37 protein-coding genes and 1 pseudogene are annotated in these 41,462 nt (G+C 68.5%); 1 reads left to right on the top strand and 37 read right to left on the bottom strand.

Going from position 1 to position 41,462, the window contains the following annotated elements:
* Window positions 1–1,778: cache domain-containing protein (locus O0J73_RS06895; protein ID WP_308308312.1), on the bottom strand; the 1,778-nt coding region annotated here is incomplete at its 3' end.
* Between the two features lie 127 nt (window positions 1,779–1,905).
* The gene (locus O0J73_RS06900) at window positions 1,906–3,240 is read right to left on the bottom strand and encodes a PLP-dependent aminotransferase family protein (protein WP_006471884.1); all 1,335 of its coding nucleotides are present in this window, start codon (window positions 3,238–3,240) and stop codon (window positions 1,906–1,908) included.
* Between the two features lie 88 nt (window positions 3,241–3,328).
* Here O0J73_RS06900 and O0J73_RS06905 point away from each other — a divergent pair, with 88 nt between their 5' ends.
* Entirely contained in the window at window positions 3,329–4,360 is a 1,032-nt protein-coding gene (locus O0J73_RS06905) for a hypothetical protein (protein ID WP_308308313.1), read from the top strand.
* 53 nt (window positions 4,361–4,413) lie between these two features.
* On the opposite strand, the gene O0J73_RS06910 is transcribed toward O0J73_RS06905, so the two are convergent.
* The 35 genes and pseudogenes from O0J73_RS06910 to fliE form a co-directional block, all read right to left on the bottom strand.
* A complete protein-coding gene (locus tag O0J73_RS06910) occupies window positions 4,414–6,789 on the bottom strand; it encodes a methyl-accepting chemotaxis protein (protein WP_197563900.1) in 2,376 nt (791 codons plus the stop codon).
* Window positions 6,790–6,890: 101 nt separating this feature from the next.
* A complete protein-coding gene (locus O0J73_RS06915; RefSeq protein WP_006442858.1) occupies window positions 6,891–7,274 on the bottom strand; it encodes a hypothetical protein in 384 nt (127 codons plus the stop codon).
* Window positions 7,275–7,410: 136 nt separating this feature from the next.
* Complete coding sequence (locus tag O0J73_RS06920; RefSeq protein ID WP_006442860.1) at window positions 7,411–7,902, bottom strand: chemotaxis protein CheW; 492 nt, start codon at window positions 7,900–7,902, stop codon at window positions 7,411–7,413.
* A gap of 182 nt (window positions 7,903–8,084) precedes the next feature.
* Window positions 8,085–8,858, bottom strand: a complete 774-nt coding sequence (locus tag O0J73_RS06925; RefSeq protein ID WP_006442864.1) for a flagellar brake protein — start codon at window positions 8,856–8,858, stop codon at window positions 8,085–8,087.
* 203 nt (window positions 8,859–9,061) lie between these two features.
* Complete coding sequence (locus O0J73_RS06930) at window positions 9,062–11,311, bottom strand: methyl-accepting chemotaxis protein (protein ID WP_308308314.1); 2,250 nt, start codon at window positions 11,309–11,311, stop codon at window positions 9,062–9,064.
* 382 nt (window positions 11,312–11,693) lie between these two features.
* Window positions 11,694–13,691 carry a chemotaxis protein CheA gene (locus O0J73_RS06935; protein ID WP_308308315.1) on the bottom strand — a complete coding sequence of 666 codons (1,998 nt, stop codon included), beginning with the start codon at window positions 13,689–13,691 and terminating at the stop codon, window positions 11,694–11,696.
* A gap of 45 nt (window positions 13,692–13,736) precedes the next feature.
* Complete coding sequence (locus O0J73_RS06940; RefSeq protein WP_005409521.1) at window positions 13,737–14,102, bottom strand: response regulator; 366 nt, start codon at window positions 14,100–14,102, stop codon at window positions 13,737–13,739.
* The gene (locus tag O0J73_RS06945; protein ID WP_040007804.1) at window positions 14,099–14,407 is read right to left on the bottom strand and encodes an STAS domain-containing protein; all 309 of its coding nucleotides are present in this window, start codon (window positions 14,405–14,407) and stop codon (window positions 14,099–14,101) included. Before O0J73_RS06945 ends, O0J73_RS06940 begins: the two co-directional genes overlap by 4 nt.
* Window positions 14,408–14,488: 81 nt before the next feature.
* Window positions 14,489–15,586, bottom strand: a complete 1,098-nt coding sequence (locus O0J73_RS06950) for a chemotaxis protein CheW (RefSeq protein ID WP_197563896.1) — start codon at window positions 15,584–15,586, stop codon at window positions 14,489–14,491.
* The gene (locus O0J73_RS06955; protein WP_197563895.1) at window positions 15,583–16,365 is read right to left on the bottom strand and encodes a ParA family protein; all 783 of its coding nucleotides are present in this window, start codon (window positions 16,363–16,365) and stop codon (window positions 15,583–15,585) included. Before O0J73_RS06955 ends, O0J73_RS06950 begins: the two co-directional genes overlap by 4 nt.
* Before the next feature lie 175 nt (window positions 16,366–16,540).
* Window positions 16,541–17,386 (bottom strand): annotated as a pseudogene (gene motD / locus O0J73_RS06960) (flagellar motor protein MotD); the annotation flags it as partial.
* 1 nt (window position 17,387) lies between these two features.
* Complete coding sequence (locus tag O0J73_RS06965; RefSeq protein ID WP_006442919.1) at window positions 17,388–18,128, bottom strand: flagellar motor protein; 741 nt, start codon at window positions 18,126–18,128, stop codon at window positions 17,388–17,390.
* A 101-nt stretch (window positions 18,129–18,229) separates the two neighbouring features.
* A complete protein-coding gene (locus tag O0J73_RS06970; protein WP_133934584.1) occupies window positions 18,230–20,056 on the bottom strand; it encodes a chemotaxis protein CheA in 1,827 nt (608 codons plus the stop codon).
* Between the two features lie 2 nt (window positions 20,057–20,058).
* Entirely contained in the window at window positions 20,059–20,664 is a 606-nt protein-coding gene (locus O0J73_RS06975) for a protein phosphatase CheZ (protein WP_006442968.1), read from the bottom strand.
* A complete protein-coding gene (gene cheY / locus O0J73_RS06980) occupies window positions 20,664–21,056 on the bottom strand; it encodes a chemotaxis response regulator CheY (protein WP_006365466.1) in 393 nt (130 codons plus the stop codon). The genes O0J73_RS06975 and cheY overlap by 1 nt, the downstream gene beginning before the upstream one ends.
* Before the next feature lie 57 nt (window positions 21,057–21,113).
* Window positions 21,114–21,857: an RNA polymerase sigma factor FliA gene (locus O0J73_RS06985; RefSeq protein ID WP_006442969.1), complete on the bottom strand. Its 744-nt coding sequence runs from the start codon at window positions 21,855–21,857 to the stop codon at window positions 21,114–21,116.
* A complete protein-coding gene (locus O0J73_RS06990; RefSeq protein ID WP_008267550.1) occupies window positions 21,854–22,741 on the bottom strand; it encodes a MinD/ParA family protein in 888 nt (295 codons plus the stop codon). The genes O0J73_RS06985 and O0J73_RS06990 overlap by 4 nt, the downstream gene beginning before the upstream one ends.
* Window positions 22,728–24,350 carry a flagellar biosynthesis protein FlhF gene (gene flhF / locus O0J73_RS06995; protein WP_197563893.1) on the bottom strand — a complete coding sequence of 541 codons (1,623 nt, stop codon included), beginning with the start codon at window positions 24,348–24,350 and terminating at the stop codon, window positions 22,728–22,730. Before flhF ends, O0J73_RS06990 begins: the two co-directional genes overlap by 14 nt.
* Before the next feature lie 145 nt (window positions 24,351–24,495).
* Complete coding sequence (gene flhA, locus O0J73_RS07000; protein ID WP_180878096.1) at window positions 24,496–26,556, bottom strand: flagellar biosynthesis protein FlhA; 2,061 nt, start codon at window positions 26,554–26,556, stop codon at window positions 24,496–24,498.
* Window positions 26,557–26,600: 44 nt separating this feature from the next.
* A complete protein-coding gene (gene flhB / locus O0J73_RS07005; protein WP_006443036.1) occupies window positions 26,601–27,731 on the bottom strand; it encodes a flagellar biosynthesis protein FlhB in 1,131 nt (376 codons plus the stop codon).
* Between the two features lie 137 nt (window positions 27,732–27,868).
* Window positions 27,869–30,001, bottom strand: coding sequence for a bifunctional diguanylate cyclase/phosphodiesterase (locus tag O0J73_RS07010; protein ID WP_308308318.1), 2,133 nt, complete (start codon window positions 29,999–30,001; stop codon window positions 27,869–27,871).
* Between the two features lie 165 nt (window positions 30,002–30,166).
* Window positions 30,167–30,958 carry a flagellar biosynthetic protein FliR gene (gene fliR, locus O0J73_RS07015; protein WP_308308319.1) on the bottom strand — a complete coding sequence of 264 codons (792 nt, stop codon included), beginning with the start codon at window positions 30,956–30,958 and terminating at the stop codon, window positions 30,167–30,169.
* Window positions 30,959–30,971: 13 nt separating this feature from the next.
* Window positions 30,972–31,241 (bottom strand): flagellar biosynthetic protein FliQ, encoded by a 270-nt coding sequence (locus tag O0J73_RS07020; RefSeq protein ID WP_005413254.1) that lies wholly within the window; start codon window positions 31,239–31,241, stop codon window positions 30,972–30,974.
* Between the two features lie 84 nt (window positions 31,242–31,325).
* A complete protein-coding gene (gene fliP, locus O0J73_RS07025) occupies window positions 31,326–32,105 on the bottom strand; it encodes a flagellar type III secretion system pore protein FliP (RefSeq protein WP_006443173.1) in 780 nt (259 codons plus the stop codon).
* Window position 32,106: 1 nt separating this feature from the next.
* Window positions 32,107–32,526: a flagellar biosynthetic protein FliO gene (gene fliO, locus O0J73_RS07030; protein ID WP_008266130.1), complete on the bottom strand. Its 420-nt coding sequence runs from the start codon at window positions 32,524–32,526 to the stop codon at window positions 32,107–32,109.
* Entirely contained in the window at window positions 32,523–32,858 is a 336-nt protein-coding gene (gene fliN / locus O0J73_RS07035) for a flagellar motor switch protein FliN (protein WP_005409543.1), read from the bottom strand. Before fliN ends, fliO begins: the two co-directional genes overlap by 4 nt.
* Window positions 32,855–33,859, bottom strand: coding sequence for a flagellar motor switch protein FliM (gene fliM, locus O0J73_RS07040; protein ID WP_006443238.1), 1,005 nt, complete (start codon window positions 33,857–33,859; stop codon window positions 32,855–32,857). The genes fliN and fliM overlap by 4 nt, the downstream gene beginning before the upstream one ends.
* Before the next feature lie 10 nt (window positions 33,860–33,869).
* A complete protein-coding gene (locus tag O0J73_RS07045; protein WP_133934588.1) occupies window positions 33,870–34,385 on the bottom strand; it encodes a flagellar basal body-associated FliL family protein in 516 nt (171 codons plus the stop codon).
* 217 nt (window positions 34,386–34,602) lie between these two features.
* On the bottom strand, window positions 34,603–35,757 hold the full coding sequence (locus O0J73_RS07050) for a flagellar hook-length control protein FliK (RefSeq protein ID WP_308308320.1): 1,155 nt from the start codon (window positions 35,755–35,757) through the stop codon (window positions 34,603–34,605).
* Complete coding sequence (gene fliJ, locus O0J73_RS07055; RefSeq protein ID WP_006443420.1) at window positions 35,757–36,224, bottom strand: flagellar export protein FliJ; 468 nt, start codon at window positions 36,222–36,224, stop codon at window positions 35,757–35,759. The genes O0J73_RS07050 and fliJ overlap by 1 nt, the downstream gene beginning before the upstream one ends.
* Window positions 36,225–36,227: 3 nt before the next feature.
* Window positions 36,228–37,625: a FliI/YscN family ATPase gene (locus O0J73_RS07060; RefSeq protein WP_049456083.1), complete on the bottom strand. Its 1,398-nt coding sequence runs from the start codon at window positions 37,623–37,625 to the stop codon at window positions 36,228–36,230.
* Window positions 37,622–38,263 carry a FliH/SctL family protein gene (locus tag O0J73_RS07065; protein WP_006443484.1) on the bottom strand — a complete coding sequence of 214 codons (642 nt, stop codon included), beginning with the start codon at window positions 38,261–38,263 and terminating at the stop codon, window positions 37,622–37,624. Before O0J73_RS07065 ends, O0J73_RS07060 begins: the two co-directional genes overlap by 4 nt.
* Entirely contained in the window at window positions 38,260–39,246 is a 987-nt protein-coding gene (gene fliG, locus O0J73_RS07070; RefSeq protein WP_024958226.1) for a flagellar motor switch protein FliG, read from the bottom strand. The genes O0J73_RS07065 and fliG overlap by 4 nt, the downstream gene beginning before the upstream one ends.
* A 7-nt stretch (window positions 39,247–39,253) precedes the next feature.
* Entirely contained in the window at window positions 39,254–40,897 is a 1,644-nt protein-coding gene (gene fliF / locus O0J73_RS07075) for a flagellar basal-body MS-ring/collar protein FliF (RefSeq protein ID WP_308308321.1), read from the bottom strand.
* Between the two features lie 13 nt (window positions 40,898–40,910).
* Window positions 40,911–41,279 carry a flagellar hook-basal body complex protein FliE gene (gene fliE / locus O0J73_RS07080; protein WP_197563890.1) on the bottom strand — a complete coding sequence of 123 codons (369 nt, stop codon included), beginning with the start codon at window positions 41,277–41,279 and terminating at the stop codon, window positions 40,911–40,913.
* Window positions 41,280–41,462 lie beyond the last annotated feature (183 nt).

Consider the following 41,462-nt stretch of genomic DNA (forward strand, 5'->3'; position numbering starts at 1 on the left):
TGGGCGAGGGTGCGCACTTCGCTGGCGACCACGGCGAAGCCGCGGCCCTGTTCACCGGCACGCGCCGCTTCCACCGCAGCGTTCAGCGCCAGGATGTTGGTCTGGAACGCGATGCCGTCGATGACCGAGATGATCTCGGCGATCTTCTTCGACGAGGCTTCGATGGCCGACATGGTGGTCACCACCTGGCCGACCACTTCGCCACCCTGCGAGGCGACGCCCTGCGCGCCGATGGCCAGCTGGTTGGCCTGGCGGGCGTGTTCGGCGTTCTGGCGCACGGTGGAGGTCAGTTCCTCCATCGAGGCGGCGGTCTCTTCCAGGTTGGCGGCCTGCTGTTCGGTACGGCGCGACAGGTCGCCGTTGCCCGAGGCGATCTCGCCGGCGGCGAGGGTGATGCTGGAGGCGCTGGCCTGGATCTGGCCGACGATCTGGGTCAGCTGCGCGACGGTGGTGTTGGCGTCGTCGCGCATGCGCGCGAACACGCCCTGGTAGTCGCCGTGCATGCGTGCGGTCAGGTCACCTTCGGCGATGGCCGACAGCAGCTGCGAGAGCTTGCCGAGGTTGTCATCGCTGACCGCCATCATCGCGTTGAGGTTTTCCAGCATCAGGCGGAAATCATGATCGAAGCGCTGGGCGTCGCCACGGCGGCTGAAATCGCCTGCGGCGGCGGCGCTGGCCAGCTGCTTGATCTCGGCGTTGATGCGGCCGAGATTGGTCTTGACCGTGTCGACGGTGGCGGTCATTGCCGCCTTCTCGCCCGGGTAGCGCGCGATGTCGTGGCTGAGATCGCCGACCGCATACTGCTGCACCACGTCGAGCACGTCGTGCAGGGTCTGCACATGGCCGCCGACCAGGGCGTTGGTCTCCTGCACCATCAGCCCGTACTCGCCGGGGAAGGCGCTGGCGTCGATGCGGTAGCTCAGTTCGCCGGCATCGTGGCGTCGCGCCATTTCGCGCTGGCCGCCGATCACCGCATGCAGCTGCTGCTGCATGCCAGACATCGCATGCAGCAGGCGGCCGGGTTCGTCGTGCGGCTGCGGGCCGATGTGGCTGTCCAGCTTGCCGCTGGCAATGCCTTCGGCGACGGCGGTGGCCTGCTTCAGCGGGCGCGCGATGCGGTTGCCGATGACCCAGCTCAGGGCCAGCACGATCAGCACCAGCACGCCGCCGGAGACTGCCATGATGGCGGTGAACACCAGTGCCTGCTTCTGCACGTCGTCCATGTAGACGCCGCTGCTGACCACCCAGTTCCAGGGCGCGAACAGGCCAGCGTAGGCCACCTTCCCGACGTCGCCCTTGCTGCCGGGCTTGGCCCAGCGGTAGTTGACGAAGCCGCCACCGGCCTTGGCCGCTTCGACCTGGTCGTAGTAGATGCGTACACCATCGTCGGTGCGGAAGTCCTTCATGTCCTTGCCGACCAGGTCCTTGCGGAACGGGTGCATCAGCAGGCGGTAGCCGGTGTCGTAGATGTTGAAGTAGTAGGTATCGTTCTCGGCGCGCATCGATTCCAGCGCCTGCAGCGCGGCGCCCTTGGCGGCCTCTTCGCTGAGCTCGCCGGTAGCGGCCAGGCGGTGGTAGTGCTGGAGGATGCCGTAGCTGAGTTCGACCTGGGTCTTCAGCGCGGTCTTGCGGGTCTCGGTGAGGTCCAGGTACTGCATGCGGGCAGCGATCACCGAGAGCGCGATCACGCCGAGCGCGATGAGCAGCGTCAGCAGGTTGAGCTTGCGCCGGACGGAGAGGTTGCTGAAGTAGTGTTGCCAGCGATGCAGGAGATTCATCGAGCAGGACCAGGTCGAAACGGGCGGGCGGCGCCGAGCCGGTCACAGCGGGACAAGCGGTGACACCCCCGTTATCGGCCGCGCGGGCCCAGGGTTGAGCCGCGCGCGAACGGCGGGCCGCGGCCGTTCAGCCAGCCAGCTGATCCAGGCGCAAGCGTACCTGCGCCAGGGCGCGTTCCAGGGTGGACGGATCGACCGTTCCCAGCGCGATGCGCAGCGCGTTGGGAACGTGGGTTCCGACCGCGAACGGCGCGGCGGTCGAAAGCACGATGCCCTGCTCATGCAGGTCCTGGCAGATCGCCTCGGCGCGGTCGCGCCCTTCCAGTGGCAGCCACAGCAGGTAGGAACCAGGGTGGCCGACCAGCGCGACACCTTCCAGCAGGCGCCGTGCCAGTGCCTGCCGGTGCCGGGCGTCGGCGCGGCGGTGGCGTTCCATGCGGTCGACGGTTCCATCCATCAGCCAGCGGCGCACCAGCGCCGTCACCAGTGCCGGCGAGTTGACCGTGGTGGCGCGGATCGCGCGCTCGATTGCGCCCATCATGGCCGGCGGCGCACTGATGTAGCCGAATCGCAGGCCGGTGGCGAGGTTCTTGGACAGGCCGCCGATGTACACGGTGCGTTCCGGTGCCAGCGCCGCCACGGGTACCACGGCGGGCGCGGCCAGATAGGCGTAGGCCGCATCTTCCAGCACCAGCAGGCCATGCTGGCGGGCGATCGCGGCCAGCTCCTGGCGCTGCTGCAGCGTCAGGACGAAGCCCAGCGGGTTGTGCATGGTCGGCATGCAGTACACGGCCTTGACCCGGCGCTGGCTGCACAGCGTGCGCAGTGCCTGCAGGTCGGTGCCCTCCGGGCCGACCGGCACCGGGATCATCTCCATCCGCAGCATCGCCGCGATCTGCCTGAAACCAGGGTAGGTCAAGGCGTCCACGGCGATGGCATCGCCGGGGCACAGTGCGCCCAGCAGGGCGACGGTCAATCCGTGCTGGGCGCCCTGGACCAGGGCCACCCGTCCGGCATCGGTAGGTACCCCGCGCTGCACCAGGTAGTCGGCCACGAGCTGGCGCTCCTGGGGCCGACCCAGGGGCGGCTGGTACAGAAGCAGTGCTTCCAGGTCGCCCTGCTGCGAGAGGTGGCGCAGGGCCCGGCGAAGCTGAGTGTCCTGGCCGAACGCGGTGGGCATGTTGGCGTTGAGGTCGATGCCGCTGCCGAGACCGGCCAGCATGTCGCAGGCCATGCCCCGTGCGCCGAACGCCTGGCGCACATAGGTGCCGCGACCAATCTCACCGATGACCAGGCCCATCCGGGCCAGCTCGGCGTAGACGCGGCTGGCGGTGGCAAGCGCCAGATCATGGCGGCGGGCGAGCTCGCGATGGGTGGGCAGGCGGGTTCCAGGGCGCAGGTTCCCGCTCTGGATGTCCGATACGAGGCCATCGACTACCTGCTTGAACCGTGAGCGTGCCATCCGTGCGCCGAGTGTATCTAGGACAATTTGTTGATTGTACTGATGCCATTCCTAGACTTCGATCGCACCGCCGGACGGGCGGAAAGGAATGGAGCACATCTGTACGGCGATGGAAGGTCACATCGAATTATTGAACTATGCAGCGCATGCACTGGAAGAAATGAACGCGCTGATTCCCCGGATCAAGGGCAGCATGCCGGGCATCCGCCAGGCCCATGAAGCCATCGCCAGCTACCTGCATCGCAGCGTGAAGTTCCTGCTGCCCAATTGCGCGGAGATGATCGATCTGCGTGAGCTGCGCCAGGTGCACGTGGACATGGCGCGCCCGCCGTTCGAGGTGATGGCGCTGGAAGCGGCGTGGATCCTGCCTGACGGGTTGCCGGGCTACAAAGGGGCGGGCCATGCGGCGCCCCGGCGCATCGCGCTGTGCCTGAACATGAACAGCGAAGTCGCCGCGGCCTTTCCGGCCACGGAGTCCTTCCTGGACGAACCGGCCGGTGGCGTGGTGGTGATCCCGATCTACTGGCAGGCCGATGCGGCCGCGTGGAAAGTGCCACTGGGAGGGGTGTTCCTGCCGCACCAGAATCCGTTGAGCCTGTACCGGCCAGAAGAAGCCAGCCTGCCCACGCGCCTGGTCAATGCCCCGGTGGAAGCGATGGCGTCCGGGAAACCCTTGCAGCAGTTCCGGGTTGCGCCGTTCGCGCTGCTGCCGGAATGGCACGCCTGGGCGGTGGAGCAGCAGGGCAGTGCGGCGGTGAAGGCGCAGATCGTGCAGGACTGTCGCGACGAGGTGGCCATGCTGTTGCAGACCTGCTGCGTGCTCAACTGCGCCAATGTCGCGTCGGTGGAGCGGCCGGCATCGGTGGCGCTGAACAAGCGGCGGTTGCGCAGAGGCAAGCAGCCGTTCTTCAGCTACCGGGTGTTCGAGGTGGATGGCGCCACGGCCGCGCCGGACGGCACCGGGCCGGGCGGGGGGGCGGCGGGGCCGCGCACCCACGTGCGCCGGGGTCACATCCGGCGATTGAAGGAAAAGCTGGTGTGGGTGCGCGCCGCCATCGTCAACGCAGGCAGCCCCGATGGCCTGCTGCACAAGAGTTACAGGCTCCGCCAGCCGCAGTGACGGCTGCGCCGGAAAGGAGGGCCGGTGCTGCGACCGGCCCTCCAGGCGTGGCATCAGAACTCCTGCCAGTCTCCGTCGGCCAGCTCGGTCGCCATCGGGCGCCCGCCTGCGGTGCGGCGGGCCGGCGGTGCGACCGGGGCCGGAGCTGCCGGGGCGGCGGCACGCGGCGCCGGGGCGGTGACGCGTGGGGCGGTCACTGCCTCGGCTTCGTCGACCACGAAGATCGACACGGCTTCGCTGAGGTGGCCGGCCTGTTCTTCCATGGCGCGGGCGGCGGCGGTGGCTTCTTCCACCAGCGCGGCGTTCTGCTGGGTGGTTTCGTCCATCTGCACCACGGTCTGGTTGACCTGCTCGATGCCGGCCGACTGTTCCTGCGAGGCGGCCGAGATCTCGGCCATGATGTCGGTCACGCGCTGCACCGAGGCGACGATTTCGCCCATGGTGGCGCCGGCCTTGTGCACCAGCGCCGAGCCGTCGTTGACCTTGCCGACCGAATCGTCGATCAGGCCCTTGATTTCCTTGGCGGCAGCGGCCGAGCGCTGGGCGAGGGTACGCACTTCGCTGGCGACCACGGCGAAGCCACGGCCCTGTTCACCGGCACGGGCCGCTTCCACCGCGGCGTTCAGCGCCAGGATGTTGGTCTGGAAGGCGATGCCGTCGATGACGCTGATGATCTCGGCGATCTTCTTCGACGAGGCCTGGATGGCGGACATGGTGGTGACCACCTGGCCGACCACTTCGCCACCCTGCGAGGCGACGCCATGTGCGCCGATGGCGAGCTGGTTGGCCTGGCGGGCGTGTTCGGCGTTCTGGCGCACGGTGGAGGTCAGTTCCTCCATCGAGGCGGCGGTTTCTTCCAGGTTGGCGGCCTGCTGTTCGGTACGGCGCGACAGGTCGCTGTTGCCGGAGGCGATTTCGCCGGCGGCCGAATTGATCGCGCGGCTGGACTGCTTGATGCGGGTGACGATCTCGCTCAGCTGTGCGGCGGTTGCGTTGGCATCGTCGCGCATGCGGGCGAACACGCCCTGGTAGTCGCCGTGCATGCGCACGGTCAGGTCACCCTGCGACAGCGCGGCGAGCAGGCCGGAGATCTGTTCGATGCTGCCGGCGTTGGCGTCGAGCAGGCCGTTGATCTGCTGGGCCAGCTGCAGGAAGAAGCCTTCCTTGTCGCTGGCGTCGATGCGGCCGGACAGGTCGCCGGCGGCGGCCTGGGCGATCACGCGGGCCACTTCGGCCTCGACCAGCGCTTCCTGGGTGCGGTCACGCCATTCCACCACGTAGCCGACGGTGTCGCCGCCTTCATTGCGGATGGTCGAGACCACCTGCGCAAACTGGGCATCGCCGTACTGCATCGGGCGACGGGCGACGCCGTGCGCCTTCAGGTTGCCGAGCAGGGTCTGGTCCATCTCGCCACGGTGTTCCAGCACGGTAACCGGCTTGCCGATCAGCGAGGCCTGGGCGTCGAAGTCCGGCAGGTCGCGGCGCACTTCATCCTGGTACTGGCTCAGGGTCTGCTGCAGGGCGCGGTTGCTGTAGACGATGGTGTTGCTGGTGTCGGTCAGGTACACGCCGGTCGAGCTGTAGTCCAGCGCGGTGCGGATGCGCAGGTTCTCGCGTGCGACGGCCTGGTCGGTTTCGATGCGCTCACGCAGGTCGCGCTGCATGCGCTGCATGGCCTGCATCAGCTCGCCGACTTCGTCCTGGCGGCTGACATCGATGTGGCCATCGAGCTTGCCGCCGGCCACGTCGTTGGCCACCGAGACGGCGCCACGCACGCTGCCGACCAGGGCGCGGGCGAACAGCCAGACCAGCACCAGGCCGAGCGCGGCGCCGCCCAGCAGGGCGATCACGGTCAGCACGGACGAGGCGGCGTAGGTGGATTCGGCCTCTTCGCGCGAGGCGCGGGCGAGGCGGTTGTCTTCGGCGATCAGTGCTTCCAGCGCCGAAGCGGCCTTGCGGTGCTTGGTGCGGGTCTCGCCGACGAAGGTATCGATGGCGTCGTCCGGCAGGTCCAGTTCCAGCATCTCGGTGACGCTGTCATAGGAGGCCAGGGCGTCCTTCCATTCCTTGGCGAAGGTGTCGAACAGCTTCTTCTGCTGCGCATTGTCGACCAGCGCCGGGTAGCCCTTGATCGACTTGTCCATGTTCCCGCGCAGCTCGACGGCCTGCTTGCGCGCGTCGGACTTGACGTCATCGCTGGCGCGGATCAGCTGCTGGTAGGCGGCGTTGCGGTACTCGCCCAGCATGCCGCGCATCTCGCCGGCCATGCGGATGCTTTCCATGCGCGAACCGGCCAACTCGGTGGTGACGTTGTTCAGCGAATGCAGGCCGCGATAGGCGACGATGCCCTGCAGCAGCATCACCAGCAGGAGGACGCCGAAGGTCAGCAGCAGCTTCGGCATCAGTTTCAGGTTGTTGATCCACGGCATGGGCGTTGCGAGCTCCTAAGGCAGACGCGCCCGGGCATCGGGCCCGGTTGCAGCAGAAACCACGCCGGCGCCAGGTCCGGCGTGGTTCGACGGACAGCGGATTACTTGATGTTGGCCAGCTTCAGGCCAGCCGGCGAGCTGACTTCGATTTCCGCACGCGAGGCGTCGCGCTGGATCTTGCCGATCACGCACACGGTCTTGCCTTCCAGGGTTTCCAGCGGGAAGGAGAACTTGCCGCGGTTCTCGCCGGCGATGCGGGCCGAGAAGGTGTGGCGCGGGAAGGCGCCGCCCATGTACAGGAAGGTCGGCTGGCCTTCGGAACCTTCTGCGTAGCGGGCCTTTTCGACCTTGCCACAGACCATGCCGTCCTTGCCGACCGAGCGCGGTGCCAGTTCCGGCGGGATCATGTCGGCCGACTGCGCGAACGCGGAGGAGGCGGTGGTGGCCAGGACAGCGGCCGAGACGAACGCAAGCAGGGACTTCATCGAGGTGTATCTCCGGGGATGGTGATGGTCGTTCCGGTTCTGCGCGCTCCTGCGCGACCGGCTTCTGTCCCCCTATCGGCACCGCCAGGGGGAACTGAAGGGTTGTGTGACCAGAACGTGAAGCAGGTCCGCTGGATCAGGCGGCGGCGTCTTCGGCAACGGCGGCCTGGCCCATGTCGGCGCTGTCGAGCAGGGTCTCGATGTCCAGCAGGATCAGCATGCGGTCATCGTGGGTACCGATGCCGGAGATGAAGCGGGTATCGACGGCGGCGCCGAACTCCGGGGTCGGGCGGATCTGCTCGGCGGACAACGGAATCACGTCCGAGACGCTGTCCACCACGATGCCGACCACGCGGTCTTCCACGTTCAGCACGATCATCACGGTGAAGGCGTCGTAGCGGGCGTTGTCCAGGCGCAGCTTCAGGCGCAGGTCGATGACCGGGACGATGGTACCGCGCAGGTTGATCACGCCCTTGATGTAGTCCGGGGCATCCGGCACGCGGGTTACCGCGTCATAGCCGCGGATTTCCTGCACCTTGAGGATGTCCACGCCGTAGTGCTCGGCACCGAGGGTGAAGCTGAGGAATTCGCCACCGGCGCTGGCGGCGGAGCTGGTCTTGTCGTTCATCGAGGGGTCCTGGTTCTGCCGGAAGTCCCGGTGTCAGGCTCGATATCGGCCCCGCCGTGGGGGACTTTAGCTGTGGCGCCCTAGGTATCCTACCGGGGAGCGGTAGTGCCGGCCGCTGGCCGGCAATGGCCGTACCCGCATGGTCGCGAGGTTGCCGGCCAGCGGCCGGCACTACCACGTGACTACATCTCGCCGTTGCGGCGGGCCTTGCGCTGGCGGTCGATGCGGAAGATGTAGCGCTGGATGGCGCTGTCGGCGCCACGCGGCAGGGTGTCGAAGCGCATGCCCACGCGCTTGACCTCGATGCCGTTGGGCTGGCGCTGCGGCAGCAGGTTGCAGACCACCAGTTCGATGTCCAGGTCCGGGCCATCGGGCAGTGACAGCTGCGCCGGATAGCGCTTCTGCAGGCCGAACACCGCGCAGTCGTTGGGCACGACCACAGCCAGGCCGCCGCCGCTGATGTCCACCACCCGCATCGACAACGCTTCGGCGCGGGCTTCGCCGGGCGGCAGCAGCAGCTGCGGCGAGTCGGTAACCGGCGTCTCCAGCCGGTACAGCTCGCGTCGCTGCAGGTGCACCAGCTCGTCCGGCAAGGGCGCACGGAACGCAACGTGGCCGTCGTTGTCCACGCGCTGCAGTTCATGCAGGCGGAACCGCACCAGCACACGTTCAAGCTGGGCGAAGCACAGCAGGTGGTCGGCCTGCTCGGCGGCGCGGTTGGACGCTTCCTGCGGGCTGCCATCGAGCAGCAGGTAGTCTTCGTCCTCGTCAAGATCAAGCAGCGCCGTCGGGAACGAGCGGTCGCGGCCGTCGATATGCGCATTGATCAGCGATCGCTGGTCGATCAGCGAGCGCAGCAACTGGCGCAGCTGGCGCGGGTTGCGGACCAGGAAACGTTCGTCAGCGGCATCGGCCGCGTGGACATCATGCACTGCAGTGTCGTTGCCGTCGGACATGGAATCTACGGTCAGGGGCGGGCGCCAGCACGCGTTGGCGCGAGGCTCGATGGGGATATCGGCCTCTGCATCGGATTATGAAGTGAGAATTACATCACTTTCCATGCGTGAGGGGTCAGATCCCTTTGCCGGAGGAAAGGAACCTGACCCCGATGTGCCACGCAGGTAGATCCATGCCATGCGTGGATGCTTTCCGCGTGGGGTCAGAACTCCTGCCAGTCGCCGTCGACGGCCAGTGCCGGCTGGGCGCTCGAGCCGCGCAGCGTGCGTGCAGGTGCCGGCCTGTGGGCGGGGGCAGCGGCCGCTACCTGGCGCGGCAGCGGTGCGGTGGCCAGGCGCGGCGCGGTGCCCGGGGTCGCCTGCGATGCCAGCCGGAAGCGGGCCACGGCTTCCCCCAGCTGCACGGCCTGGTCTTCCATGGCGCGGGCGGCGGCGGTGGCCTCTTCCACCAGCGCGGCGTTCTGCTGGGTGGTTTCGTCCATCTGCACCACGGTCTGGTTGACCTGTTCGATGCCGGCCGACTGTTCCTGCGAGGCGGCGGAGATCTCGGCCATGATGTCGGTCACGCGCTGCACCGAGGCGACGATTTCGCCCATGGTGCTGCCGGCCTGGTGCACCAGGCTGGAGCCTTCGGCGACCTTGCCGACCGAATCGTCGATCAGGCCCTTGATTTCCTTGGCGGCGGCGGCCGAGCGCTGGGCGAGGGTGCGCACTTCGCTGGCGACCACGGCGAAGCCGCGGCCCTGTTCACCGGCACGCGCCGCTTCCACCGCGGCGTTCAGCGCCAGGATGTTGGTCTGGAACGCGATGCCGTCGATGACCGAGATGATCTCGGCAATCTTCTTCGACGAGGCTTCGATGGCCGACATGGTGGTGACCACCTGGCCGACCACCTCGCCACCCTGCGAGGCGACGCCATGTGCGCCGATGGCGAGCTGGTTGGCCTGGCGGGCATGTTCGGCGTTCTGGCGCACGGTGGAGGTCAGTTCCTCCATCGAGGCGGCGGTTTCTTCCAGGTTGGCGGCCTGCTGCTCGGTACGGCGCGACAGGTCACTGTTGCCCGAGGCGATCTCACCGGCGGCCAGGGTGATGCTGGAGGCGCTGGCCTGGATCTGGCCGACGATCTGGGTCAGCTGGGCGACGGTGGTGTTGGCGTCGTCGCGCATGCGGGCGAACACGCCGTTGAACTGCCCGTCCATGCGTGCGGTCAGGTCGCCGGCGGCGATCGACTGCAGCAGCTGCGACAGCTGGCCTAGGTTGCCGTCGGCCACCTGCATCATGGTGTTCAGGTGCTCGATCATCAGCTTGAAGTCGTGCTGGAAACGCTGGGCGTCGCCGCGCTGGCTGAAGTCACCCGCGGCGGCGGCCTCGGCCAGCTGCTGGATCTGCGTGTTGATCGCCAGCAGGCTGGCCTTGGCCGCGTCCATCGATTCGTGCAGGATCGCGCGGCTGCCGGGCAGGCGGCGCGCATCCGGGGCCAGATTGCCGATGGCGTACTGGTTGAGCACGTCGATGGCATCACGGATCGCGTCCAGGTGCTCGAAGATCACCGTGTTGATGCCGCCGGCCAGCTGGCCGTAGACACCCGGAAAGTCTTCCGGGATGCGGTGGCTGATGTCCGGGCCGGCATGCATCTGCGCCATCAGCTGGGTCTGCTCGCTGAAGCGGCGCAGCATGGCGGTCATCTCGGCGGTGGCGGCCAGCATCTTGCCGGCCTCATCCTTGCTGGTGGCCTGGGTGCTGACGCTGAGGTCGCCGCGGGCGACGGCCTGGATCGCGTGCACGGCCTTGCCGAGCGGGCCGGTGACGGCGCGCGAGATCACCGTGGCCAGCGCGGCCGCGACCAGCGACAGCAGCACGATGCAGCCGATGATGGCGATCATGCTGGTGCGGTGGGTGGCGTTGGCGGCAGCGATCTTGGCGTCCATCAGGCCGGCGATGTGGGTGCCGAGCGTCTTCATCGCCGCGAACAGTTCACGGCGCGCCGGGCGCGACTGCTCGTCGGAGATCTGCTGCGCGAGCGCGCCGTCACCTGCAGCTACGGCGTCGCGCATCGCCTTGTTGGCGGCGAAGTAGCGCTCCAGCTGCACGTTGGCGGCCTGGTAAAGCTCGCGTTCCCTGGCCAGCGCCGGCAACGCCGCGTACGCGGCCAGTTCCTCGTGCACGGTCCTGGCGGTGTCGTCCATGCGCTTGTTGTAGTCGGTCACCTTGTCCGGCTGGTCGAGCATGCTCAGCAACGCCAGCTCGTAGGTGCGGAATTCACCCAGCTGCGAGCGGGCTTCGCCCAGGTGCTGGACCGACGGAATATCGTTGCCGGCCATCTCGCCCAGCTGCGTGTTGGCCTCGCTCAGGCGCAACAGTGCGAAGGCGCCGAGGACCAGGGTCATCAACGTGGTGAGGGTGAACCCCACGGCCAGCTTGCGGGCGATGGGCAGATCTTGGAACCACTTCATGCAGGGTGCTCCAGGTGGGCAGGGTGCCGCGCAGGTGCGTCGGCCGGGGGTGGTTGCAGAGCGAACGGGAGTGCCCGGTGGGGTTCGGTGACGGCCGTCAATGCGAAATAACGGCGCGGTCCGCGCGGACTTTATGGACGCAGATCACATTCGGTTGCGTAGGGGGGGCGGGCGCGAAAGTGCTGCGGCGACGGGGCTTTCGCTGCGCTGGCCAGGTTGCACGCGAAACCATCGCGCCGACGAAGTTCACGGAACGTGCTGCGCCGTGGGTTGGGGTCAGATTCCTTTCCGCATGACGGGGATCTGGCCCCAATGCCGGAGCGCGCGCAAACAAAAACCGCCGCCCCGAAGGGCGGCGGTTCTGGACAGCCTGCAATGGGAATCAGGCGGCCTGTGGCATCCGCAGCGAGCGCACCAGGCCGCCGATATCGACGATCAGGGCGACGCGGCCGTCGCCGAGGATGGTGGCACCGGACACCCCGCCGATGCGGCGGTAGTTGTTCTCGATGTTCTTCACCACCACCTGCTGCTGGCCGACCAGCTCGTCCACTTCCAGCGCGATCTTCTGGCCATCGCCCTCGACCACCACCACCAGCGATTCGCTGCCCGGCGCACGGTTGCCGTAGCCGTAGTACTCGCTGAGCGACAGGATCGGCAGGTACTCGCCGCGCACGCGCAGCACGCGGCCTTCGCCGGCCATGCTGCGGATGTCCTCGGCCTGCGGCTGCAGGGCTTCCAGCACATAGGCCAGTGGCAGGATCAGGGTTTCACCGGCCACCGCCACGGTCATGCCATCGAGGATGGCCAGGGTCAGTGGCAGGCGGATCAGCGTGCGCGTACCACTGCCCAGGCTGCTCTCGATCTGCACTTCGCCGCCCAGCGCCTGGATGTTGCGGCGGACCACGTCCATGCCGACGCCACGGCCGGACAGATCGGTCACCGCATCGGCGGTGGAAAAGCCGGGCTGGAAGATCAGGTCCCAGACCTGCGAATCGGTCGGGTTGTCCGGCACGGCCAGGCCACGCTCGTGCGCCTTGGACAGGATCTTGGCGCGGTCCAGGCCGCGACCATCGTCGCTGACTTCGATGACGATGTGGCCGCCCTGGTGCGAGGCGGCCAGGGTGATCGTGCCGGTTTCGTCCTTGCCCGCACCGCGGCGCACATCGGGCATTTCCAGTCCGTGGTCGATCGAGTTGCGCACCAGGTGCACCAGCGGATCGGCGATCTTCTCGATCAGGCCCTTGTCCAGCTCGGTGCCTTCGCCGACGGTGCGCAGGCGCACCTGCTTGCCGAGGCGGCTGGACAGATCGCGGACCAGGCGCGGGAAGCGGCGGAACACCGCGTCGACCGGCAGCATGCGCACGCCGATCACCGCTTCCTGCAGGTCGCGGGTGTTGCGCTCAAGCTGGTCCAGGCCGGCGAACAGGCTCTCGGCAAGAACCGGGTCCAGCGCGTGCGAGACCTGCTTGAGCATGGCCTGGGTGATGACCAGTTCGCCGACCAGGTTGATCAGTGCATCGACCTTGTCGACGCTGACCCGGATCGAGGTTTCGGCTTCCTGGGGTGCGCCGCCGCTGGCCGCGGGCGCGGGTGCGGCAGGTGCCGCAGGAGCCGGTGTGGAAGGGGCTGTTGCGGACGGGGCCTGGGTGGCCAGGCTCGGCGGCGCCGCCGGACGGATGTCCAGTTCGCAGTCGTCCAGCACCCAGGCGAAGGTGTCTTCGATCTTGCTGCGCGGCACCTTGCCGACCAGGCCCAGGTCCCACGCCAGGTGGGCCTCGAGCGGGTCAAGCTGGGCGAAGCCGGGCAGGCGCTCGATGCGCGCGGCGACCTGCAGCGACCCGAGGTGTTCCAGTTCGCGGATGATGCGCAGCGGATCGTTGCCGCTCATGAACAGCGACGGTGCCGGGGTGAAGCCGATCTGCCAGGCTTCCGGCGTGTCGTCCACCTTGGCGGCCGCGGCGGCCGCGGCGGCCGGGGCGCTTGGCGCGGCCTGGCCGGAGAGCACCGCTTCCAGGCGTGCCTTCACCGCGGCGACGGCCGCGGGATCGGCGGCCTGGCCGTGTTCGGCTTCGCGCAACAGGGCGCGCAGCACGTCCACCGAGGACAGCATGGCGTCGACGGCGTGGCCTTCCAGTGCCCGCTTGCCGGCACGCAGCTCATCGAGCAGCGTTTCCAGCACGTGGGTCAGGCCGGCGATCGCATCGAAGCCGAAGGTGCCAGCGCCGCCCTTGATCGAGTGGGCGGCGCGGAACACCGAATTGATGATCTCCGCGTCCTGCTGCCCCGATTCCAGGGCCAGCAGGCCAGCCTCCATCGCGTCGAGGCCTTCGCGGCTCTCCTCGAAGAAGGTGGCGTGGAAGCGTTGCAGGTCCATGCTCATGGCAGTGGTGGTCCGGAAGCGAAGAAGGGGAGCGGTGCCGGGCGATCAGCCCAGCACTTTCTGCACGGTGGCGACCAGCTGTTCCGGATTGAATGGCTTGACCAGCCAGCCAGTGGCACCGGCGGCCTTGCCTTCGGACTTCTTGTCGGCGGCCGACTCGGTGGTCAGCATCAGCAGCGGGGTGAACTTGTAGTCCGGCAGCTGGCGCAGTTCGCGGATCAGCGCGATGCCGTCCATGTTCGGCATGTTGACGTCGGTGACCACCGCATTGAAGCGCTGGCCCTTGGCGCGACCGAGCGCGACCGCGCCGTCTTCAGCTTCTTCGACGGCAAAACCGGCCGAGGTGAGGGCGAAGGAAACCATCTGGCGCATCGACGCCGAATCGTCCACCACCAAGATACGTGCGCTCATGCAGCGTTCTCCACAGATTTCAGGTTGTCATGGGTTGCGTCCAGGCCCAGGGCCTGGGTGACGCCCAGCAGGCGCGCGGCGTCACGGAAGGTTGCGGTGCAACCGTGGAAGCCGGTGCCCAGGCCTGCCTCGCGGCGGGCCTGCACGAACGCACACAGCACCTGTATGGCGGCGGTGTGGATGCGGGCGACCTGGCTTGCATCCAGGGTCAGCTCGCCGGCCTGCGCCACCAGCGGGGCGAGGCGGTTCTTGAGCTCGGTGCTGCTCTCGATGCCGAGATCCTCACCCAGTTCGACAGTGCTCATCGTTGCTCCGGACAAACGGTTCCGTGATCCATAACGGCACCCCGGCGGGGTTCTTTAGAAGAATCGGCGCGATGCGCCGACTCAGCTCAACAGTTGCGTGGCGTCGAGCAGGATCATCGGGCGCTGGCTGACCCGGGCCACGCCGCGGAACAGATCGTTGGAGATCTGGCAGATGCGCGCGGTATCGGGTGGCTCGATCTGCGAATCGGTGAGGTTGGCGACATCTTCCACGGCCGACACGCGCAGGCCGATGGTCTCGCCGTCTTCCTCCAGCACCACGATGCGGGTCTGCGCGTCGTCCTCGGCGGCGGCGGCACCGAGGTGCAGGCCGAGGTCCATCACCGGCACTACCTGGCCACGCAGGTTCATGATGCCGAGCATGGCCGGTGCGGTGCCGCGCAATGGCAGCAGCGGCACCGGCAGTACCACTTCCTGCACCTTCAGCAGCTCCAGCGCATAGGCCTGGGTGCCGCAGCGCAGGCGCAGCCAGCGCGAGGTGCGCTCGCCGGCGCGGCGGTTCTGCGGGTGCGGGCTGCTGGCCGGGTGGTGCGCCTGCGCCTGCAGTTCCTGCCAGCTGCTGGGGCGGCTGGCTGCGGGGGCGTCCACGGCGACCCGCGGTGGCGGTACGGCTGCGGCGCGTGCGGTGGGTGCGGCGGCTGCTCGCGGTGCTGCCGGTGGTACCGGCGCCGCAACCACGGCCGGCGGCGGCGTGGCGACGTCTTCGCCGCCCGCGGCAGCTTCGAACGCCGCCTGCAGGCCCGGGCTGTCGGTATGGGCGAGTTGATGGCTGTCAGCCGTATCGGTCTCGTAGATCACCTCGTCCGGGAGGTCGTCCCAGGTGGGTTCCGGGCCGGGGCTTGCGGTGACCGGCGCCGGGGCCGTCTCGTGCAGCACCTCGTCTGGCAGGTCATCCCAGGTCGGTTCGCCTTCGGCGACGGCAGGTGTTGCGGCGGCCTCGAATGCGGCCTCGAGCGCGGCGTCGTCCGCGGCCGGGGCAGCGCCCACGGTGTCGGTTTCGTAGATCACTTCGGCCGGCAGGTCGTCCCAGGTCGGCTCGCGCTCGGCGGCCGCTTCGCTCGGCGGGGCGCTGGCGGGCGGCGGCGCAGCGGGTGGCGCTGCGACAATCGCTTCGCCCAGCAGTTCGTCCAGGTAGTCGTCCAGTACGCCGGTGCTGTTCATGCGGCCTGCTCCAGGGCGCGAGCGTCCTCGCCGAGAATCCAGTTCAGGGCGCGGCGATACGCGGCCAGGCCGCGGCCCGGGTAGTCCTCACCGACGCTGGGCAGGGTGAGGCCGGCGGCATTGCTGATGCGGGTGTCGATCGGAATCGCGTCTTCCCATACGCGCGCGCCGTGACGGTCCTGCATGCTGCGCAGCGATTCGTTGCCGGCGCGGGTGCGGCGATCAAACAGAGTGGGCAGGATCGAGATCGGCAGCGGGCGGCGGCGCGAGCGCTCGACCATCTCGCCGGTGCGGACCATGCCATCCAGGCCGTGCAGGGCCAGCGGCTCGGCCTGGGTCGGGATGATCAGGCGGTCGGCGGCGGCCAAGGCATTGATCATCAGCAGGCCGAGGGTCGGCGCGCAGTCCAGCAGGATGTAGTCGTGCTGGCCCTGGTGGCGTGCCAGTGCATTCTGCAGGGCCAGGCCGAGGCCGGGCTGGTTGGCGCTGCGGCGCTCCAGCGTGGCCAGTGCCGACTGCGCGCAGACGTAGTCCAAGCCGTGGATGCTGCTGGCATGGCAGAGGCTGGACAGGTCGGCCGGTGGTGCGCCGAACAGTTCCAGCACGCCGGCCGGCGGCGGATCCACCGGCACGCCGAAGGCGCGGCTGAGCGAGGCATGCGGATCGAGGTCGATCAGCAGCACGCGGTGGCCGAGCGCGGCAAGGCCGCGGCCGAGGGCGAGGGTGGTGGTGGTCTTGCCGACTCCGCCCTTCTGGTTGGCGACTGCCCAGATGCGCATCGGTTTACTCCTTCATTGCCGGGGGAACGGCGGCGCCGACGCGGCTGCCAGCCGGCACCGGCGGCAACTTCACCGGTGCGATGGGGGAGGTGGGGGCGCTAGCCGGAGTTGCGGCGGCTTGTTCGGTGGCGCTGGTGTCGACGGCGCCGGTGGCAGCGTTCAGGCGCTGCCCGAGCGGATCGACCGAGTGCGAGGTGTCGGCCAGGATGATGACCATCACCCGGCGGTTGCGGTTGCGGCCCTGCGCGCTGTCGTTCTCTTCGCGCGGGCGGAACTGGCCGTAGCCGACCATCGCCAGCCGTGACGGCTGCACGCCCTGGTCGGCGAACAGGTGCACCACGCTGGCCGCGCGCCCGGCCGACAGTTCCCAGTTGGAGGGGAAGGTGGCGGTGGCGATCGGCACGTTGTCGGTGTGGCCTTCCACGCGCACGCTGTTGGGCACATCGCGCAGCACGTCGGCCAGGCTGGCCAGGGTCTGCCGTGCGTGCGAGTCCAGCGCGGCCGAACCGGTGGGGAACAGGATGTCACTGTTGATCTCGACCTCGATCCACAGTTCGGTGCGGCGCACGCTGATCATGCCGCGGTCGATCAGCGGCGCCAGCGCGGCGGTGAGGCGGTCGGCGATGCTGTTGAGCTGGCGCTCGGCGCGCGCGATCTGTTCCTGGTTGTGCACCGATACCGGCATGCGCATCTGCGAGGCCATCGACGGCAGCAGCGTCGGGTCATGCGACGGGGCCGGTGCGGACGGACCGATCTTGGTGCCGGACTTGATCACCGACGGGCTGTCCCAGCCGCCACCCTGCACCTGCTTGTTGCCGACCTGCACCGGGTTGATGGTGCGCGGCGCACCACCGAAGGCGTCGGTGAGCGCGTCGGCCATGATCCGGTACTTGCCCTCGTTGACCGAGGAAATGGCATACATGACCACGAAGAAGGCGAGCAGCAGCGTCATCAGGTCGGCATAGGGGATCGCCCATGCTTCATGGTTGGCGTGCTCTTCGTGGTGCTTGCGGCGGGCCATGTCAGTGCAGGAAGCCGGAGAGGTTGGTTTCGATGTTGCGCGGGTTCTCGCCCTGTGCAATCGAGATCAGGCCTTCGATGACCATTTCGCGGTCGCGGGTGTTGTGCGAGATCACACTCTTGAGCTTGGCGGCAATCGGCAGGAACAACAGGTTGGCCGAGGCGATGCCGTAGATGGTGGCGGTGAACGCGGCGGCGATGCCGTGGCCGAGTTTGCTCGGGTCGGCCAGGTTCTTCATCACCGCGATCAGGCCCAGCACGGCGCCGATGATGCCGAGCGTCGGCGCATAGATGCCCATCGCCTCGAACACCTTGGCGCCGGCCTGGTCCTGGTGTTCCTGGCTGCCCAGTTCGATTTCCAGCATGTGCCGCATCGACTCCGGTTCGACGCCGTCCACCAGCAGCTGCAGGCCCTTGCGCAGGAACGGGTCCTGCTGTGCTTCCACCTGCGACTCCAGGCCCAGCAGGCCCTGGCGGCGGGCGATGTTGCTCCACTCGACGATCTGCTGGATCAGCTCACGGCGGTCGCTGTGCGGCGGGCGCACGACCCAGCGCACGATCTTGAACGCGTGCTTGAATACCGCCGGTGAGGTGTGCAGCAGGATCGCGGCGATGGTGCCGACGATGACGATCACGAACGCCGCAGGCGACCACAACGACGCCAGGCCGGCGCCCTTGAGGATGCTGCCACCGACCAGCGAGGCCAGGGCGAGAAAGAGTCCAATGAGGCTGAGTCTATCCATGGTTCCGGTATCGGCGTGTATGAATGGGACTTGAGACACCGGGAGATCGCGTACAGACGGTAGTCACAGTTTTCGGGCCACCGGGCAGGGCCCGGCGGGATTCATCGCAGGCCATCCACATCCAGGATCAGCGCCATGCGACCATCGCCGATCAAGGTTGCACCGGCGTAACCGCGCAGGCCCCGCAGGGCTTTGGGCAACGGCTTGATCACCACTTCCTCGCGCCCGCGCACCTGGTCCACGACCAGGCCGAAGCGGGCCTCGCCGGCCTGCAGCACCACGATGGTCAGCAGGGTCGACGCGGCTGGCGTCACATCCAGCCACTGGCGCAGATCGACCAGCGGCAGGGTATGCGAGCGCCGGTCGAGCACGGCACGCCCATCGAACCAGCCCAGCGAGGTGCGCGGTGCGTGCAGCACTTCCATCACGCGCGCCAGCGGCAGCGCGTAGACGTCCTCGCCGGCCTGCACCAGCAGGGTAGGAAGAATGGCCAGGGTCAGCGGCACGCGGATCAGGAAGCGGCTGCCGCGGCCCAGTTCCGACTGGATCTGGATCTGGCCGCTCAGTTCGCGGATGCGCGACTGCACCACGTCCATGCCGACGCCACGGCCGGAGATATCGGTGACCTGTTGCTTGGTCGAGAAGCCGGGCAGGAACACCAGGTGCAGGCATTCCTCGCTGCTCAGGCGGGCCGCGGCTTCCGGGTCGATCAGGCCCTTCTCGCGTGCCTTCGCACGCAGCTTTTCCGGGTCGATGCCGGCGCCATCGTCCTGCACCTCGATGCTGACATAGTCGCCTTCCTGCTGGGCCGACAGCCGCACATGGCCCATCCGCGGCTTGCCCTGCGCCTCGCGCAGGTCGGGCATTTCCACGCCATGGTCGATGGCGTTGCGGACCAGGTGCACCAGCGGGTCGGCCAAGGCCTCGACCAGGTTGCGGTCGAGCTCGGTCTCGGCGCCGATCAGCTCAAGGTCCACTTCCTTCTTCAGCGAGCGGGCGACGTCGCGGGCCACCTTGGGGAAACGCGAGAACACCTTGCCGACCGGCTGCATGCGGGTACGCATCACCGCCGACTGCAGGCGCGCGGTGGCGATGTCCAGGGTGGAGACCGCGCGGTCCAGCTCTTCGTCGCGCAGGCGTGCGCGCAGCGTCTTCAACCGGTTGCGTGACAGCACCAGTTCGCCAATCAGGTTGACGATCGCATCCAGGCGCTTGGTGTCCACGCGCACGGTGTGCTCGGCCTCGGCCAGCGGCTTGGCGGCCGGCTTCGCGGGCGGCGTGGGCGCCGCCGGGCGGGGTGCCGGCGGCGGAGCAACCGGCGCGGCGGCGACCGCTTTGCTGCCGGGGGCCGCACCGCCGTGCAGCTGGTCAAGCAGGGCTTCGAACTCGTCTTCGCTGATCAGGCCGTCGTCGGCCTTCTTCGCTGGCGCAACCGCAGTGGGCGCGTTGCCGCCGTGCAGCTGGTCGAGCAGGGCCTCGAATTCGTCTTCGGTGATCAGGTCGCCGCCGCCGGCAGCGGGTGCCGAGGCGGTGGGGGCCACGGTTCCGCCGCCGTGCATGTCGAATTGTGCGATCAGCTCCGGCGGGGCGTAGCCCGGTTCCGTGCCGGAAGACACTGCATCGAGCATCGACTGCAGGTAGTCCAGCGATTGCTGGGCCGCGTCGAAGTGATGGGCCTGCAACACGGCCTGGCCAGCGCGCGCGATGCCAAGCGCTTCTTCGGCGGCGTGGCACAGCTCGACCATGGCGGTGACGCCGAGGAAGCCGGCACCACCCTTGAGCGTGTGGTAACCGCGGAACACCGCATTGAGCTGCTCGCTGTCCTGCGGTGCCTGCTCCAGCGACACCAGCTGTTCGCCCAGGCGGTCCAGGATTTCCTGTGCCTCGATGATGAAATCGGCAGTGATGTCGTCGGATACCGCGCTCATGCTTACAGCCCCAGATCCGACAACAGGTCGTCGGCGTCGTTCTGCGAGACCGCGTGGCGGTCCAGTCCCTTCAGTGCCGGCCCGGCCAGTTCCGGGTCGGTGCGATGCTGTTCCGGAGGCAGGCCGAGCGCGCCGAAGCCTTCGTGCACGCGGCGGACGATGCCGACCACGCGACGGATGATCTGCCCGGTCAGGTCCTGGTAGCTCTGGGTCAGGGCGATCTCGGTGAGGTTGTGGCGGATGCGCTCAAGCTGCGCATCCTGGCCCGGCTGCAGGCCTTCGGCGCGCAGTTGTTCGGTCAGGCTGCGGCATTCCTCAGCCAGGTCCAGGGTGCGGTGCGTGGCCTGTTCGGTCATTGCCACCACGTGGTCCAGGCGCGCGCAGGCGTCATCCAGCTCACCGGCTTCGCTGGGTACGGTCGGCAGTTCACCCAGCGCCTGTCCCAGTTCGCGGGCCAGCCGCGAAAGGCCGCTCATCATCGGCTGCGTGCGCAGCGCGACCAGTCCGTCGATACGCTGCCGCCAGGCGGCCTCGTCACCGGACTCCAGTGCGTCCAGGGCTTCCTGCAGGCGCAGGGCGAGGGCGTTCTTGTCGACCGTTGTGTCCATCAGGCGCTGGCCGCCAGGCGTTCGAAGATCTTGCCCAGCTTTTCTTCCAGGGTCTGCGCGGTGAACGGCTTGATGATGTAGCCGTTCACGCCGCTCTGGGCGGCTTCGATGATCTGCTCGCGCTTGGCTTCGGCGGTGACCATCAGCACCGGCAGGGTCTTCAGCTTGGCATCGGCACGGATCGCCTTGAGCAGCTCGATGCCGGTCATCACCGGCATGTTCCAGTCGGTGACCACGAAATCGAACGGCTGGCTCTGCAGCAGCGACAGCGCAGCATGCCCGTCCTCGGCTTCGGCGGTATTGGTGAAGCCCAGATCGCCCAGCAGGTTCTTGACGATTCGACGCATGGTCGAAAAGTCGTCGACGATCAGGATGCGCATGTTCTTGTTCAAAGCAGAGTTCCTTTGTTGTTCATTCCGGGCGGCCGGGGGCAGCCGCCTCGGGGATGTTCATTCTTCCAGGCCGGCGTCCGCCGCCTCGAAAATCTTCAGCCGGCCACGCAGGCGCAGCACGGCCTGGCCGTGGATCTGGCAGACCCGCGACTCGCTGACGCCGAGCACCGCACCGATCTCCTTCAGGTTCAGTTCCTGCTCGTAGTACAGCGAGAGCACCAACTGTTCGCGCTCGGGCAGGTGGCCGATGGCCTTGCCCAGCTCGCGGCCGAACTCGCCGCGCTCCAGCACCTGCTGCGGGGTCGGGCCGCCCTGCGCGACGGTGTCCAGCTCGCCCTGGTCCTCGATGCGCGACTCCAGGCTCAGCACCTGGCCGCGTGCGGCGTCTTCCATCAGCCGCAGGTATTCGGGCAGCGGCATGTCCATCGCGGCAGCCACTTCGGTGGCGCTGGCGGCACGGCCACTGCTCTGCTCGAGACGGCGGATGGTGGCGGCGGCGTCGCGGGCGCGGCGGTGCACCGAGCGCGGCACCCAGTCGCCCCGCCGGATCTCATCGATCATCGAACCGCGGATGCGGATCGAGGCATAGGTCTCGAACGAGGCACCCTGGTCGGCGTCGTAACTGCGCGAGGCCTCGATCAGGCCCATCATGCCGGCCTGGATCAGGTCGTCGACTTCGACGCTGGCCGGCAGGCGCGCGGCCAGGTGGTGGGCGATGCGCCGCACCAGGTCCGAGTGCTGGGCGATCACCTCGTTGGCGGCCGAGCGCTGGACCTCCCGGTACTGGGCTGCGCCTTTCATGCGGCCACCCCGCGTTGCTTGAGGATGCGCTCAAGGAAGAACTCGACGCCGCCGCGCGGTTCGGTCGGCGCCTGCCAGCGCGCGGTGCGACGGGCGATCTCGGTGATCGCCAGCGCCGCCGGGCTGGACGGGTAGGCCTTCACCACCGGCTGCTGGCGCTGCACCGACAGCCGCAGCCAGTCGTCCTGCGGCACGCAGCCCAGGTAGTTCAGCGAGACATCGGCGAGGAATTTCTCGCAGACGCGGGTCAGCTTCTCGTACAGCACGCGGCCTTCGTTGGGGTCGCGCACCATGTTGGCCACCACCTGGATGCGGTCCACGCCGCGTTCGCGCGACAGCACCTTGATCAGCGCGTAGGCGTCGGTGATCGAGGCCGGCTCGTCACAGACCACCACCACGGTGTCCTGCGCGGCCTGGCAGAAGGTCAGCACCCCGTCGGTGATGCCGGCGGCGGTGTCCACCACCATGATGTCCAGCTCGCGTTCCAGTTCGGAGAACACGTTGACCAGGCCGACATGCTCGGCCGGGGCCAGCTCGGCCATGTGGCGGCGGCCGGACGCGGCCGGGACCACCAGCACGCCGTTCGGGCCTTCGACGATGACGTCTTCCAGCGAGCAGCGGCCGGCGACCAGGTCGGCCAGCGTGAAGGTGGGGTTCAGCCCCAGGATCACGTCGATGTTGGCCAGGCCGAGATCGGCGTCCAGCAACAGCGTGCGCTTGCCCATGCCGGCCAGCGCCACGGCCAGGTTGGCCGAGACGTTGGTCTTGCCCACGCCGCCCTTGCCGCCGGTGACGGCAATGGTGCGCACAGGGCCGAGCGGCTCGCTGCGGGTGGCCGACAGCGGGAAGGTCTTGGTCAGCTTGGCGTACTCACGCGACGGCATGGTTCAACTCCGGGTTGCAGGGCATATCGGCCGCTCGGCGCAAATCTTCAAGGCGAAGTACAAGATTGGCTGCACTGGCCCGGTGCAGGTCCTCCGGAACGTCCTGGCCATCGGTCACCCAGGTGATCGGCAGGGCGTGGTCGACGGCCACCGACAGCGCGTTGCCGAAGCGGCCGGTCTCGTCCAGCTTGCTCAGTACCAGGCCCTGCAGGTTGGCGGCGCCGAAGCGGCGGACCACCTCGTCCATGTCGCCGAAGCTGGTGTTGGCTGGCAGCACCAGCAGGGTGCGGACCTGGCGGGCGGCGCGCAGCCACTGCAGCTGGGCGGCCAGTGCACGGTCGCGCGGGCCCAGGCCGGCGGTGTCGATCAGCACCAGCTTGTAGTCCTTCAGGCGCTCCAGCAGCTGGTCCAGGTCGGTGCCGCTGTTGGCCTCGTGCACGGCGATACCGAGCTGGCGGCCGTAGCCGTACAGCTGCTCGCGGGCGCCGATGCGGGTGGTGTCGGTGGTCACCAGAGCGACGTCGCGGGGCGCGTGCTTCTCGGCGAAGCGCGAAGCCAGCTTGGCGATGGTGGTGGTCTTGCCGGCGCCGGTCGGGCCGACCAGGGCGATCACGCCGCCTTCTTCCAGCGGGTCGACCGGAGCGATCGGCAGCTTGCGCGAGATCAGCCCCAGCATCAGGCCACGGCCACGGTGCGCTTCGGTCTCCAGCGGGATCTGCATGGCCACGTCGCGGGCCAGGCCGGCGTCGAAACCGTATTCGTCCATCAGGTCCAGCGCGGTGGCGCGTACCGGGCAGCCGCGCAGGCGCTCGTCGGTGAAGCGGTTCATCTCGCGCTCGATCACCTGGCGCATGCCGGCCACTTCGTGGCGCAGCTGGCGGATCTCGGCATCGTCCTGGGCGACCACCGTCAGCGTCGGGGCCGGGGCCAGCACCGGGACCGGGCTGGCTTCGTCGTTGGCGTGCACCGGTGCCGGTTCGCTGGCGGCGATGCCGGGCTGCACGTCGGCCACGGCAGCGGTCGGCAGCGGCGGCGGCTGCACGGCCGGTGCCGGGCTTTCGTGATGCGCCTCGTGCGGCGGATCGATCGGGAAGCGGGCGCGGTTGGCCGGTGCGGCAGCGGCGGTGGCCGGTGCGACGATGGCCTCGGCGAACGGGGCGAAGATCTGTTCCGGCAGCGCCGGTTCGTTGACGGCGGCGCGTGCCAGCGTGGCGGCGAAGCCGGTGCTGCCGCGGGTCGGCACGATCTCGTCGGCGCTGTCCAGGGTGCGGCCGGTGGCGCCGACCGCCGCACGGGCGAGGGCGGCGACGGCCGAGGTGGTGGCGGCCACCGGTTCCGGTGCCGGGGTGTTGCTGCGGCGGCGAGTGACCGCCGCGATCACCGCATCGGCGGCGGTACGCGGCTTGGGCGCCGGCGGCGGGGCCACGTCGCGGCGCGAGGCCTCCAGTGCACGCTGCACGGCGCTCTCGTCGTAGTTGGCGGCGGCGACGATCTCGATGCCTTCCTCGATCCGGCGGTTGGACAGGATCACGGCGTCAGGACCATGTTCCTTGCGCACCAGGTTCATGGCCGAGCGCATGTCGGCGGCGACGAATCGTTTGATTTTCATGCTGTGGTCACGGGACGAAGACGGCGGGGTGGCGGTCGGGGAACTCGGGTGGTCGGTGGTCTGCACGGTGCGGGTTCCCCTTGGTGTCTGTCTGTTGCGTTGGTTCGAAGGTGGTGTCTGTTTTCTGGCGCATCGAAGGGCGGCGTCAGCTGATCGTTCCGACCAGCTTCAGGCGCTTGTCTTCCGGCACCTCGCTGTAGGCCAGGACCGACAGCGACGGAACGCTGTGGCGGACCAGGCGGGCCAGCGCGGCGCGCACCGGGCCGGGTACCAGCACGACCGCGGGCTCGTTGCGGGCTTCCTGCTTGCTGACACATTCGGCCAGGCTCTGGTGCAGTCGCTCAGCGAGTCCGGGTTCCAGCGCGGCGCCGTTGCCCTGCGTGGACTCCTGCAAGACACGTTCCAATTGCGGGTTGAGGGTGAACACCGGCAGCTCCGCCGACATTCCGGCGATTTCCTGCACGATGAAGCGGCCCAGCGCAGTGCGCACCGCGGCGGTCAGCACGGCCGGGTCCTGGCTGCTGGGCGCATGCTCGACCAGCGCTTCGGCGATCTTGCGCAGCTGGCGGATCGGAATGCGCTCCACCAGCAGGTTCTGCAGCACGCGCACCACCGCCGACAGCGGCAGCGCCTTCGGCGTCAGATCTTCGACGAGCTTGGGCGCGCTCTTGGCCAGGTTGGCCAGCAGGTGCTGCACCTCCTCGTGGCCGAGCAGTTCCGGCGCGTGCTCGCGGATCAGGTGCGAGAGGTGGGTGGCGACCACGGTGGCCGGATCGACCACGGTATAGCCCAGCGTTTCGGCCTGGGCACGCTGGTGCGGCTGGATCCAGGTGGCATCCAGGCCGAACGCGGGGTCCTTGCCGGCGATGCCCTCCAGTGCGCCCAGCGCGCTGCCCGGGTCCAGCGCCAGCTCGCGGTCGGGATGGATCTCGGCGGTGGCCACCGGCACGCCATGCACCAGCACGCGGTAGCCGTTGGCCGGCAGTTCCAGGTTGTCGCGGATGTGTACCGAGGGAATCAGGAAGCCGACGTCCTGGGTGAGCTTGCGGCGCACGCCCTTGATCCGCGCCATCAGCTCGCCGCCCTGGTTGGCGTCCACCAGCGGGATCAGCCGGTAGCCGACCTCCAGGCCCAGTGGATCGACCGGGCGCAGCTCGTCCCAGCTCAGTTCGGCGGTCGGTGCCGGTGCGGCCGGGCGGCCCAGTGCATTCAGCGCGGCCGCGTCGCCGCCCGCGGCTGCGGCATTGGCTGCCGGTGCCTTCTCCTTGCGGTACAGCTTCCAGGCGATGAAGCCGAGGATCGCCGCCAGCGTCAGGAAAGCGACGTTGGGCATGCCCGGCACCAGCCCGACCAGGCCGAGGATGCCGGCGGTGATCGCCAGCGCGCGGTACTGGCCGAACACCTGGCCGGTCATGGCCTGGGCCATGTCCTGCGAACGCGAGGCACGGGTGACCAGCATCGCCACCGCGCTGGACACCAGCAGGGCCGGCAGCTGCGCCACCAGGCCGTCACCGATCGACAGCAGGGTATAGGTGGCGGCCGCCTGCCCGAACGGCATGCCGTGCTGCATCACGCCCACGGCCAGGCCGCCGAGCATGTTGATGAACAGGATCAGGATGCCGGCGATGGCATCGCCGCGGATGAACTTGCTGGCACCGTCCATCGCGCCGTAGAAGTCGGCTTCCTCGCGGACTTCCTCGCGGCGCGCCTTGGCCTCTTCACGCGTCAGCAATCCGGCGTTGAGGTCGGCGTCGATCGCCATCTGCTTGCCGGGCATCGCGTCCAGGATGAAGCGCGCGGTCACTTCCGAGACGCGGCCGGCGCCCTTGGTGATGACCACGAAGTTGATGATGGTCAGGATCGCGAACACCACGATGCCGACCGCGTAGTTGCCGCCGATCACGAACTCGCCGAACGCGGCGATGACCTTGCCCGCGGCGTCGTGGCCGTTCTGGCCGTTGAGCAGGATCACGCGGGTGGAGGCCACGTTCAGCGCCAGCCGCAGCATGGTGGTGATCAGCAGCACGATCGGGAAGATGGTGAAGTCCAGCGGGCGCTTCACGTAGACCACCGCCAGCAGCACCATCAGCGAGATGGCAATGTTGAAGGTGAACAGTGCATCGAGCACCGGTGCGGCCAGCGGCACCACGACCATGGCCAGCAGGGCCAGCACGATCAGCGGCGCGCCAAGTCCCTGGCGGATCATTTCCAGGGCGCGGCGGGTGTTGAAGCCGGAGGAGGGCTGAGCGCTCAAGGGCGGCCTCCCTTGCCGAATTCATCCACCTGGATGTGCGGGGCGTCCGGCATCGGCCCAGTGCGCCAGGAGCGCAGCTGGTAGACGTAGGACAGGACCTGGGCGACGGCCGAATACAGTCTCACGGGGATTTCCTTTCCGAGTTGGCCTTCCCGATACAAGGCGCGTGCCAAAGGCGGGGCAGAGACGATCGCGACCTTGTTGCCGTCGGCCACTTCACGGATGCGCAGGGCGGTCTCGTCCACGCCCAGGGCGACCACGGTGGGGGCGTTCATGGCGCCGCCTTCGTACTTCAGGGCCACCGCGTAGTGGGTCGGGTTGACCACCACCACGTCGGCGGTGGGGACCGCTTCCATCATCCGGCGGTTGGCCATCTGCTGCTGCAGCTGGCGGATGCGCCCCTTCACTTCCGGGCTGCCCTCGCTTTCCTTCATTTCCCGGCGCAGCTCTTCACGGGTCATCTTCAGCTTGCGCATCCAGTTCCAGCGCTGGTACGGGGCGTCGATGGCGGCCAGCACCAGCATCGCGCCGGCGGTGGCCAGCAGCAGCCGCAGGGTGAAGCCAAGGCCGTCGGTGATGGCGGTTTCCAGTGGGTGGTGGATCAGCCCGCGCAGGGTGTCGAAGCCGGTCCACACCACCAGCCCGGCGGCCACGCCGACAAAGGCCACGCGCAGCAGCGATTTGGTGAACTCGGCGATGGCCTCCGGGCCATACAGGCGCTTGAGCCCGCTCATCGGGTTCAGCCGGTTGATGTCGGGCAGCAACGCCTTCTGCGACCAGCGCAGGCCGCCCATCACCAGCGGCGCGACGAAGCTGGCCAGCAGGCAGACCAGCACCAGCGGCGCGATCACCAGCAGGAACTGCAGCAGCAGGTCGCCGAAGTGGCCGAACAGTTCCTTCGGGTTCTGCCGCAGGCTCTGTTCCGGGCTGAGCGCATGCTTCATCCAGGCGGTCGCGCCGCGGCCGATCGAGCCGCTCATGGCCATCACCGCCAGCACGCCGGCGCCGAACACGGCGGCCGTGCCGAGTTCGCGCGAGCGCGGCAGGTTGCCCTGTTCACGGGCGTCGCGCAGGCGTTTTTCGGTGGGTTGTTCGGTCTTTTCGCCGGCGGATTCGTTCTCGGACATCACGGGCACTGCGGCAGGGGATGCCGGGGTGCGTGCAAGAACTGTTCCGTGACGGGTTCAGGAGCCAACCAAGGTGGGCACCTGCCTGGGCAGGCACCGGCAGGACAGGCCGTGCCCGGCGGGCGCGCGGCCCGGTGTTACCCGGGTGGATGCTGCGTCGGCGGGCTCTGCGCCAGTTCCACCCGCGGCCGCGGCAGGTCGTGCAGCTGCATGAAGCGCGCAGCATCCACCGGGCGGCCCAGCAGGTAGCCCTGCAGGTAGTCGCAGCCCAATCGTTCCAGGTAGGCGCGCTGGGCAGCGGTCTCCACGCCTTCGGCCACGATATCCATGTCCAGCGCGTGGCCCAGCGCCACGATCGCCGAGACGATCACCACGTCCTCGGCGCTGTGCTCCAGGTCGCGCACGAAGGCATGGTCGATCTTGATCTCGGTGGCCGGCAGCCGCTTCAGGTACAGCAGGCTGGAATAACCGGTGCCGAAGTCGTCGATGGAAATGCCGACGCCCAGTGCCGACAACGCCTGCAGCAGGCGCAGGCTGGTGTCGGTATCGCGCATCACCGTGCTTTCGGTGATCTCCAGCACCAGATGGCGGGGCGCGATCGCGTGGCGTTCGATCACCGAGCGCACGTCCTGCAGCAGATGCGGCGAACTGAACTGCACCGGCGACAGGTTCACCGACATCGACCAGCCTTCGTGGCCAGCGTCGTGCCAGCGCCGCAGCTGCTGGCAGGCCTGGTCCAGCGCCCAGCGCCCGATGTCGTTGATCGCGCCGCTGCGTTCGGCCAGGCGGATGAAGCGATCCGGCGGAATCAGGCCGTGCTCGGGATGGCGCCAGCGGATCAGTGCCTCGGCGCCGGCCACCTTCTGCGTGGCCACGCGGATCTTCGGCTGGTAGTTCAGGAACAGCTGATCGCTGCCGATCGCCCGGCGCAGGTCGGCCAGCAGGCGGAATTGCTGCTCGGCGCTGTCGTTCATCCAGTCGGCGAACAGTACGAAGGCGTTGCGCCCGGATTCCTTGGCCTGGTACATCGCTGCATCGGCGAAGGCCATCAGCTGGCGCTCGCTGGCGGCGTGGTCGGGGCAGATCGCCACGCCGATGCTGGCGGTCACCTGCAGTTCGTTGTCGGGCAGCAGCGGGCCGCTGCCCACCGCCTGCAGGATGCGACGGGCCAGGGTCGGCAGGTCCTCGTCGTGCTCGATGCGCACCACCAGCACGAACTCATCGCCGCCCAGCCGTGCCAGCATGTCGTGCGGCCGCAACAGCTGGCGCGTGCGCTCGGCCACCGCCACCAGCAGGGCATCGCCGGCCTGGTGGCCATAGGCATCGTTGACCTGCTTGAACCCGTCCAGGTCCATGAACATCACCGCGAAGCGGTTGCCGCCCTGTTCGGCCTCGGCCAGTGCCTGCACGATGCGCCGTTGCAGCAGCAGGCGGTTGGGCAGGCGGGTCAGCGGGTCGTGCAGCGCGGCCTGGGTCAGTTCCTGCTGGGCGTCGGTCAGCGAGGTGCTCAGCAGTGAATTGCGCAGGCGCAGCAGCTGCGCTTCCACGCGCTGATCCAGCCACGACACCACCAGCACCACGGCCAGGATGGCCACGGTCAGCACCACCACCAGCATCGCCAACCATTCGCTCTGCAGCCCGTCGCCCACCGCCGCGCCGCAGATGCTGCCTTCCGGGAAGCGTGCGGCGGCCATGCCGGTGTAGTGCATGCCGACGATGGCCAGCCCGAGCAGGCCGGCCGCGGCCAGCCGATCACCCACCCGCGTGCGCTGCGCGCGCAGGCGGAATGCCACGTACAGCGCGGTCCACGAGGCGGCGACCGCCACCATCAGCGAGAACAGCAGCCAACCGGGGTCGTACTCGATGCCCGGGCGCATGCGCATGGCGGCCATGCCGACGTAATGCATGCCGGCGATGCCGGTGCCCATCAGCAATGCACCACCGGCCAGCCGCGGGTGCGGCAGGGTGCGCAGCGAGACCAGCCACAGCGCGAACACCGATGAGGCGATGGCCAGTGCCAGCGAAAGCAGGGTGATCGGCAGGTCGTAGCCGAGTGGAATGGGCAGGTTGAAGGCGAGCATGCCGATGAAGTGCATCGACCAGATGCCCAGGCCCATGGCGAAGCCGCCGCCGAGCCGCCACCACCAGGCGGCGCCCTTGCCGGGTGCGGTGACCGTGCGCCCGGCCATCGCCAGCGCGGTGTACGAGGCCATCACGGCAACCAGCAACGAGATCGCTACCAGCCACGGGTTGTACGTGCCTACCAGCATTCGTCAGTCTCCCGGACCTGCCTGTCGACGGAAACCACGGTGGGGCATGCATGAGGCGGGCCGGCGCGGAACGCTGGCCGATCGTGGCGTCCCCCCTGGACGCCACGCATTCACTCTAACGCGCAGACCCGGGGGAAGGGCAAGCGGCAAAACGTGATGATCGGGTCAGCGTGTGACCGCGTCCGCAGCCTGGAAGGCGGCGTCGAACAGGCGCTGTACCGGCGGGCCCATTTCCCCGGCCAGCAGGGCCAGCAGGAACAGGCCCAGCAGCAGCGAGACCGGCAGGCCGAGCTGGATCGGGTTCAGCGCCGGTGCGGCGCGGGCCAGCACGCCGAAGGTCAGGTTCACCGCCAACATCGCCACCGTCAGTGGAATCGCCAGGGTCAGCGCGCCACGCAGCACGGTCAGCAGGAAGGTCGGGGCGATGCTGAAGAACGCGTGCGGGTCCGGCAGCGGAGCACCGATCGGCAGCGCCCGGTAGCTGTCCACCACCAGCGAGATCAAGGCCAGGTGGCCGTTGGCAGTGAAGAACAGCAGGCCGAACAGCAGGTAGAACCACTGGCCGATCACGCCCGAGGTGCCGCCCCGCAATGGGTCGCTCATCTGCGCGAAGGCCAGGCCGGTGCCCTGGGCGATCAGCTCGCCGGCCATCGCACCGGCCTCGAACACCAGCCGCAGCAGGAAGCCGATGGCCACGCCGATCGCCAGTTCACGGGCGATGGTCAGCACGGTGGCGGCATCGAAGCCGGTCCACTCGGGTACGGGCGGCAACAGCGGTGCCAGCGCGATTGCCAGGGTGCCTGCCAGCACCACGCGGACCCGCGCCGGTACCGCGCGGGTACCGACCATCGGCATCGCCATGGCCACCGCGCTGATGCGCAGCATGGTCCACAGCACGGTGCCGATCATGCCGAAGGCCTGCAGGCCGTCGGCGGCCATCTGGGTGGCGGCATCCATCGAAGCGCGCGTCCTAGCCGATCAGGTGCGGAATGCGCTGGAACAGCAGCGTGGTGAATTCAACCAGGTGGCCGATCAGCAGGCTGCCCAGTGCGAACAGCACGGCCGTCAGTGCCGCCGCCTTGGCGACGAAGGCGATGGTCGGTTCGTTCAGCTGGGTCGCGGCCTGCACGACACCGACCACCACGCCCACCACCAGCACGGTAAGCAGCAGCGGGCCGGCCACCCACAACACGGTGATCAGGCCGCCACGCAGTTCGGTCAAGGCAAGTTCGGGAGACATCGTCTTTCCATCGGTAGCGCCGGGCGCTGCCCGGCGACGCTCATGTAGAGTCGAGCCAGGCTCGACTGCGCTTTGCGAGGGATATCAGGCCGGATTGAAGCTGGCCGCCAACGTACCCACGGTCAGCACCCAGCCATCCACCAGCACGAACAGCAGGATCTTGAACGGAGCCGACACCAGCATCGGCGACAGCATCATCATGCCCATCGACATCAGCACGCTGGCCACGACCAGGTCGATGATCACGAACGGAATGAAGATCAGGAAGCCGATCTCGAAGGCGGTCTTCAGCTCGCTGGTGACGAACGAGGCAACCAGCACCGGGAACGGGATCGCGTCGGGGCTGGCATAGGTACCGTGCCCGGCGATGCCGGCGAAGGTCATCAGGTCGGTCTCGCGGATCTGCGCCAGCATGAAGCCGCGCAGCGGCGTGGTGGTCAGCGTCCACGCGGTCTGGAAGTCGATCTCGCCGTTGAGGTACGGCGCCATGCCGGCACTCCAGGCCTTGTCCCAGGTCGGCATCATCACCATCGCGGTGAGGAACAGGGCCAGTCCCAGCAGTACCTGGTTGGACGGCGTCTGCCCGGTGCCCAGTGCCTGGCGCAGCAGGCCCAGCACGATGATGATGCGGGTGAACGAGGTCAGCACCAGCAGCATCGACGGGATCAGGGTGATCGCCGTCATCAGCAGCAGGGTCTGCAGCGGCAGGCTGACCGGTGCACCGCCGATCTTGCCGACGTTGATGTCCGGCAGCGGCGTGGTCGGCGCGCCGGGTGCGGCGAACGCCAGTACCGGCAACAGGCACAGGGCAAGCAACAGCAGCCACGGCATCAGGGTGGCAACACGGGTACGGGTGACACGCATGTCAGGGGTCCTTGCGCAGCCGCTGCTGCAGCAGCTGGGCGAAATTCGGCAGGTTCTTGAAATCCGGCACGCGCACCGGTGCCGGCGGCGGCAGCGGTTCGGGCAGGGTGTGCAGGGTATTGATGCCGCCGGCGGTCACGCCCAGCAGCAGCTGCTGGCCGTTGACCTCCACTACCACCACGCGCTCCTTGGCACCGACGCTCAGGCTGGCCACCAGCTTCATGCCTTCGGCCGGGCGGAAGCCGCTGCCGGGCAGGCGCTTGAGCAGCCAGCCCAGGCCGATGACCAGGGCCAGCACCGCCAGCAGCGCCAGCACCGCACCGAACAGGCTCGGTGCGGCGGCCGCGTGCTGGCCGACCTGCGGGCCAATCGGCGCGGCGGTCTTGCCGACCGCCAGCAGGGTGGAGGCAAGCAGGCTCAACGCAGTCTCCGGATCCGCTCGCTCGGGCTGACCACGTCGGTCAGGCGCACGCCGAAGCGGTCATTGATCACCACCACTTCGCCGTGGGCGATCAGGGTGCCGTTGACGAACACATCCAGCGATTCGCCGGCGCCGCGTTCCAGTTCCACCACCGAGCCCTGGTTGAGCTGCAGCAGGTTGCGGATCGGCAGGCGGGCGCGACCGACTTCCAGCGACAGGGTCACCGGCACGTCGAGGATCACGTCCAGGTTCAGGTCGGGACCGTTCGCCTCATCGGCCTGCAGGCTGCTGAACTGGGCCGGGGTCGGTTCGAGGGCGTCGATATCGTTCATTGCGGGTCTTCCTGGATGACGGGTACGCGCGGACGGGTGCCCGGCGGATGGGTAGCGGTGATCTTCACGGCGTTCATGCCGTTGGCGATGCCGAACTCGCCGGTGAACACCGGGATGTTCTCCACGCACAGCGGCACCTGCGGGCTCAGCTCGATCGGCAGCACATCACCAACCTTCAGCCGGGTCAGGTCGCGCAGGGTCATGCGCTTGCTGGCCAGCACGCTGGACAGCGTCACCTCGGCGATGTTGAGCTGCTCGCGCAGGGTCTGGCCCCAGCTTTCGTCGCGGTCGTTGCGGTCGCTCTGGATGCCCGCGTCGAGCAGTTCGCGGATCGGCTCCAGCATCGAGTACGGCAGGGTGACGTGGATGTCGCCGCCGCCGCCGTCCAGTTCCACGTGCAGGCGGCACACCACCACGTATTCGCGCGGGGTCACGATGTTGGCGAAGTGCGGGTTGATCTCCGAATTGATGTACTCGAAGTCGACGTCCATCACCGGTGCCCAGGCCTCGCGCAGGTCGGCGAAGGTCTGCTTCAGCAGCAGGTGGATCACCCGCATTTCGGTGGCGGTGAACTCGCGGCCCTCGATGCGCGTCGGGTAGCGCCCGTCGCCGCCGAAGAAGTTGTCGACGATGGCGAACACCAGGGTCGGCTCGAACACGATCAGGCCGGTGCCACGCAGCGGCTTGAAGCGGATCAGGTTCAGGTTGGTCGGCACATACAGCGAGTGCATGTAGTCGTTGAACTTGATCAGTTCGATGCCGCGCACCGACAGCTCGGCCGAGCGGCGGATCAGGTTGAACAGGCCAATCCGCCACAGGCGCGCGAAACGCTCGTGGACCATTTCCAGGGTCGGCATGCGACCGCGGATGATGCGGTCCTGGCTGGCGAAGTCGTACGAACGTGCCTCGCCTGACGGCGGCTCCGGATCGGTCTCGACCGCGCCACTGTCCACGCCGTGGAGCAGGGCATCGATCTCGTCCTGGGACAGCAGGTCATTCATCGGTGGGCCCTTACTGGGTCACGAAGCTGGTGAACAGCAGATCGTCGGCGCCGTTGCTGCCGGTCTCGGCCTTGAGCACCTTCTGCACTTCGGCGAGCGAGGCGGCCTGCAGCTTCTGCTTGCCGGCGATATCGGCGATCTGGTCGGGGCTGACCTGCGAGAACAGCATCAGCAGGCGCGCACGGATGGCCGGGGCGTGGGTCTTGATCGCCTCCAGCGCGGCCGGGTCGCGGGTCATCAGCTGCACTTCCAGCTGCAGGTAACGCGGGCCGTCGACCGGGCCGTTGAGGTTGACCACGAAGGCCGGGTCCAGCGCGAAGTACTGGGCGGGGGCGGGCGTGGCGGTTTTCTTCGGCGCCTGCGCGGCCTTCTCTTCGTGCTTGGACTGGGTGAAGAACCAGACGCCACCACCGGCGGCTGCGGCGGCCAGTACGGCCACCAGTGCGGTGATCAGGATCGGACTACGCGGCTTGGCGGTCTTGTCCTTCTCGGCGGTCTTCTTGGTTTTTTCAGCGGCTGCGGCCACGGGGTGAAGCTCCTGAGGGTTGCTTCACCGGGATATGCAAGGGGCGTGCCGAAGGGCGGGTGCAGGGGTGCGACGGAATTCCGTCGGGGTGCCGGTGGGGCCGTGCGGAGCAAGCTCCGCACCCACCAACGCGATACGGGCAGGTGCCAATCACCCTGCGCTGGCAGGTGCCAACCGCTCCGCTCTGGTGGGTGCCAACCTTGGTCGGCACGCATTCTCAGGCGTAGGCGTCCAGCAACCCGCGCTGGCGGATCAGCTGGGCGGAGGAGACGCTGCCGTCGCCCGGCGTCGGTTCTCCGTCACCGCCCAGCCCGCCGCCGCCGGATGGTCGCGACGCATTGCCGTCACCACCGGGGGCCTGATGGCCGACATCGGCGTGGGCCAGGTGGAAGCCCTGTTCGCCGAGCAGCTCGCGCAGGCGCGGCAGGCTGTTTTCCAGCGCCTGGCGCACGTCCACATGCGGGCTGCTGAAACTGGCATGCACCTTGTCGCCGTTCAGCTGCAGGCGCACATCGACCGGGCCCATGTCATCCGGGCTGAGGCGGATGTGGGCGTGGCCGATCTTCTGGTCAGCCAGCCAGCCCAAGCGCGCGCCGATGGCCTGGTCGAAGCCATCATCAGCGAGCACCGGTTTCGGCGTCGGCTCGCCGTTGAAGATCGCGTTGCCAGCAGCGAGTGCGGCCTTCAGGTCCTGCGCCGCGGCGTTGGCCGGAGCGTGCAGCAGGGGCGCCGTGGTGCGCTCGCCGATCAGGGTCGCGTCGCCGTCTTCGCCGCGCTCGCCGCGTTTTCCGGGCAGCAGCATCTCAGGCAGTGGCAGCGTCGTCGCCGGCTCGGTGCCGGACGCGGCGTTGGCCTTGCCCTCGGTGGCGGCGGCAGCCGGTGTGGCAGCGGCCGGCACAACCGCAGCGGCCGGCTGTGCAGCTGTGGCAGGCAGGGCAACGCCATCTGTGTCGGTGGCCGCCACTGCAGCGGCGGGCAGGGCAGCGGCAGGATCGGCGGGGAGCGGTACCGCCAGCACCAGCCCGGCCAGGCCCAGCGGCGGCCAGGGCGCTTCCTCGGTCGCTGCCGGTGCGTCTTTCCCGGCAAGGGGCTTGACCGGTACTGCAGGCACCACGGCCGCGGTGTCCTCGGGTGTGGCGGCAGTGTCCGGCTTGCGCTCGCTGCCGGCCTGATCCCTGCTGTCCGACGCTGGACCCTGCGGGCTGGTGGGTGTCGGCGTGCTCGACGCCCGGGTGGGCGCATCGGCAGCCGGCGCGCCTCCCTGCAGCAGCTGGCTGAATTCCTTGTTGCTGTCGCTGCGCGGGGTGCGCGCGGCACCATTGCCGGAGCCCTGCGGCTGGGCGCTGGCGCTGCCGCCGAGTGGAGCGGGCATCACGCGCGGCCTCCCTGCTCGGCACCGTCCTGGTCTTCGGCCTGCACCAGGCGCGCCCGGCGCGCACCGATGTCATCCATCTCGCGCTGGTCGCGGCGGTCGGTCACCACCTTTTCCTGTGCGCGGTAGCTGGCGGCCAGCTGCTCCAGCACGGCCTTGTCGCGGCTGGCCAGGATCAGTCGTGCCCGCTCGGCTTCCACCTTCTCGCGGTTGCCGTCCACGGTGCGCTGCTGCTGCTCCACCGCGCTGTCGAGGCGGTCGAGGAAGGCGCGACGGTTGAGCAGTTGCGCCGGGCTGGTCGCCGCCATCTGGGCGTTGGCGTACTCCTCGGCATAACGGCGCAGTTCGTCCAGTCGCGATAGATGGGTATCGAGCACGCGCTGGCGTTCGGCGAGATCGCGGGCCACCGCGTCCTCGTGTTCCTGGGCCCGCTTGAGCAGGGGATCGATGCGCTTGGACTGGTTCATGGCTTAGCTCTCTTGTTCCACCAGGCGCTGCAGCGCCGCCTGGCTGTGCGGGAGATCTGCGGCCTTGGCAACGTCCTGGCCGAGGAACTCCATGATTTCCGGCCAGCGTTCCAGGGCTTCGTCGGTCGCGGCGTCGTTGCCGCGCTGATAGGCACCGATGGCGATCAGGTCGCGGTTGGCCGAGTAGGCCGACACCAGCCGCTTCAGCTTGCGGATGCGCAGGCGCCACGGTTCGTCGGCGATTTCCGTGACCACGCGGCTGACCGACGATTCGACGTCGATGGCCGGGTACAGGCCACTGTCGGCGACGCGGCGCGACAGCAGGATGTGGCCGTCGAGGATCGCGCGCGCCGCATCGGCGATCGGATCCTGCGGATCGTCGCCCTCGGTCAGCACCGTGTAGAACGCGGTGATCGAGCCGCGGCCCTTGGCACCGTTGCCCGCGCGTTCAACCAGCGCTGGCAGCTTGGCGAACACCGACGGCGGGTAGCCGCGGGTGGTCGGCGGTTCACCCACCGACAGGCCGATCTCGCGCTGCGCCTGCGCAAAGCGGGTCAGCGAATCCATCAGCAGCAGCACGTTCAGGCCCTGGTCGCGGAACCACTCGGCGATGGCGGTGGCGCGGTAGGCGCCGTGCAGGCGTGCCAGCGGCGGCCGATCGGCGGGGCTGGCGACCACCACCGCGCGGCGCAGGCCTTCCTCGCCCAGCGTGGTCTCGACGAAGTCGCGCACTTCGCGGCCGCGTTCACCGATCAGGCCAACCACGATCACGTCGGCGGCGGTGTAGCGGGTCATCATGCCCAGCAGCGTCGACTTGCCGACGCCGGAGCCAGCGAACAGGCCGACACGCTGGCCGCGGCCGATCGGCAGCAGCGCATTGATCGCGCGCACGCCGACGTCCAGCGGCTGGGTGATCGGTTCGCGCGCCAGCGGATTGATCGACACGCCGGCCATGCCGACATGCCCTTCGGCGCGGATAGGGCCCTTGCCGTCCAGCGGTACGCCGTCGCTGTCGATCACGCGGCCGAGCAGGCCTTCGCCCACTTCCACGCCGCCACGGCGCGCCGAGGGCACCACCCGTGCATTGGGCAGCAGCCCGTGCAGTTCGGCACTGGGCATCAGGTAGGTGCGCTCGCCTGCGAAGCCGACCACTTCGGCGTCGACCCAGCCGCCATCGACCACTTCGACCTTGCAGCTGGCACCCAGCGGCGCCTCGCAGCCGACCGCTTCCAGGGTCAGCCCGACCGCGCGGCGCAGCACGCCCTCGCGGATCAGCCCGCGTCCATGCGCGGTGTCCACGCGCAGGCCGTCGAGGCGGCTGGCCAGGCGCAGGTTGCGGGCCACGGCCCAATCGGCCGGCTGCGCCGCCGGTTGTGGCGCGGCTTGCGATTCCGGGCTCATGCGCTTGCTCCGGTCTGGCGGATCACCGCATCCAGCGCACCGCGCAGGCGCGCTTCCAGGGTGCCGTCGATGCGCACGGCTTCGGCGTGCACGCGCAGGTCGCCACGACTGAGGCTGGTATCCGGTACCAGGCGCTGCTGCGGCGACAGGTTCAACAGCGGGGCGAGGGCGGCGATGTCGTCCGGGTGCAGGCGGACTTCCACCTCGCGGGTGCTTCCACCCACGGCATCGATCGCTTCACCGACCAGCTGCGCGAGCAGCGCCGGCTCGGCCTCGTAGGCACGACCGACCAGCGCACCGGCGATACGCACCGCCAGCTCGCCCAGCGCGCCGACCACTTCGTTCTCCAGGCGCACCAGCGGCCGGCTGAAGTTGTCGAGGATGCCCTCGATCTGCGCGGCGAGACGACGCACCTCGGCCTGGCCCTGGCCATAGCCTTCGGTATGGCCGTGCTGGAAGCCTTCCTTCTCGGCGCTGTCCTGGATCGCCTGGATTTCCTCCAGGGTCGGCAGCTGCAGCGGCGGTTCCGGTTCGTGCTCGGGGTCCGGCTCGGTAAGTTCGAACACATCCTCCTGGGCCCGTGCCGGTTCGGGCTGGGCCAGCAGGTCCGGGGCAAGCCAGCGCACGACGTTGCTCACAGCATGGCCTCCGCGCTGCCACCGATGGTGACGGTGCCTTCATCGGCCATGCGCTTGACGATGGCCAGGATCTCGCGCTGCGCGCCTTCCACGTCGGACAGGCGCACCGGGCCGCGGGCTTCCATGTCTTCCAGCAGGATTTCCGCCGCGCGCTGCGACATGTTGCGGGTGATCTTGTCGCGCACCTTGATGTCGGCACCGCGCAGGGCCAGGCCCAGGCGCTCGCCGCTCACTTCGCGCAGCACCAGCTGCATCTCGCGGTCGTCCAGGTCGACCAGATCGTCGAACACGAACATCAGGTCCTGGATGCGGTTGCTCAGCGGTGCGTCGATACGGGCGATCTCGCCCAGGATCGCCTGGTCCTGGCCGCTGTCCATGAAGTTCAGGATGTTGGCCGCACACTGCACGCCGCCGATGTTGGACGACTTCAGGTTCTGGTTGCCGGCGAACTGGCGCTCCATGATCTCGTTGAGTTCATTCAGTGCGTTCGGCGGAATACCGTCGAGGGTGGCAATGCGCAGCAGCACGTCCACGCGGGTACGGTCGGGCAGCAGCTTCAGCGCATCGGCGGCCTGGTCGGTTTCCAGATGGGCCATCACGATGGCGATGATCTGCGGGTGCTCGTTGCGCACCAGGTCGGCCACCGCGCGCGGGTCCATCCACTTCAGCGCATCCAGGCCGGTGGTGTTGCGGCCGAGCAGGATTCGGTCGATCAGGTTGCCGGCCTTCTCGCTGCCCAGCGCCTGCACCAGCATGTTGCGGATGTAGTCGTCCGAGCCTACGCCCAGCGAGGTCTTCGAGCCCAGTTCCTGGCCGAACTGGTCCATCACCCGTTCCACCTGCTCGCGGGTGATGTCGGTCATGGTGGCCATGGCGATGCCGATCTTCTGCACTTCCTTGGGTTCCATGTGGCGCAGCACCTCGGCCGCATCCAGCTCACCCAGGGACAGCAGCAGTACCGCCGCGCGCTGCACACCGGTCAGTTGTGCCTCAGTCATTGGCCACCCAGCCCTTGACCACCTGGGCCACGCGCTTGGAGTCGGTCTTCACGGCTTCACGCGCCATCCGCAGTCGTTCCTCATATGAATCCACCGGCAGGGCCAGTGCATCCGGCCCGCCCAGGCTGGCGCGGTCGGCGCCCAGCGCCGGCAGCGGCATGCCATCGTCATCCACCAGCTGCACGTCCGCGGTATGCGGCTCCAGTGCCTGCTCGTCGTTCTTCTTCTGGCCGGTGATCGCGCGCAGCGCCGGGCGCAGCACGCCGAACAGCAGGGCCAGTACCACCACCGCGCCCAGCAGCATGCGGCCGGCATCGTGCACCCACGGCAGTTCCCACCAGGCCGGGCCTTCGACCGGCGTGGTGTCACGCACGAACGGGGCGTTCATCACCGACACGGTGTCGCCACGCTCGGCGTTGAAACCGACCGCCTGCTTGACCAGCGCTTCGACGCGGGTCAGCTCGGCGGCCGACAGCGGCTGCGGCGCGACCTTGCCGTTGGCACCGGCGCGCGGCACGTTGTCCACCAGTACCGCCACCGAGACGCGCTTGATGCGGCCGGCCGGCTGGCGGGTGTGCTGCAGGGTGCGGTCCAGCTCGTAGTTGCGGGTCGCGTTCTTGCTGCTTTCGGTCGGCGCCTGCGCGGTGGCCGGTGCGGTCTGCTGGCCCGGCGGGCTGTTGCTGGTCGCGCCCGGCACGCCCTGCGGGCCCGGCGTGGTGGTGCTGTTCTCGCTCATCTGCTCGCTGCGCAGCTTCTGCGGCTCGCCGTTGTAGAGCTCACGGGCTTCCTCGGTCACCGAGAAATCCATGTCCACGCTCACTTCCGGATTGACCCGGCCCGGGCCGGTCATCGGCTCCAGCAGTTCGCGGATGCGCTGGTTGAACGAGGTTTCCTGGCGGCGCACCTGCTCGAACTGGGCGGCGTTGACCGCAGCCTCGCTGTTCGGATCGCTGACGCTGAGCATGCGCCCGCTCTGGTCGACCACGGTCACCCGTTCCGGCGCGAGGTCCGGAATGCTGGCCGCGACCATGTGCACGATGGCGTCGACCTGGCTGCGTTCCAGCTGCTGGCCGCCGCGCAGTTCCAGCGTCACCGAGGCGCTGGCCACGTCACGCTGGCGGGTAAAGGCGCTGGGCTTGGGAATGGCCAGGTGCACGCGCGAATCGCGCACCGGGCGCAGCGTGTTGATGGTGCGCGACAGTTCGGTTTCCAGCGCGTGCTGGTAGCGCGCGCTTTCCACGAACTGGCTGACGCCGAAGCCGGGGTCGCGTTCCATCAGCTCGAATCCGAGCTTGCCGCTGTCGGTCAGGCCAGAGCCGGCCAGCTTCAGGCGGGCGTCGTGCAGGTTCTTTTCCGGCACGGTGATGCCACCGGTGGCCGGGTCGAGCGCGAACGGAATCTGCGCGGCGCGCAGCAGGTCGGTCGCTTCAGCGGTCGCCTTCTGGTCCAGGCCGGTATACAGCGGGACCATGCCCGGCTTCTGCGACCAGAAGAACACGGACAGGCCTGCCGCCACCGCCACCGCGATCATCGCCATCAGGCCCAGCCGACGGGTGATCTGCAGACTCTGCAGGCGGTCGAACCATTGCCCGGCCTTCTCGGCGTTCAGGCTGTCCTTGGAGAGCGTCAGTGCCATGCGTCAACGTTCCTTACAGCGGCATGTTCATCACGTCCTGGTAAGCCTGGACGAGACGGTTGCGGACTTCCACGGTGGCGCGGAAGGCGATCTGGGACTGCTGCGAGGCGACCATCACCTTGGCCAAGTCGGCATTGGGGTCACCCATTTCGAAGGCCTTGGCCAGGGCGCCGGATTTCTGTTGCGCATCGTTGACGCCGGCAATCGCTCCACGCAGGGTTTCGGTGAAGCTGGCGGGCTGGACCTGCGGCGCATCCAGCACCGTGCCCGGCAGGGCATTGCTACGCGGCGCTTCGGCCAGCGGGTTGAGCGCCGCGGACTGTCCCACCTGGGTCTGGTAGGAGCGGATCTGGGAGAGGATCGAAGTGACGGAGTGGGACATCTGCAACGGTTCCAGAAACAGGGATAGGGTTGTCTGCTGGTGCTTGTGCAAGTGCCGTGCCGAAACCGGTTTTCGATTCAGTGTCGTGAGGGTGTGGGTGTGCTGGCAGGGCTGCGCCCTGCACCCGCGGTAGTGCCGGCCGCTGGCCGGCAACTTCAACAGCAACGGCAGAAGCTGGTGTGC

The organism is Stenotrophomonas sp. Sm6012 (assembly GCF_030985895.1).
Classification (GTDB): domain Bacteria; phylum Pseudomonadota; class Gammaproteobacteria; order Xanthomonadales; family Xanthomonadaceae; genus Stenotrophomonas; species Stenotrophomonas forensis.

Bases quoted from the DNA above. Each gene is read 5' to 3' on its own strand.
- O0J73_RS06900 (WP_006471884.1), bottom strand. From the start codon at position 3,240: ATGGCACGCTCACGGTTCAAGCAGGTAGTCGATGGCCTCGTATCGGAC.
- O0J73_RS06905 (WP_308308313.1), top strand. From the start codon at position 3,329: ATGGAGCACATCTGTACGGCGATGGAAGGTCACATCGAATTATTGAAC.
- O0J73_RS06910 (WP_197563900.1), bottom strand. From the start codon at position 6,789: ATGCCGTGGATCAACAACCTGAAACTGATGCCGAAGCTGCTGCTGACC.
- O0J73_RS06915 (WP_006442858.1), bottom strand. From the start codon at position 7,274: ATGAAGTCCCTGCTTGCGTTCGTCTCGGCCGCTGTCCTGGCCACCACC.
- O0J73_RS06920 (WP_006442860.1), bottom strand. From the start codon at position 7,902: ATGAACGACAAGACCAGCTCCGCCGCCAGCGCCGGTGGCGAATTCCTC.
- O0J73_RS06925 (WP_006442864.1), bottom strand. From the start codon at position 8,858: ATGTCCGACGGCAACGACACTGCAGTGCATGATGTCCACGCGGCCGAT.
- O0J73_RS06930 (WP_308308314.1), bottom strand. From the start codon at position 11,311: ATGAAGTGGTTCCAAGATCTGCCCATCGCCCGCAAGCTGGCCGTGGGG.
- O0J73_RS06935 (WP_308308315.1), bottom strand. From the start codon at position 13,691: ATGAGCATGGACCTGCAACGCTTCCACGCCACCTTCTTCGAGGAGAGC.
- O0J73_RS06940 (WP_005409521.1), bottom strand. From the start codon at position 14,102: ATGAGCGCACGTATCTTGGTGGTGGACGATTCGGCGTCGATGCGCCAG.
- O0J73_RS06945 (WP_040007804.1), bottom strand. From the start codon at position 14,407: ATGAGCACTGTCGAACTGGGTGAGGATCTCGGCATCGAGAGCAGCACC.
- O0J73_RS06950 (WP_197563896.1), bottom strand. From the start codon at position 15,586: ATGAACAGCACCGGCGTACTGGACGACTACCTGGACGAACTGCTGGGC.
- O0J73_RS06955 (WP_197563895.1), bottom strand. From the start codon at position 16,365: ATGCGCATCTGGGCAGTCGCCAACCAGAAGGGCGGAGTCGGCAAGACC.
- O0J73_RS06965 (WP_006442919.1), bottom strand. From the start codon at position 18,128: ATGGATAGACTCAGCCTCATTGGACTCTTTCTCGCCCTGGCCTCGCTG.
- O0J73_RS06970 (WP_133934584.1), bottom strand. From the start codon at position 20,056: ATGAGCGCGGTATCCGACGACATCACTGCCGATTTCATCATCGAGGCA.
- O0J73_RS06975 (WP_006442968.1), bottom strand. From the start codon at position 20,664: ATGGACACAACGGTCGACAAGAACGCCCTCGCCCTGCGCCTGCAGGAA.
- O0J73_RS06985 (WP_006442969.1), bottom strand. From the start codon at position 21,857: ATGAAAGGCGCAGCCCAGTACCGGGAGGTCCAGCGCTCGGCCGCCAAC.
- O0J73_RS06990 (WP_008267550.1), bottom strand. From the start codon at position 22,741: ATGCCGTCGCGTGAGTACGCCAAGCTGACCAAGACCTTCCCGCTGTCG.
- flhF (WP_197563893.1), bottom strand. From the start codon at position 24,350: ATGAAAATCAAACGATTCGTCGCCGCCGACATGCGCTCGGCCATGAAC.
- flhA (WP_180878096.1), bottom strand. From the start codon at position 26,556: ATGATCCGCCAGGGACTTGGCGCGCCGCTGATCGTGCTGGCCCTGCTG.
- flhB (WP_006443036.1), bottom strand. From the start codon at position 27,731: ATGTCCGAGAACGAATCCGCCGGCGAAAAGACCGAACAACCCACCGAA.
- O0J73_RS07010 (WP_308308318.1), bottom strand. From the start codon at position 30,001: ATGCTGGTAGGCACGTACAACCCGTGGCTGGTAGCGATCTCGTTGCTG.
- fliR (WP_308308319.1), bottom strand. From the start codon at position 30,958: ATGGATGCCGCCACCCAGATGGCCGCCGACGGCCTGCAGGCCTTCGGC.
- O0J73_RS07020 (WP_005413254.1), bottom strand. From the start codon at position 31,241: ATGTCTCCCGAACTTGCCTTGACCGAACTGCGTGGCGGCCTGATCACC.
- fliP (WP_006443173.1), bottom strand. From the start codon at position 32,105: ATGCGTGTCACCCGTACCCGTGTTGCCACCCTGATGCCGTGGCTGCTG.
- fliN (WP_005409543.1), bottom strand. From the start codon at position 32,858: ATGAACGATATCGACGCCCTCGAACCGACCCCGGCCCAGTTCAGCAGC.
- fliM (WP_006443238.1), bottom strand. From the start codon at position 33,859: ATGAATGACCTGCTGTCCCAGGACGAGATCGATGCCCTGCTCCACGGC.
- O0J73_RS07050 (WP_308308320.1), bottom strand. From the start codon at position 35,757: ATGCCCGCTCCACTCGGCGGCAGCGCCAGCGCCCAGCCGCAGGGCTCC.
- fliJ (WP_006443420.1), bottom strand. From the start codon at position 36,224: ATGAACCAGTCCAAGCGCATCGATCCCCTGCTCAAGCGGGCCCAGGAA.
- O0J73_RS07060 (WP_049456083.1), bottom strand. From the start codon at position 37,625: ATGAGCCCGGAATCGCAAGCCGCGCCACAACCGGCGGCGCAGCCGGCC.
- fliF (WP_308308321.1), bottom strand. From the start codon at position 40,897: ATGGCACTGACGCTCTCCAAGGACAGCCTGAACGCCGAGAAGGCCGGG.
- fliE (WP_197563890.1), bottom strand. From the start codon at position 41,279: ATGTCCCACTCCGTCACTTCGATCCTCTCCCAGATCCGCTCCTACCAG.